This is a genomic window from Streptomyces sp. AC555_RSS877 (assembly GCF_019049245.1).
Taxonomy (GTDB): domain Bacteria; phylum Actinomycetota; class Actinomycetes; order Streptomycetales; family Streptomycetaceae; genus Streptomyces.
Window position 1 is genome coordinate 114,273 of sequence record NZ_JAGMUK010000064.1, and the last position, 57,671, is coordinate 171,943.

At 70.3% G+C, this 57,671-nt stretch carries 43 protein-coding genes, 2 tRNA genes and 1 pseudogene (1 of these 46 only partly in view); 9 read left to right on the plus strand and 37 right to left on the minus strand.

The features are described from left to right. Positions 1-41: 41 nt before the first annotated feature. Entirely contained in the window at positions 42-2,930 is a 2,889-nt protein-coding gene (gene leuS / locus KUM49_RS29000) for a leucine--tRNA ligase (RefSeq protein WP_217239925.1), read from the minus strand. Positions 2,931-3,380: 450 nt separating this feature from the next. Between leuS and KUM49_RS29005 the strand changes: the two genes are divergently transcribed. Both KUM49_RS29005 and KUM49_RS29010 read left to right on the plus strand, forming a co-directional pair. After that, positions 3,381-4,667: a cytochrome b/b6 domain-containing protein gene (locus KUM49_RS29005; RefSeq protein WP_217239926.1), complete on the plus strand. Its 1,287-nt coding sequence runs from the start codon at positions 3,381-3,383 to the stop codon at positions 4,665-4,667. Next, on the plus strand, positions 4,664-6,277 hold the full coding sequence (locus KUM49_RS29010; RefSeq protein WP_217239927.1) for an NADH-quinone oxidoreductase subunit NuoF family protein: 1,614 nt from the start codon (positions 4,664-4,666) through the stop codon (positions 6,275-6,277). Before KUM49_RS29005 ends, KUM49_RS29010 begins: the two co-directional genes overlap by 4 nt. A 123-nt stretch (positions 6,278-6,400) precedes the next feature. Here the strand turns inward: KUM49_RS29010 and KUM49_RS29015 are convergent. From KUM49_RS29015 to KUM49_RS29055, 9 genes are all read right to left on the minus strand, one after another. Next, positions 6,401-6,473: transfer RNA gene (locus KUM49_RS29015), tRNA-Ala, on the minus strand. A 133-nt stretch (positions 6,474-6,606) separates the two neighbouring features. Continuing rightward, complete coding sequence (locus KUM49_RS29020; protein WP_007492859.1) at positions 6,607-6,840, minus strand: hypothetical protein; 234 nt, start codon at positions 6,838-6,840, stop codon at positions 6,607-6,609. A gap of 613 nt (positions 6,841-7,453) precedes the next feature. Then, positions 7,454-7,526, minus strand: a tRNA-Ala gene (locus KUM49_RS29025). A 93-nt stretch (positions 7,527-7,619) separates the two neighbouring features. Further along, positions 7,620-8,288, minus strand: coding sequence for a histidine phosphatase family protein (locus tag KUM49_RS29030; RefSeq protein WP_217239928.1), 669 nt, complete (start codon positions 8,286-8,288; stop codon positions 7,620-7,622). Then, positions 8,285-8,728, minus strand: a complete 444-nt coding sequence (gene rsfS, locus KUM49_RS29035) for a ribosome silencing factor (RefSeq protein ID WP_217239929.1) — start codon at positions 8,726-8,728, stop codon at positions 8,285-8,287. The genes KUM49_RS29030 and rsfS overlap by 4 nt, the downstream gene beginning before the upstream one ends. Before the next feature lie 105 nt (positions 8,729-8,833). Next, a complete protein-coding gene (locus KUM49_RS29040) occupies positions 8,834-10,573 on the minus strand; it encodes an LCP family protein (RefSeq protein WP_217239930.1) in 1,740 nt (579 codons plus the stop codon). 16 nt (positions 10,574-10,589) lie between these two features. Beyond that, positions 10,590-11,300 (minus strand): nicotinate-nucleotide adenylyltransferase, encoded by a 711-nt coding sequence (gene nadD / locus KUM49_RS29045; protein WP_217239931.1) that lies wholly within the window; start codon positions 11,298-11,300, stop codon positions 10,590-10,592. Between the two features lie 79 nt (positions 11,301-11,379). Beyond that, the gene (locus KUM49_RS29050) at positions 11,380-11,544 is read right to left on the minus strand and encodes a hypothetical protein (protein WP_217239932.1); all 165 of its coding nucleotides are present in this window, start codon (positions 11,542-11,544) and stop codon (positions 11,380-11,382) included. Positions 11,545-11,653: 109 nt separating this feature from the next. Beyond that, positions 11,654-11,851: a hypothetical protein gene (locus tag KUM49_RS29055; RefSeq protein WP_217239980.1), complete on the minus strand. Its 198-nt coding sequence runs from the start codon at positions 11,849-11,851 to the stop codon at positions 11,654-11,656. An 80-nt stretch (positions 11,852-11,931) separates the two neighbouring features. On the opposite strand from KUM49_RS29055, the gene KUM49_RS29060 reads away from it, so the two are divergent. Continuing rightward, positions 11,932-13,068, plus strand: a complete 1,137-nt coding sequence (locus KUM49_RS29060) for a M48 family metallopeptidase (protein ID WP_374200211.1) — start codon at positions 11,932-11,934, stop codon at positions 13,066-13,068. A gap of 89 nt (positions 13,069-13,157) precedes the next feature. Here KUM49_RS29060 and KUM49_RS29065 read toward each other — a convergent pair whose 3' ends face one another. From KUM49_RS29065 to proB, 5 genes are all read right to left on the minus strand, one after another. Continuing rightward, positions 13,158-14,228 carry a hypothetical protein gene (locus tag KUM49_RS29065; protein ID WP_217239934.1) on the minus strand — a complete coding sequence of 357 codons (1,071 nt, stop codon included), beginning with the start codon at positions 14,226-14,228 and terminating at the stop codon, positions 13,158-13,160. A 100-nt stretch (positions 14,229-14,328) separates the two neighbouring features. Continuing rightward, positions 14,329-14,904: a hypothetical protein gene (locus tag KUM49_RS29070; RefSeq protein WP_217239935.1), complete on the minus strand. Its 576-nt coding sequence runs from the start codon at positions 14,902-14,904 to the stop codon at positions 14,329-14,331. A 143-nt stretch (positions 14,905-15,047) separates the two neighbouring features. Next, positions 15,048-16,334, minus strand: a complete 1,287-nt coding sequence (locus KUM49_RS29075) for a glutamate-5-semialdehyde dehydrogenase (protein ID WP_217239936.1) — start codon at positions 16,332-16,334, stop codon at positions 15,048-15,050. A gap of 62 nt (positions 16,335-16,396) precedes the next feature. Beyond that, entirely contained in the window at positions 16,397-16,858 is a 462-nt protein-coding gene (locus KUM49_RS29080) for a hypothetical protein (protein WP_217239975.1), read from the minus strand. Between the two features lie 334 nt (positions 16,859-17,192). Beyond that, a complete protein-coding gene (gene proB, locus KUM49_RS29085; protein WP_217239937.1) occupies positions 17,193-18,299 on the minus strand; it encodes a glutamate 5-kinase in 1,107 nt (368 codons plus the stop codon). Between the two features lie 225 nt (positions 18,300-18,524). Between proB and KUM49_RS29090 the strand changes: the two genes are divergently transcribed. Both KUM49_RS29090 and KUM49_RS29095 read left to right on the plus strand, forming a co-directional pair. Then, complete coding sequence (locus tag KUM49_RS29090; protein ID WP_217239938.1) at positions 18,525-19,931, plus strand: polysaccharide pyruvyl transferase family protein; 1,407 nt, start codon at positions 18,525-18,527, stop codon at positions 19,929-19,931. A 135-nt stretch (positions 19,932-20,066) separates the two neighbouring features. Further along, positions 20,067-22,190: a CDP-glycerol glycerophosphotransferase family protein gene (locus KUM49_RS29095; RefSeq protein WP_254401954.1), complete on the plus strand. Its 2,124-nt coding sequence runs from the start codon at positions 20,067-20,069 to the stop codon at positions 22,188-22,190. Between the two features lie 13 nt (positions 22,191-22,203). Here the strand turns inward: KUM49_RS29095 and KUM49_RS29100 are convergent, their stop codons facing one another. The 8 genes and pseudogenes from KUM49_RS29100 to rplU all read right to left on the minus strand — a co-directional run bounded on the left by KUM49_RS29100 (position 22,204) and on the right by rplU (position 32,893). Then, a complete protein-coding gene (locus KUM49_RS29100) occupies positions 22,204-23,427 on the minus strand; it encodes a glycosyltransferase family 2 protein (protein ID WP_217239939.1) in 1,224 nt (407 codons plus the stop codon). Positions 23,428-23,654: 227 nt separating this feature from the next. Further along, positions 23,655-25,766, minus strand: a complete 2,112-nt coding sequence (locus tag KUM49_RS29105; RefSeq protein ID WP_217239977.1) for a hypothetical protein — start codon at positions 25,764-25,766, stop codon at positions 23,655-23,657. Between the two features lie 191 nt (positions 25,767-25,957). Continuing rightward, positions 25,958-27,457: a bifunctional cytidylyltransferase/SDR family oxidoreductase gene (locus KUM49_RS29110; protein ID WP_217239940.1), complete on the minus strand. Its 1,500-nt coding sequence runs from the start codon at positions 27,455-27,457 to the stop codon at positions 25,958-25,960. Between the two features lie 183 nt (positions 27,458-27,640). Next, positions 27,641-28,832, minus strand: a pseudogene (locus KUM49_RS50790) (hypothetical protein). Between the two features lie 113 nt (positions 28,833-28,945). Then, entirely contained in the window at positions 28,946-30,496 is a 1,551-nt protein-coding gene (locus tag KUM49_RS29120; RefSeq protein ID WP_217239941.1) for an alkaline phosphatase, read from the minus strand. A 256-nt stretch (positions 30,497-30,752) separates the two neighbouring features. Continuing rightward, positions 30,753-32,189, minus strand: a complete 1,437-nt coding sequence (gene obgE / locus KUM49_RS29125; RefSeq protein ID WP_217239942.1) for a GTPase ObgE — start codon at positions 32,187-32,189, stop codon at positions 30,753-30,755. 114 nt (positions 32,190-32,303) lie between these two features. Beyond that, complete coding sequence (gene rpmA / locus KUM49_RS29130; protein ID WP_217239943.1) at positions 32,304-32,558, minus strand: 50S ribosomal protein L27; 255 nt, start codon at positions 32,556-32,558, stop codon at positions 32,304-32,306. A gap of 14 nt (positions 32,559-32,572) precedes the next feature. Continuing rightward, positions 32,573-32,893, minus strand: a complete 321-nt coding sequence (gene rplU, locus KUM49_RS29135; RefSeq protein WP_006374708.1) for a 50S ribosomal protein L21 — start codon at positions 32,891-32,893, stop codon at positions 32,573-32,575. A 358-nt stretch (positions 32,894-33,251) separates the two neighbouring features. Between rplU and KUM49_RS29140 the strand changes: the two genes are divergently transcribed. After that, positions 33,252-35,282, plus strand: coding sequence for a glycosyltransferase family 2 protein (locus KUM49_RS29140; protein ID WP_217239944.1), 2,031 nt, complete (start codon positions 33,252-33,254; stop codon positions 35,280-35,282). A gap of 70 nt (positions 35,283-35,352) precedes the next feature. Continuing rightward, positions 35,353-35,946, plus strand: a complete 594-nt coding sequence (gene rfbC, locus KUM49_RS29145; RefSeq protein WP_217239945.1) for a dTDP-4-dehydrorhamnose 3,5-epimerase — start codon at positions 35,353-35,355, stop codon at positions 35,944-35,946. Positions 35,947-36,011: 65 nt separating this feature from the next. On the opposite strand, the gene KUM49_RS29150 is transcribed toward rfbC, so the two are convergent. The 8 genes from KUM49_RS29150 to KUM49_RS29185 all read right to left on the minus strand — a co-directional run bounded on the left by KUM49_RS29150 (position 36,012) and on the right by KUM49_RS29185 (position 48,046). Continuing rightward, a complete protein-coding gene (locus KUM49_RS29150) occupies positions 36,012-36,806 on the minus strand; it encodes a class I SAM-dependent methyltransferase (protein WP_217239946.1) in 795 nt (264 codons plus the stop codon). 128 nt (positions 36,807-36,934) lie between these two features. Beyond that, positions 36,935-38,212 (minus strand): VCBS repeat-containing protein, encoded by a 1,278-nt coding sequence (locus tag KUM49_RS29155; RefSeq protein WP_217239947.1) that lies wholly within the window; start codon positions 38,210-38,212, stop codon positions 36,935-36,937. 122 nt (positions 38,213-38,334) lie between these two features. Further along, complete coding sequence (gene rfbD / locus KUM49_RS29160) at positions 38,335-39,225, minus strand: dTDP-4-dehydrorhamnose reductase (RefSeq protein WP_217239948.1); 891 nt, start codon at positions 39,223-39,225, stop codon at positions 38,335-38,337. Continuing rightward, positions 39,222-40,217 carry a dTDP-glucose 4,6-dehydratase gene (rfbB, locus tag KUM49_RS29165; RefSeq protein ID WP_217239949.1) on the minus strand — a complete coding sequence of 332 codons (996 nt, stop codon included), beginning with the start codon at positions 40,215-40,217 and terminating at the stop codon, positions 39,222-39,224. Before rfbB ends, rfbD begins: the two co-directional genes overlap by 4 nt. Beyond that, entirely contained in the window at positions 40,214-41,281 is a 1,068-nt protein-coding gene (locus KUM49_RS29170) for a glucose-1-phosphate thymidylyltransferase (RefSeq protein ID WP_217239950.1), read from the minus strand. Before KUM49_RS29170 ends, rfbB begins: the two co-directional genes overlap by 4 nt. Before the next feature lie 216 nt (positions 41,282-41,497). Continuing rightward, complete coding sequence (locus KUM49_RS29175) at positions 41,498-45,688, minus strand: Rne/Rng family ribonuclease (protein ID WP_217239951.1); 4,191 nt, start codon at positions 45,686-45,688, stop codon at positions 41,498-41,500. 246 nt (positions 45,689-45,934) lie between these two features. Further along, positions 45,935-46,714: a TIGR03936 family radical SAM-associated protein gene (locus tag KUM49_RS29180; RefSeq protein WP_217239952.1), complete on the minus strand. Its 780-nt coding sequence runs from the start codon at positions 46,712-46,714 to the stop codon at positions 45,935-45,937. A 48-nt stretch (positions 46,715-46,762) separates the two neighbouring features. After that, positions 46,763-48,046 carry a hypothetical protein gene (locus KUM49_RS29185; RefSeq protein ID WP_217239953.1) on the minus strand — a complete coding sequence of 428 codons (1,284 nt, stop codon included), beginning with the start codon at positions 48,044-48,046 and terminating at the stop codon, positions 46,763-46,765. A gap of 134 nt (positions 48,047-48,180) precedes the next feature. On the opposite strand from KUM49_RS29185, the gene KUM49_RS29190 reads away from it, so the two are divergent. Continuing rightward, a complete protein-coding gene (locus tag KUM49_RS29190) occupies positions 48,181-48,765 on the plus strand; it encodes a TerD family protein (protein WP_217239954.1) in 585 nt (194 codons plus the stop codon). Between the two features lie 165 nt (positions 48,766-48,930). Next, positions 48,931-49,644 (plus strand): DUF899 family protein, encoded by a 714-nt coding sequence (locus tag KUM49_RS29195; RefSeq protein ID WP_217239955.1) that lies wholly within the window; start codon positions 48,931-48,933, stop codon positions 49,642-49,644. A 25-nt stretch (positions 49,645-49,669) separates the two neighbouring features. On the opposite strand, the gene KUM49_RS29200 is transcribed toward KUM49_RS29195, so the two are convergent. The 6 genes from KUM49_RS29200 to mreC all read right to left on the minus strand — a co-directional run. Next, complete coding sequence (locus KUM49_RS29200; protein WP_217239956.1) at positions 49,670-51,634, minus strand: TIGR03960 family B12-binding radical SAM protein; 1,965 nt, start codon at positions 51,632-51,634, stop codon at positions 49,670-49,672. A gap of 89 nt (positions 51,635-51,723) precedes the next feature. Then, positions 51,724-53,229, minus strand: a complete 1,506-nt coding sequence (locus tag KUM49_RS29205; protein ID WP_217239957.1) for a CYTH and CHAD domain-containing protein — start codon at positions 53,227-53,229, stop codon at positions 51,724-51,726. Positions 53,230-53,284: 55 nt separating this feature from the next. Then, positions 53,285-54,484: a rod shape-determining protein RodA gene (gene rodA, locus KUM49_RS29210; protein WP_217239958.1), complete on the minus strand. Its 1,200-nt coding sequence runs from the start codon at positions 54,482-54,484 to the stop codon at positions 53,285-53,287. After that, a complete protein-coding gene (mrdA, locus tag KUM49_RS29215; protein ID WP_217239959.1) occupies positions 54,481-56,727 on the minus strand; it encodes a penicillin-binding protein 2 in 2,247 nt (748 codons plus the stop codon). Before mrdA ends, rodA begins: the two co-directional genes overlap by 4 nt. Positions 56,728-56,871: 144 nt before the next feature. After that, positions 56,872-57,549, minus strand: coding sequence for a rod shape-determining protein MreD (gene mreD / locus KUM49_RS29220; RefSeq protein WP_217239960.1), 678 nt, complete (start codon positions 57,547-57,549; stop codon positions 56,872-56,874). A gap of 12 nt (positions 57,550-57,561) precedes the next feature. Next, positions 57,562-57,671: the 3' portion of a rod shape-determining protein MreC gene (mreC, locus tag KUM49_RS29225; protein WP_217239961.1), read on the minus strand. 838 nt of this gene lie beyond the right edge of the window; the window shows 110 of its 948 coding nt (coding positions 839-948); its start codon lies beyond the right edge, outside the window; its stop codon occupies positions 57,562-57,564.

Here is a 57,671-nt window from a genome sequence, read left to right on the forward strand (position 1 = left end):
CCGTAGGGGACTACCCCGAGTAGCGGCCGGCGCCGCCGTGGCTACGCCGGAACGATGTTCACCAGTTTCGGCGCCCGCACGATCACCTTGCGGATACCCGCGCCGTCCAGCGCCGCCACGACCTTCTCGTCGGCCAGCGCGACCTTCTCCAGCTCGTCGTCGGAGATCGACGGGGAGACCTCCAGCCGTGCCTTGACCTTGCCCTTGATCTGCACGACGCAGGTCACACTCTCGTCCACGGCGTAGGCCGGGTCGGCGACCGGGAAGTCCTGGTGGACGACCGAGTCGGTGTGTCCCAGCCTGCGCCACAGCTCCTCGGCGATGTGCGGGGCCAGCGGCGCGACCAGCAGCACCAGCTGCTCGGCGACGGGGCGCGGCACGGCGCCGCCCGCCTTGGTCAGGTGGTTGTTCAGCTCGGTGACCTTGGCGATGGCGGTGTTGAACCGCATGCCCTCCAGGTCCTGGCGCACCCCGTCGATCGCCTTGTGCAGGGCACGCAGCGTGTCCTCGTCGGGCTCGGTGTCGGCCACCGACAGGGAGCCGGTCGTCTCGTCGACGACGTTGCGCCACAGCCGCTGCAGCAGCCGGAACTGGCCCACCACCGCGCGCGTGTCCCACGGCCGGGACACGTCCAGCGGGCCCATAGCCATCTCGTACAGGCGCAGGGTGTCCGCGCCGTACTCCGCGCAGATCTCGTCCGGAGTGACGGCGTTCTTCAGGGACTTGCCCATCTTGCCCAGCAGCCGGGAGACCTTCTCGCCCTGGTAGTAGTACGCGCCGTCGCGCTCCTCCACCTCGGCGGCGGGCACCGCGATGCCACGGCTGTCGCGGTAGACGTAGGCCTGGATCATGCCCTGGTTGAACAGTTTGTGGAACGGCTCGGCCGAGGAGACGTGCCCCAGGTCGTGCAGCACCTTGGACCAGAAGCGCGCGTACAGCAGGTGCAGTACGGCGTGCTCGGCGCCGCCGACGTACAGGTCGACGCCGCCGTGCGGCTGGCCCTCGCGGGGGCCCATCCAGTACTGCTCGATCTCCGGGTCGACCAGCTTCCGGTCGTTGTGCGGGTCCAGGTAACGCAGCTCGTACCAGCAGGAACCGGCCCAGTTGGGCATGGTGTTGGTCTCACGGCGGTACGGGCGGGGGCCGCGTCCGTCACCCAGGTCCAGGGTGACGTTGACCCAGTCCTCGTTGCGCGACAGGGGGGTCTCGGGCTCCGTGTCGGCGTCGTCAGCGTCGAAGGTGCGCGGCGAGTAGTCCTCGACCTCCGGCAGCTCCAGCGGCAGCATCGACTCGGGCAGGGAGTGGGCGATGCCGTCCTCGTCGTAGACGATCGGGAAGGGCTCGCCCCAGTAGCGCTGCCGGCTGAACAGCCAGTCGCGCAGCCGGAAGTTGACGGTGCCCTCGCCGACGCCCTTGGACTCCAGCCACTCGATGATGCGCGCCTTGGCGTCGGCGACGCCCAGGCCGTCCAGCGAGACCTCGTCGTTGGCGGAGTTGATGATCTTCGCGTCGTACGACGCGAAGGCGTCCTCCCACGTGGAGGTGTCGGTGCCGCGGCCGTCGGTCGGCTCGACGATGCAGTGGATCGGCAGCTCGAAGGCGCGCGCGAACTCGAAGTCGCGCTGGTCGCCCGCGGGTACGGCCATGATCGCGCCGGTGCCGTAGCCCATCAGCACGTAGTCGGCGATGAAGACCGGGACCTGCTCGCCGTTGACCGGGTTGGTCGCGTACGCGCCGATGAAGACACCGGTCTTGTCCTTGGCCTCGGCCTGCCGCTCGACGTCGGACTTGGAGGCGGCCTGCGCGCGGTACGCGGCAACAGCCTCGGCCGGGGTCGCGTGGCCGCCGGTCCACACCTGGTGCGTGCCCTCGGGCCAGGCGTCGGGCGTGAACTTCTCGACAAGCGGGTGCTCGGGCGCCAGCACCATGTAGGTCGTGCCGAACAGGGTGTCCGGGCGCGTGGTGAAGACCGTGATGCGCTCGCCGTCGATCGGGAAGTCGACGCGGGCGCCCTCGGAGCGGCCGATCCAGTTGCGCTGTTGCAGCTTGATGGCCTCGGGCCAGTCCAGCGCGTCCAGGTCGTCCAGCAGCCGGTCGGCATAAGCGGTGATCCGCATGTTCCACTGGCGCAGCTTGGCCTTGAAGACGGGGAAGTTGCCGCGCTCGGAGCGGCCGTCGGCGGTGACCTCCTCGTTGGCCAGCACGGTGCCCAGCCCGGGGCACCAGTTGACCGGCGCGTCGGAGGCGTACGCCAGGCGGAACTCGCTCAGGACGTCGGCGCGCTCGGTGTCGCTCAGCTCCTGCCACGCGCGCGTGTGCCCCGGTACGGCACGCTCACCGGTCTCGAACCGGGCGATCAGCTCGGAGATGGGGCGGGCCCTGTCGGCCTCGTCGTCGTACCAGGAATTGAAGATCTGCAGGAAGATCCACTGGGTCCACTTGTAGTAGTCCGGGTCGATCGTGGCGAACGACCGGCGGTTGTCGTGGCCCAGACCCAGCCGGCGCAGCTGGACCTTCATGTTCTCGATGTTGGCCTCGGTGGACACGCGCGGGTGCGTGCCGGTCTGCACGGCGTACTGCTCCGCGGGCAGGCCGAAGGCGTCGAACCCCAGGGTGTGCAGGACGTTGTGGCCGGTCATCCGGTGGAAGCGGGCGAAGACGTCGGTCGCGATGTAGCCCAGGGGGTGACCGACGTGCAGGCCCGCACCGGACGGATAGGGGAACATGTCCATGAGAAACTTCTTGGGCCTGGCCGCCATCTCCGGGTCGTCGGCCAGGTCACCGCTCGGGTTCGGCGCCTCGTAGGTGCCCTCGGCGTCCCAGAAGTCCTGCCAGCGTGCCTCGATGTCGGCCGCCATGGCGGCCGTGTAGCGGTGCGGCGCTGTTTCCGCCGACATGGCAGCGGTGGCAGCGGGGTTCGTCTCGCTCATGGTCCTCAAAGCTCCATCGATCGTCTCTGCCAGCGGCGGTGACATCCAAGAAACGAAAAATCCCCTCGCACAGGAGGGGACGCCGCGCCGATTCCGACCATCCGATTCGCCCGGTGGTCGGGACTGATCAGCGCGGCTCGCTAAGCAGAAGGCGTACGGCACGCATGGCGTTAGGGTACCGCAGCCGTTGAGCACGATGCGACGCGCTTACGTATGCCTCATTGGCACCGGGTGCCGCTCCTCACAGATTGCGTCCAGCACACCGAAGACACTCGACACCAAGGAACCCACGCCAAAGGTTACTTCGCGTAACAGCCACTAAGGGACATCACAACGGCCACATTGTCGTTTGATAACAACGCAATAACTCAAACCTCGTACCCATCGGTATGGAGCCACTTAGAGTGCGGCAGCGGGACCGCTTTCCCGAAACTGCTCGGAGTTGCCCCCATGAACCCTCGTCGTAGTAACAGCTCACTCCCCCAGCCGGGCCGGTCGGCCTATGGGGCTGCGTCGGCTGCCTTCCTGCTCTTCCTACCCGTGTTCGTGCTGGTCGGAGGTGACAGGGTCCGGGACTTCCTGAATTTCGGCGCGGGCGTCCTGTGCCTCGTCTCGCTCAGCTGCTCGGTGATCTGGGGCCTGGTCGCCCAGGACCGGGTTTTCCTGAACACGCGCCAACGGATCATCGGACAGGCGGTGCACCGGACGACCGCGGTCGCCTCGATCGCGTTCCTGCTGTTGCACATCACCACCAAGATCGCACTCGACCACACGAGTCTGATCTCGGCGCTGATCCCCTTCTCGCTCGGCATCACCGGAAGCGCCGGCCTGATCGGCCTCGGCTCCCTCGCCGGCCTGCTCATGATCTTCGTGGGCATCACCGGCGCCATGCGCAGCGCCTTCGCCTCCCCCGCGCCGGTGGCGGCCCGCTGGCGTGCCATGCACATGCTGGCCTACCCGGCCTGGTGCGCGGCACTCATCCACGGCCTCTACGCGGGTCGCACGGCGAAACCGATCTTCGTCATCCTGTACGGCCTCTCCCTGCTCGGCGTCACCGCCGCTCTGGCCCTGCGCGCGGCTCCGCGTCCGGTCAAGCGCAGGGTCGCCGACAGGATCACCGCGGTTCTGGGGGCCGGCGAGGAGCGGCCCGGCCGCGACGAGCTCGACGCCAGCCGGGCCAGGATGGCGGAGACCGGCGCGCTGCCCGGCTACGAGAACCAGCGCGGGAACCGCTCCCGGCCCGGCATGTCCCCCCGGTTCGACGCGTCCACGGGCGCCCCCGCGTCCCCGGAGCCCGCCAACGGCTTCGCGGCCGCCTACCGTGCCGTGTCGACGCCACGCCAGCGGCAGCCCTACGCCGACCAGACCGCACGCATGGACCTGCCGATGGACATGCAGCCCACGGAGGCGATCCCGCGCGTCGACAACGGCGGCAGCACGTCGGGCAGCTGGCCGATCCCGTCCCCGCCGCCGGTCGGCGAGGCACCCCCGTCCGCCTACGACCCGCTCCAGGACACGGGATACAACATCCCCGCCTATGGAAATCAGGGCACGGGCCAGTACGGCACGAGTGACGTGTACGACACCGGTGAGTCGAACACCTTCTACGGCACGTACAACCCGAACGACACGTACAACAGCGGTCCCGCCACTGAAACACTGCCCGGTGCTTCGTACGACTTCGACGCACCGGGTTCGGGCGAACCTTGGAACACGCCTTCCGGAGGCTTTAAGTGAACGAGGCCCTGCCCGACGTCCCAGAAGTCCGCGTGGTCGGCCTTCCCCAGCTCACGTCGGGCTTCGACCTTGTGGAAAGGCTCGATCTGCCCATGCACCTGAAGGTGCACGGGCCGCTCGAACCCATGGGTGGAGAGCAGCTCGCGAAGCTCTCGGAGGCCATCAACCTGAAGGGCCGCGGCGGCGCGGGCTTCCCCTTCCACAAGAAGCTGCGCTCGGTCGCCGAATCGGCGATCAAGCGCGGCGTACGGCCGGTCGTCGTCGTCAACGGCAGCGAGGACGAGCCGGCCTGCCGCAAGGACACGGTGCTCATCAACCGTGCCCCGCACCTCATCCTGGACGGCGCGCTGCTGGTCGCGGAGGCCCTGGGTGCCCGCACGCTCGTGGTGGGGGTGACACGTGAGTCCACGCAGCGCTCCATGGAGGCCGCCCTCGCCGAACGCGGCCTCAGCAACGGCCGTCGATCGGCGCTACGCGCGCGCGTGCAGCGCAATCCCGTCCGCATGGTCACCGGAGCGGCGGCGTCGCTGATCCGCTCCATCGACGGCGGCCCGGCGATCCCGCCCGGCCGCAAGGTCAGCGCCTCCCAGACCGGCGTGGGCGGAGCACCCACTCTGCTGTCGAACGCGGAGACCTTCGCGCAGCTCGCCATCGCCGCCCGCATCGGCCCGGAGCGCTACGGCAACACCGGCCTGTACGACGAGCCGGGCACCGTCATGCTCACGGTCTCCGGCGCGGTCGCCCGCCCCATGGTCATCGAGGTCCCCACGGGCGTGCCGCTGCGCTATGTCCTCCAGCTCGCCGGCGCCCCGCCGGTCCCGCAGGGCGTGCTGACCGGCGGCTACCACGGCAAGTGGATCGACGCGGCGACGGTCAACGAGGCGATCGTCTCCCGCAACTCCCTGGACGCGGTGGGCGGTTCCCTCGGCGCCGGCGCGATCCTGCCGATCAGTCAGGAGACCTGCCCGCTGGGCGAGTCGCTGCGCGTGGCGCAGTGGCTCGCCGAGGAGAGCGCGGGACAGTGCGGTCCCTGCTACCTCGGGCTGCCCGCCGCCGCGCGCGGCATGGAGGACATCATCAACGGCGGCGGCCCGGCCGCCCTCGAGGCCCTCAAGCAGGTCGCCAAGAACGTGAAGCGGCGCGGGGCGTGTTCGCACCCCGACGGGTCCGCGATGTTCCTGGAGTCGACGATCAAGGCGTTCACGGACGACCTGGCCGCGCACGTCCTGGGGAACGGCTGCGGAAGGCCCGTGGAGGGCGTTCTGCCGCTCTTCGAGGGCGGCCAGACGCCCACGGGCATCCCCGGCGGCAGCGAGTCCGAGGAGAACGGCCCCAGCCGCCAGAAGATCTACGTCGACTGGACGCTGTGCCGGGGCCACGGCCTGTGCGCCGACATCCTCCCGGAGGTCTTCGAGCTGGGCGCCGACGGCTTCCCGACCGTCGCGCAGGCCCAGGTGCCGCGCTATGCGGAGGCTAAGGCGCTGCGGGCCGTGCGGCGCTGCCCGGCGCTTGCCCTGCGCCTCGAGGAGGACACCCGCTCGCAGGGTGCGACCCGCAACAACCTCCCGGTCCTCTCCCAGGGCCGCGGCCGCCGCGCCCTGGGCCGCTGAACACACTCCGGCGGGCTGCCCTTGAGGGCGGCCCGCCGTTCTCCTGCCATCGGCAGACGCAGACGTACCCCCACACACGCCGAAGGCGGGTCATCCTCTCGGATGACCCGCCTTCGATTGCTGTGGAGCTAAGGAGAATTGAACTCCTGACCTCCTGCATGCCATGCAGGCGCTCTACCAACTGAGCTATAGCCCCTCGCGGTCATGCGAAGAAACCGCCTGTTGACCGCGCCGCCCGGTTTCCCCGGCGGCGACGCCAACTTTACCGGCCGACCGGGTGGAGCACCAAATCGGTTCCGTTCTGTCCGGATACGGGAGTTGATGTCGCCTCACGCGGTGACGAACGAATAGAACCGTTTGAGCGTGCAGTGCTCTTCGAGGAGCCGCCCGTAGATCGGCTCACCCTCCAGTTCGCGGTACGTCTCGATCGGATCGCCTTTTATGATCAGCGCCCGCGCGCACTCCTCGCACCAGTACTGGTACTCGGAGTTGACCGGCTCCATGTCACGGACGATCGGCGTACCGCTGCCGCACCAGTCGCACTTTCGCCTGTGTGCACCCATCGATCAGCTCCAGCTGTGGCCGCAGGCCGTGCACACGTAGGAGATCCCGCCGTTGTCCCCCAGGACCTGGGCGACGTGGACGGAACCACAGGAAGGGCAGCTGAGGCGGGTGACCGTATCCCGTGTCGATGCTGCTTCGCGGAGGTGGCCGACCTCCGTGAGGATGCTCGCAGGCATCACTACTCCCTCCCGTCGGGCCGCGCCCCCTTCCGGCCGTTTGATTCTGCCACGGCCGGACCAATACGGTCAGCGACGCCTCAGTACCAGTCCGGACACGGCACCCGCCGCGGCGGTCCCGGCCGGCGCGAAACTGCACGCCAAAGCGTTTCCGCAGAGGTATACGCCTCCAAGCCCCCAAGTGACTCAAGCCGATTCAAGAACAGTGTGCCGGGTTCTCGGGCCCCACCCCAGCGGCGTCCGCGGGAGCGTCCGGCCGAGGGCGAGCGCGAGCCCGTCCGCCCCGCACCGGCGAAGGCGACGTACAGCGGCACACCGCTCTCGCCACCGCCCCGGCCACCACCCGAGGGGACGGCCCGGCACACGACCGAGGACGGTATAAAAGAAATCCCGCCCCAACGGGACGGGATCTTCACCAAGCGATCTTCGAGAACTGTGGAGCTAAGGAGAATTGAACTCCTGACCTCCTGCATGCCATGCAGGCGCTCTACCAACTGAGCTATAGCCCCTTGCGTTCTTCCCGCTCGGCGGGCGAACAAGAAGAACTTTAGCCTGCGACCTGCCGGAAAGTGAAATCCGGGTCGCGGGCCTGAGTGCGACGCTCAGTCGTCGTCGCCGAGCACCGGCTCCGGGAGAGTGCCGGCGTTGTGCTCGAGGAGGCGCCAGCCGCGTGCCCCCTCGCCGAGGACGGACCAGCAGCAGTTGGAGAGTCCGCCGAGGCTCTCCCAGTGGTGCGCCTCCAGGCCGAGGAGGCGTCCGATGGTCGTCCGGATCGTGCCGCCGTGGCTGACCACGACGAGCGTGCCGTCGTCGGGAAGCTTCTCGGCGTGCCGCAGCACCACGGGGGCGGCGCGGTCGGCGACCTCGGTCTCCAGTTCGCCGCCTCCGCGGCGCACCGGCTCGCCGCGCTTCCACGCCGCGTACTCCTCGCCGTGCCGGGCGATGATCTCCTCGTGCGTCAGCCCCTGCCAGACACCCGCGTAGGTCTCCCGCAGCCCCTCGTCGTGGGTCACCTCCAGGCCGGTGAGCTCGGCGAGCTCGGCGGCCGTGTTGGCGGCCCGCTGAAGGTCGGAGGCGACGATCGCGTCGGGGGTCAGGGAGGCCAGCAGCCGGGCGGCGCGCCGGGCCTGGGAGACGCCGGTCTCGGTGAGGGCGACGTCCGTGGTGCCCTGGAAGCGGCGCTCCACGTTCCAGGCGGTCTGGCCGTGCCGCCAGAGGATGACACGGCGGCCGCGGCCCGGCTTGCGACCGGCTCCCGCGGGGGCGCTCACCGCGCGTCCCCGAACTCGGCGGCGTCCTCCTCGGCGCGCAGCTTGGCGTGCTCCTGGCCCTTGCCGCGGGTCGCCTTGGCGTCGGCGGGCAGGTCGAGCTCGGGGCAGTCCTTCCACAGCCGTTCCAGGGCGTAGAAGACACGCTCCTCGCTGTGCTGGACGTGTACGACGATGTCCACGTAGTCCAGCAGGACCCAGCGGGCCTCGCGGTCGCCCTCGCGGCGCACCGGCTTGACGCCGAGCTCCTTCGAGAGCCGCTCCTCGATCTCGTCGACGATCGACTTGACCTGGCGGTCGTTGGGCGCGGAGGCCAGCAGGAAGGCGTCGGTGATCGACAGGACGTCACTGACGTCGTAGGCGATGACGTCGTGCGCCAGCTTGTCGGCTGCCGCCTGGGCGGCGGTGGTGATGAGCTCGAGAGAGCGGTCAGTCGCGGTCACTACAAGGCTTTCGGTCGGCGGACACTTGACGCCAAGGGTCTCACGGACCGCCGGGGCCGCCCCACGCGATCAGCGGATCACGTGGGGCGGCCCCGACCGGCTCGGTCAGGAGGAGCCCGGCTCGTAGTCCTGGCCGAGGACCACGGCCACGTTCGCGCTCCCGGAGACCTTGCCCTTGGTGACGGAGCCGTCGTCCAGGCCCAGGGTCTTGGCGACCTCGGTGGCGTTCTCCTTGTCGGCGGCGTCGGCGTAGACGACCTTGGACGTGGCCCGAGCCGAGGAGGCCGTGCCGCCTTCCAGGAAGCTGAAGCCGCCGTTGAGGAGGACGACGCGAGCCTTCTCGGTGTTGTCCTTGACGCCGGTGGCGTTCTGGACGGAGACGCTGACCGCGGCGTCCTTGTCGGGGCTCTTCGCGGTACCGCCGAGCACGTCCTTGACGACGCTGTCGCTCGCCGCCGCGCTCAGGGTGCCGTCGGTCTGCACGGGCAGCAGCGCGGTCTTGTAGTCGCCGCCCTTGGCCCGGTCGGCGAGCTTGGCGAGGAAGGTGCCGAGGTCCTTGTCGGTGAGCGACGGGTCGAGGATCTGCGCCAGTGTCTGCACGGTGGTCGTCGCGGCCGTGGGGTCGGAGGACAGCTTGCGCAGCACACCCTGCATGACCTGGCCGAACCGCTCCAGCTGGGCGTTCTGGGCCTCGCCGGAGGCGCGGTAGGTGGCATAGGCGACGGCCGTCTTGCCGCTGAGCGTCTGGGCCTTCCCCTTCTTCACCAGGGGTGCCTGGCCCTTCTTGGCCTCCGGGTCGGGCACGTCGGCGTTGGTGTCGACCTCGATGTTGCCGACCAGGTCGACCAGGTTCTGCAGGTAGGGGGTGTCGAGGCGCCAGGTGCCCTCGATGTCGGTGCCGAGGACGCCGTCGAGGGAGTCGCGGGTACCGGAGGAGCCGTCGTCCTCGACCGACTTGGCGAGGGTGGTCGTGGACCCGTCGTCGTCCGTGAGGACGAGGGAGTTGGGCAGCAGAACGGTGGTGCCCTGCTTGGTGGTGGTGTTGTCGACGAACAGCGCCGTGGACGTGCCGCCCTGGGCGGTGTTGTGCAGGTGGACGACGATCACGTCGCGGTTCTGGGCCCCGGCGGCGGTGGCCGTGCCGGTCTTCGCGTCCGGGGACGAGGACAGTCCGGGCAGCTTCCCGGCGTACCAGAGGTAGCCGACACCGCCGACCGCGACCAGCGCCATCACCACCACGAGGGCGACAAGGCGGCTGCGGGCGCGGCGCTTGGCCTCCTCGCGGCGCTCGGTGCGGTTCTCGGTGAAGTTCAGCCAGTCGATGACGTCTTCGGAGTCGCCGTCGGGCTCCTCGACGAAGGCGAACTGCCCGGTGTGGAACTCCCGTTCACCGTCGGGCCGGTGGGCCTCGTCGGCGCCGGAGCGATGGCGTTGCCCAGAGGTGTCCGCTTCCGCGGCCGGGCCGGACTGCTGGGGGATGTAGGCCGTCTGTTCGGCGACGCGGGGCTGCTGACCGCTGGTGGCGGTCTGGCCGTAGGGGTCGTACGACGGCGCCGGTCCGCCCTGCTGGACACCGGTGCCGTAGGGGTCGTACGGCGGCGGTACGGGTGCCTGCCGGCCGGTGTCGTACGGGTCGTACGCGGGGGCCGGGTGCTGCCCGCCCGTGGCGTACGGGTCGTAGCCGTAGCCCTGCTGCTGCGCGTACGGGTCGTACGGCTGCTGGGGGGCCTGCTGTTGCTGCGGCAGGACCGGCCGGTACATCGGCCGGCCGTACTCGTCGTAGCCGACGAGCTCGTACTGGTCGTCGCGATTGCCGCCGTATCCCGCGTCGTATCGGTCGTTCACCGGTGCCCCTCTCGGCTCACTCGCCGCGGTACAGCTCGCGCTTGTCGATGTAACGCACGACTCCGTCCGGCACCAGATACCAGACGGGGTCGCCCTTGGCGACTCTCGCCCGGCAGTCGGTGGAGGAGATGGCGAGGGCGGGGACCTCGACGAGCGAGACGCCGCCCTCCGGGAGACCGGAGTCGGACAGGACGTGGCCCGGCCGGGTGACCCCGATGAAGTGCGCGAGGGAGAACAGCTCTTCGGCGTCCCGCCAGGTCAGGATCTGACCGAGGGCGTCGGCGCCGGTGATGAAGAAGAGGTCGGTGTCGGGGTTGAGCGCGCGCAGGTCGCGCAGGGTGTCCGCGGTGTAGGTGGCGCCGCCGCGGTCGATGTCGATGCGGCTGACCGAGAACTGGGGGTTCTCGGCGGTCGCGATGACCGTCATCAGGTAGCGGTCCTCGGCCAGGGAGACCTTGCGGTGGCTCTTCTGCCACGGCTGGCCGGTCGGCACGAACACCACCTCGTCCAGGTGGAACTGCGCGGCGACCTCGCTGGCCGCCACGAGGTGCCCGTGGTGGATGGGGTCGAACGTTCCGCCCATGACACCGAGACGGCGTTTGCCGGAGCCCGACGGTCCGTTGCCGAGGGCGCTCGACGGACGGTTGTCGACACCGTTCACCGGGCGGTCTTCCGTGCCGTTCGGCGTGTCGTTCGCCGGACCGGTAGGCATGTCCTGCTCTCCCATGCGTGCAGACCCTACCGGCCCAGCCTGAGGGCGCCGGTCGGAGGATGCCCGGAGTGCCCTGTTATGGGCGCCGGGTGCCTCAGCGGTCGCGGTTGAAACGGGTGGTGATCCACAGCAGAAGCATCAGGATGAGAAAGGCGGCGCCGCCGGTCACCAGCGGGTCGAGGCTCTCGTGGTTGCCACCGTGCTCTTCGCCCTCGGCGGCGAGGGTGACCAACTGGGCAGCGGTGCTGTGGAAGCTCATCTTCGGCAGGACCTATCCGGTGTGGGCGGAGTAAAGACGTCGGCCCATGGTAAGCGGGCGGTCCGACGCCGATCACGCCGACTCCGCCATTGGGAACCTTCACCCCGGCTCAGTCGTCTTTCCGCTTGTACCCCCGCAGCAGGAACCACGCGGTCAGCACACAGCCCAGCGCCATCACGATCAGTACGACCCGGAGCAGATTCCCGGCCCCTTGCTGCTCGGCGGCGCGCGCGGCCTGAGCCAGCCAGGCGGCCCGGGGGTTGTGCTCCATGGCGCGGAACTCCTTCTCGCTGTAGTGCCCGTCCACGGTAACTCCGCCTAGGCTGGGCTCTGCTTCGGGGGCGCAAAGGACCGCACAAAGGTCCGCAAAGGGCCACTCACACGCACATGGGGGAAGACATGTCCGACGGCCACCAGCAGAACGGGCACGAGAACGTGCCGAGCAGGCAGCGCAGGCGCTTCCCGGGGATCTCCTCCCGTGCGTACGAGCACCCGGCCGACCGCTCCGCCCTGGTGGCGCTGCGCAAGCTGAGCGGCTTCGACACGGTCTTCAAGGCGCTCAGCGGTCTGCTGCCCGAGCGCAGCCTCAGGCTGCTGTTCCTCTCCGACTCGGTGCGTGTCTCCGACCAGCAGTTCGCGCACCTCAACGACATGCTGCGGGACGCCTGTTACATCCTGGACCTGGAGAAGGTCCCGCCGATGTACGTCAACCAGGACCCGCAGCCCAACGCGATGTGCATCGGCCTGGACGAGCCGATCATCGTCGTCACCACGGGCCTGGTCGAACTGCTCGACGAGGAGGAGATGCGGGCGGTGGTCGGGCACGAGGTGGGCCACGCCCTGTCCGGCCACTCGGTCTACCGCACCATCCTGCTGTTCCTGACCAGCCTCGCCCTCAAGGTGGCCTGGATCCCGCTCGGCAACCTGGCGATCATGGGGATCGTGACCGCGCTGCGCGAGTGGTTCCGCAAGTCGGAGCTGTCCGCCGACCGCGCGGGCCTCCTGGTCGGCCAGGACCTCACGGCCTCGATGCGTGGCCTGATGAAGCTGGCCGGCGGTAACCACCTGCACGAGATGAACGTGGACGCGTTCCTGCAGCAGGCCGAGGAGTACGAGGCCGGCGGCGACCTGCGCGACTCCGTGCTGAAGATCCTGAACGTGCTGCCCCGCTCCCATCCCTTCACCACGATCCGGGCCGCCGAGCTGAAGAAGTGGTCCGAGTCCCGGGACCACCAGCGGATCATGGACGGCCACTACCCGCGGCGCAGCGAGGACAAGGACACCTCGGTCTCGGACTCCTTCCGGGAGTCGGCGTCGCACTACGCCACGCACGTCAAGACCTCCAAGGACCCGCTGATGAAGCTGGTCAGCGACCTCGCCGGCGGGGCCGGGGACCTGGGCGGCAGGGTGCGGCGCGGCTTCGGCGGCTTCGCGGGTTCGGCACCGCAGGACCAGCCGCCGACGGACAAGCCGGGCCCGGCGAACGGGAGCGGGACGGACACTCCCCCCAGGGACGACGTCTGACCGAGGGTCCATCGCAGTCGACGGGACCGGGGAGGCCACCGGAAGGCCCGTCGGCTGCCCACGCCCTCAGGCGCTCCACCCCGGCTTGCTCACACCTTCGGCTGCGCGTTCGTCGCCAGCGACCCGCACAGCGCCGTGGCGCCGCCCGTCGCATAGGGGTCCGTGCCGGCCGGTCCGCCTTCCTTGGCGGTCTGGCCCGCGAGCAGCGGGCGCAGGTGGTCGGTGGAGTCCTCGGCGCAGGACAGGGGCCCGGCCTGGACGTAGGAGACGACGAGCTGGGCCGTGTGCAGGCGCAGGTCCTCGGTGTCGAAGCGGAAGTGCAGCTCGCGGCGGACGGTGAACAAGGACGCCTCGGCCTTGTCGCCGGTGCCGGTGGGCCGCAGCGCGTACACGAAGGTGTGGTCCGCGGTGACCTCGAGTGTGGACGGGTCGGTCTCGGCGGCCTGAAGCGTGCCCTGGACCCGGATCCTGCCGTCGGCCAGCTCGGCGCCGGACGGGTCGAAGCGCACCAGCCATCCGGTGGGAGCGTGCCGTCCGTCGGCCGCGGGGCGGTCGAAACTCTCGTCGAACTGGCCGAGTTGGTCCGTGTCGAGCAGGACGCGCACGGGACGGACCTGCTCGCCGGTGAGGACCTCCGGGTAGAGCGAGGACCGGACGATGTAGTCCTTGGCGGTGGTCAGCGCGGCGACCACCTGGCTGTCCGAGAAGTGCGCGGTACGCCGGGAGGCGGGCAGCGGTATCCCCTCGGCACCGATGCGGTACTGGGCGGCGGGGCTGTGCGCGTACAGGTACGCGGGGTCGGTGTGCCCGGGCACCTTGCCCTCGGGGGCGAGCGGGATGACGGTCATCCGCAGGGGCTCGACGGGCTGCAGGGCGGCGGGTGCCTGGTAGGGGTGCCGTACACCCATGTAGACGGCGGTGCCGAAGGCGACGGCGATCAGCAGGACCAGGACCAGCGCCTGCCGGGACAGGCCGCGGCGCAGCGGGGGCCGACGGCGTACCGCGGGGGCGTGGTCGGCGATGCGCTCCTGCGCGGAGAACTCCTGGAGGCGGGCAGCACGCACGAACGACTCGTCGAAGACGACGGATCGGTATTCTTCCTCTCCACCTCCGGGGCCGCCCTCGGGTGCCCCCTCAGGTGGGTTTCCAGGCCCTCCCATATCTTCAGAGTAGGTCGCCGGGCGCTCGGGTAAACGCCTCGCTGCGCGTCAACTTCTGACAGGTTCTCACCAGGACCGGCGACGGGCCCCCGACCCGCGTTCAGGGCGTGCGCGGGACCGCGGAGACGGCCGGCTGGGAGTAGTCGGCGGAGGCGGAGGGCGCCGCCGCGCTGCCCCGTTCCAGGCCGGTCGAGGCGGGCGGCTGAACCGGGTCGCCGCCTGAGGAGGCGCTGCGGTAGACCGCCGCGAAAGCCAGCGCGACCATGCCGATCCCCATGACGAGGGCGAGGATCCAGGCGACGGGGCGGTGCCAGCGGGCCGGTTTGCCGTACGTCCCGGTGGCGCCGTGGCGGCCCTCGAGGATGTCGGCGTCGTCCAGGTCGTCGAGTTCCGGGTCGTGGCCGTACCGGGTCGGGCCGTCGTGGCCGTACCCGTCCTCGTAGCGCTCGCCCCTGCCGAGGGCTGCCCGGCGGGCTTCTGCCTCGGAGGCCTCCGCTCTGGCCTGCGCGGCGGCCAGGAGGCGTTCGACGGCGGTCGGCTCGTGCACCACGGCCGCCCGCACGAAGGCCTCGTCGAAGACCACGGAGGCGAACTCTTCGTCCGACACTCCGCGGTCGTGGTTGTCGTCGGGCTCCCAGCCGTCAGGGAACGGCGTGCCCCCCACGTCCTCCGGCACGGATCCAGATTAGACCGGGGGGATCAATTTGGGCAGACGGTATGGAAATTCATCCGGTTGATCAGACGTCTCTTCCGCGCACGGGCGGGCGCCCGACGTGTGTGCCGGGCGCCCGCGCCGTGTCGGGCGCCTGGTCGTGCGCCTCAGCGCCGTACGTGCCCGTCGCCGGTGACGATGTACTTCGTGCTGGTCAGCTCGGGCAGACCCATCGGGCCGCGGGCGTGCAGCTTCTGCGTGGAGATGCCGATCTCGGCACCGAAGCCGAACTGGCCGCCGTCGGTGAACCGGGTGGAGGCGTTGACCGCGACCGTGGTGGAGTCGACCAGCTGGGTGAAGCGGCGGGCGGCCTGCTGCGAGGTCGTGACGATGGCCTCGGTGTGACCGGACGTCCACAGGCGGATGTGTTCGACGGCCCGGTCCAGGGAGTCGACGACGGCCGCCGCGATGTCGTGGGAGAGGTACTCGGTCTCCCAGTCCTCCGGCGTCGCCTCGACGACGGTGGCCTTGGAGTCCTTGGCGTACGCCAGCACCCGCTCGTCGGCGTGCACGGTCACTCCGGCCGCCGCGAGGGCGTCCAGGGCCCGCGGCAGGAAGCGGGGGGCGATGTCCTGGTGGACGAGGAGCGTCTCGGCGGCGTTGCAGACGCTGACGCGGTGCGCCTTGGAGTTGATCAGGATGTCGATCGCCATGTCGAGGTCGGCGTTCGCGTCGACGTAGACGTGGCAGTTGCCGGTGCCGGTCTCGATGACCGGGACGATCGACTCGGCGACGACGGTCTGGATGAGGGAGGCGCCGCCGCGCGGGATGAGCACGTCGACCAGGCCGCGGGCCCGCATCAGCTCGCGCACGCTCTCGCGGCTGTCGCCGGGCACCAGCTGCACGGCGTCGGCGGGCAGCCCGGCTCCGCCCACCGCATCGCGCAGCACCCGCACGAGCGCGCTGTTCGACTCGTACGCGGAGGCAGAGCCGCGCAGCAGGACCGCGTTGCCGGACTTCAGGCAGAGGGCGGCGGCGTCGACCGTGACGTTCGGGCGGGCCTCGTAGATGATCCCGACGACGCCGAGCGGGACGCGGACCTGGCGCAGGTCGATGCCGTTGGGCAGGGTCGAGCCGCGGACGACCTCGCCGACCGGGTCGGGCAGCGCCACGACGTCCCGCACGTCGGAGGCGATGGCCCGCACGCGTTCCGGCGTCAGCGTCAGCCGGTCGATGATGGCCTCGCTGGTGCCGGCCTCGCGGGCCTTGGCGATGTCCTTGGCGTTGGCCTCGACGATCTCGCTCGTACGGACCTCCAGCGCGTCCGCGATGGCGAGCAGCGCGTCGTCCTTGTCGGCCCGCGGCAGCGGCGCGAGGTCGGCGGCGGCGGCCTTGGCGCGGTAGGCGGCCTGGGTGACCGGGGACATCGAGTCGTACGGCGAAAGCGTGGTCATAGGGGAAAGCGTAGTGCGCCGGGCGGGCGCGTCCACCGCGCATTCCACACCCCGAGACGGGGTCAAAAGGGGTGAACCCCGACCGGTGTCGCCGGGGCCGGTCCGAACCCCTCGGCGATGCGCAGGTGGTAGGTCTCACGGTCGATGACCTCCAGGCCGACGATCTCCCAGGGCGGGAGTTTGGCGGTCTGGCGGTGCTCGCCCCACAGGCGCAGGGCGACGGCGGCCGCGTCGTGCAGGTCGCGGGCCTCTTCCCAGTAGCGGATCTCCGCGTGGTCGTTGGCGTACCGGCTGGTCAGCAGGAAGGGGTGGTCGTGGGCCAGCTGTTCGAGGCCGCGCCGCACCTCCTTCAGCGGGGCCTCCTTGCCGGAGACGCTGAGGGTGACGTGCCACAGGCGTGGCAGGTCCTCCGGCTCCTCGTAACGGTCGCCGGCCGCGACGCTCGTCAGGGCACGCTCCTCGCCGACCGCGCGCGAGGAGGCACCGCCGGTACCCCCGCGGGCCGCCGACGCCCCAGGGCGCACTCGTCTCACGACGGCCTCCTTTACCCCATGGCCGAGCAGTGCTCGTGCTCGTGGTCCTGCGGAACGTGTCCCTGGGACAAAGTTGAGCAGGCCGGGGGCGTCCGCGTGGCGGTTTTGCGGAACGTCCACCTGAGGACGACGCCCTTGTCAGGGCGTTCACCCCGTTTTCGGGTACGGCAACCCCGTTTTCGGACGCGACGCCCAAGTTTTCGGGTGCGATTCCGTGTTTTCGGATGCGATGTGCGCGTTTTCAGGTGCGATGTGCGTGTTTTCGGATGCGACGACCCCGCGTCGGGGTGTGACGCCCTCCTCTTCGGGTGCGGCAGCCCGGTTCTCAGGGGTGCAGGATCACCAGATCGTCCCGGTGCACGACCTCGCGCTCGTACGCCGGTCCCAGCTCCCGGGCGAGTTCCCGGGTGGAGCGGCCGATCAGCCGGGGAATCTCCTTGGCGTCGAAATTGACCAGTCCGCGGGCCACCGCGTGCCCCTCGCCGTCCCGCAGTTCGACGGGGTCGCCCGCGGTGAACTCGCCCTCGACGGAGGCGATCCCGGCCGGCAGCAGCGACTTGCGCCGGTCCACGACGGCCCGTACCGCCCCGTCGTCCAGGGTCAGCGAGCCCTGCGGGGTGGACGCGTGCTGGAGCCACAGCATCCGGTCGGCGGAGCGCTTGTCGGCGGGGTGGAAGTAGGTGCCGGTGTCGCCGCCGGACAGCGCGTCGGCGGCGTGGACGGTGCTGGTGAGCACGACGGGGATGCCGGCGGCGGCCGCGATCCGGGCCGCCTCGACCTTGGTGACCATGCCGCCGGTGCCGACGCCCGCCTTGCCGGCGCTGCCGATGTCCACCCCGGAGAGGTCGGCGGGCCTGTGCACCTCCGCTATCCGCGAGGTGCCCGGCTTGCTGGGGTCGCCGTCGTACACGCCGTCGATGTCGGACAGCAGCACCAGCAGATCGGCGTGGACGAGGTGGGCGACGAGCGCGGCGAGCCGGTCGTTGTCCCCGAAGCGGATCTCGTCGGTGGCGACGGTGTCGTTCTCGTTGACGATCGGGAGCGCGCCCATGGCGATCAGCTTGTCGAGGGTGCGGGAGGCGTTGCGGTGGTGGGCACGCCGGCTCATGTCGTCGGAGGTCAGCAGCACCTGGCCGACGCGCACGCCGTAGCGGGCGAAGGAGGCGGTGTAGCGCGCGACGAGCAGCCCCTGGCCGACGCTGGCGGCGGCCTGCTGGCGGGCCAGGTCCCTGGGACGGCGGCGCAGCCCCAGCGGGGCCAGACCTGCGGCGATGGCGCCGGAGGAGACGAGGACGATCTCCTTCTCACCGCCACTGCGGCTCTTGGCGAGGACGTCGACGAGCGCGTCGACCCGGTCGGCGTCCAGGCCGCCCGAGGCGGTGGTCAGCGACGAGGAACCCACCTTGACGACGATCCTGCGGGCCTCGTTCACAGCCTGCCTTGCCCCTGCCACCTTGCGTTCCGTCCCCTCGCACCTCGGCTGCTGCGCAATCTACGCGAACGGGGGCGGGCGGCGCGCGTCGGTCCAGCCCCCGGGACGCGTCACCGGACCGCCCGCGTCACTGTTTGCTCCCGTCGCTCACGCTTCGCATACGGCAAAAAGGTTGTGCCGGTTGCTTGTAGAAATTAAAGTCTGGCAAAACTTACAGTGAAGATTGTGTCGCACAATGTTCGCCGCTCGAAGCGGATACTCCTGAGGTCGGGCAAGAGCCCCTACGATGTCGTCCCCGTCGAGGAGGCCCTGGATCAGGACGTCATCGCCACCAACTCCGGCAACCTGATCTTCAGTGACGCCACCCACAAGATTCTCGAGGTACCGGGGACCGAGGTCGTCTCCAACGGGATCAGGACCGAGGTGGCCGCGGCCGGACGGATCAACGAGGAGTTCGACGCCTTCGTCGTCCCGCTGGCGAACGCCTTCCGGCCGTCGTTCGAGACGCAGTTGAAGCGGCTGACCCGGCTGATCGGCAAGCTGCGGATCCCGGTCGTGGTGGTCGGCGTCGGCGCGCAGTCCGGGCTCGACTACAACCCGGCACGGCTGAAGGCCATGGAGCCGTCGGTGCGCGCGTTCGTCTCCGCGGTGCTCGACCGCAGCGCCTCGATCGGGGTGCGGGGCGAGTTCACCGAGAAGTACCTGAACGACATGGGATTCCGGGACGTCGAGGTGATCGGCTGTCCGTCGCTGTTCCTAGACGGCAAGGAACTCGCCGTGGAGAAGCGGGTGCCGGCGCTGACCGCCGACTCCCGCATCGCGGTCAACGGTTCGCACAACGCGGTGCAGAAGCAGGGCCTGGACCGGATCATCCGCCGTGCCCACGAGCGCTATCCGCACCTGCGCTTCATCGGCCAGAACATCAGTGACGCACGGCAGTTGCACTGGCGGGACCTGTCCGACGCGAACGGCCGGGTGACGTCGATGCCGACGCACCCCGACCACCCGATGTACGGGGAGGACAAGGTCCGCGTCTACGTCGACCCCGTCACCTGGATCGACGACCTGCGCGCCTTCGACTTCTCCTTCGGCTCCCGCATCCACGGCAACATCGCCGCCCTGCTGGCGGGCACGCCCGCGACCGTGCTGTGCGGTGACTCACGGACGCTCGAGCTGTGCCGCTACTTCGAGATCCCGCACCGCCTCATCAACAAGCTGCCCGCCGACCTGGACCCGGCGCGGTTGTACGAGGAGGCCGACTTCACGGGTCTGGTCAGCGGCCACCACGAGCGCTTCGAGCGGTTCACCGAGTTCCTCGACCGCAACGACCTGCAGAACACCTTCACGCACGGCGACGGCGGCACCTCCTTCGACGACCGCATGCGCTCGCTGTCCTTCCCGGCCGGCATCCGCCCCTGGAACGACACGGATCTCACCTCGCTCACCACGCGCTTCGGCTGGCTGCACAGCCGTATCGACGAACTCGCCAAGGACAACGACACGTTGAAGCGGGAACTGGCGCGAGCCAGGTCGGGGGCGACGGCGACCGGAGCCCCGACATCGGTGTACCGGCGGGCGCGGCGGATGGTGGGCAGGCCGATCCGGAAGGTGATCGGGGCGGGGCGGGCGTAGCGCGCCCCGCGTCACTCCAGGGCTGTCGGACACGTGCGTGTCGTCCGGTGGTCGACGGGCGTTAACCCGGGCGCACGACGTCCTGCGCCGAACCTTGGAGTGACCGCAGTGTCTGAACCCCTCCCCCGCCGCCGCATGGCGAGGCTCCGGCTTCGCCGGGCGACGGCGGAACGCCCCCGTCGGCGGCTCGCCGGGCTGTTCCGCGCCCGGTTGACGACCCCGACCGGGCTCCTCCTCCGCCGGCACGCGCCCCGCGCGCTGCTCACCGCCCTGTTCGCGGCCGCCTTCACCGTCCAGGCCGTCGGGGCGCTCCTCCCCCACCTTCCGCTGCTGCTCGTCGCGACCGTCGCCTCGGTGGCGGCGGAGGGCGCGCTGCACCGGTGGCAGCGCGGCATGGTGACGGTGCTCGCCAAGTCGCACGCCGACCTCACCGTCCGGCACGTGCTGCGCGACCTGCTGCTGGTCTTCGGTCTGCTGCGGCTGGGCGAGCAGAACCGGGAGACGGTCTACGCCCCGCTCGTCGCCGGTCTGCTCGCCTTCTACGCGCTGCACTGCGCGATCCAGGCGCTCTCCGTCCTGGTCCGCCGCACCCGCACCCTGCCGGTGGTCACCCGCAACATCGACGCCTCCGCGCTGCGCCTGTCCACGGCCCCGCCCGTCCTGCTGCGCCGCCCCGGCCACCGCCTGCTGGTCTTCGGTCTGCCGTCCACGGCCGGCCTGCTGGCCACGGTGGCCACCGACGACCTGCGCTGCGCGGCCCTGGGGATCGCCCTGTCCCTCGGGCTCGCGGTGATGGGCCTGTTCGACCTTCTGGTACGGCTGCTGCCGAGCCGCCGTCCGGTGGGCGAGCAGGAGGCGGTCGACTGGTTCGACGCATGGCTGGCCGAGTACCGGCCGACCATCGGCCTCTACTTCTCCGGCGGCGCCTCCTCGGCGTACCAGGCGAACATGTGGCTGGAGCCGCTCGCGCAGCTGGAGGGCCGTCCGCTGATCGTGCTGCGGGAACGCTTCATGGTGCAGAAGATCGCCGCGACCGATGTGCCGATCGTCTGCCTGCCGAAGGTGTCCACGCTGATGCGCCTGGAGCAGTCCACGCTCCAGGTCCTCGTGCACCCCTCAAACTCCGGCAAGACCTCCCAGGCCCTGCGCATCCCCACCCTCAAGCACACCTTCGTCAACCACGGCGAGAGCGACAAGCTGTCCTCGTGCAACCCGTACGCGAAGGCGTACGACGAGGTGTGGGTGGCCGGTCCGGCGGCGCGCGAGCGCTACGCGCTGGCCGAGGTCGGCGTCGAGGACAAGGACGTGGTGGAGATCGGCCGCCCGCAGCTGGACGCCGTACGGCCGTACGCGGGCCCGCCGACGGGGCCGTACGTCACCGTCCTGTACGCGCCCACCTGGGAGGGCTGGGACGGCAACCCCGGCAACACGTCGGTGATCCAGGCCGGCGAGAACCTCGTACGGGCGCTGCTCGCCGATCCGGGCGTACGGCTGCTGTACAAGCCGCACCCGCTGACGGGATCCGTGGATCCGCGTGCCGGGGAGGCGGACCTGCGCATCCGTGAGCTGGTCCGGGCGGCGAACCGGGAGCGGACCGGCGCCCGGCCCGTCGACGACGGCGAACTGGCTCGTCGTACGAAGGAGTTGGACGCCCTCATCTCGACCGACTGCCGGTCCGCCGCCGACCAGGTCGAGCGGATGCTGCTGCAGTCCACGCCCGAGCCGGGGCGGGCCGAGGCGGTGGCGCGGGCGACGGAGGCCTGGGAGGAGGCGTACTGGGCCTCGCTGCCGGAGTGGGAGCACCAGGTCGTGACGGACGTCAGGCCCGCGCTGTACGCCTGCTTCAACCGCGCCGATCTGCTGGTCAGTGACGTGTCGAGCGTGGTCAGCGACTTCCTGGCGAGCGGGAAGCCGTACGCGGTGGCCAACACCAGCGGGCTGCCGGAGGAGACGTTCCGCGAGACCTTCCCGACGGTACGGGCGGCGACCGTGCTGGCACCGGACGCGGGTGGGGTGCCGGGGCTGCTGGCGGCCGTACGGCATCCGGAGATGGACGAACTCGCCGAGGCCCGCGCCGAGTTGAAGCGGTACCTGCTGGGACCGGACGAGCCGGCCTCACAGGTGCTCTTCAGCAAGGCCGCCCGGGAGCTGTGTGCGGCGGCGCGGCGGCACCAGGTGCGGATGGCAGCCCGGCTGGCGTCGGAACTTCCGGGGCAGCGGCACGAGACCGTCGCCTGGCCCGCCACACCGTCCGTGTGACCTGCCCGGGGGATCAGGCCGCCGCGGCCCGCCCGCCCGGCGCGCCCTCCCGGGCCGGCAGCACCTGCCGCACCTTGCGTGCCGCCCGCTGCACGAACCTGTCGACGGTGCCCTCGCGATAGCCCGGGAAGGTGCGCGCCTCGCGGGCGTCGGCGAGGTAGACCGCGTCGGGTATGCCGGCCGAGGGGTCGCGGAAGTGGGGGTAGGCGAGGTAGAGGCGGCGGCCCTTCTTCTCCAGGACGGCCGACGCCTCCTTCTTCGCCCGCACGAACTCCACGACCTCCTTGAGCAGGTCGGGCCGCCCGGCGGCGACCAGGTGCAGCCGCAGCCGCTCGTGGACTCTGAGACGGCGGGCCACGTTCTCGTTCCAGTAGGCGTCCATCAGCGGCCTCGCCAGTTCGAACTTGTGCCGCCGGACCTCTTCGCCGTCCTTGAGGTACCGGGGGCCGAACTGCGGCAGCAGCGTGACGAGGAAGGGCCGGACCATGAGCACGTCCCGCTTCGGGCCCGGCGGGAGCATGTCGGCGATCAACGTCATCAGGGCTCGCGCGGAGTCGAAGCGCAGGGCGTAACCGCCGCTCTTCGTCACGTGCTTGCCGTCCTCCCGGCCCACCAGGTAGTAGCAGGTGTGGTCGGCGACCACGGAGACGCCGTCCGCGCGCAGATAGGCCTCCAGCGTGAACAGGGCGTCCTCGCCGGTCCACAGGGACTCGTCGAAGTGCATGCCGTGACGTTCCAGCAGGCTGCGCCGGAACAGCTTCTGCGCGCTCAGGGTGAACTTGATGTTGGAGGAGAAGACGTCGGTGCGCCCCACCGAGCTGCCCCACATCGACTTCGGCGCGGACCGGTTGACGCCCTCGACCTTGCCGAGGACGACGTCCGTGCCGTTCTCGTCGGCCATGGCGACCATGCTCCGCAGGGCCTCGGGGCCGAGCCGGTCGTCGGCGTCGAGGAAGAAGACGTAGCGCCCGGCGGCCTTGCCGAGGCCGACGTTGCGCGGGCCGCTGGGGCCGCCGGAGTTGTCCTGCCGGATCACCGTGACCGGCATGGCCGCGCGGGCCGCGAACTCCTCCAGGTACTCCCCGGTCCCGTCCGTCGAACCGTCGTCGACCGCGATGACCTCGATGCGTTCCGGGCCGATGGTCTGCGCCTCCACGGACGCGAGGCAGTCGACCAGGTACGGCATCGCTTCGTACGCCCCGATGATCACGCTCACATCAGGCTGCGTCACGGTCACACTTCCCCCTATGCATGGAACATTTCCCCCGTATCGCCTCATTGGCTACTTGATAGACGGGCGGCCTCGGCAAGCGGTTGCCTCGGCATCACCGTTTCGTGAGCCAGCTCACACGCATCGGTCCCCGTACCGACGCGCACACCAGGACATACGCGAAAGGGCCCGGTTTTCGAGGATCACTCCCTCGAAAACCGGGCCCTTTCGGCAAGGGCGCCGTCAGCGCACGGTCACGCCGTCAGACCGTCCGCCTCGCCGGCCGGCGACGTGCCCGGCGCGGGCACCGCGTTCGCCAGCTCCGCCTCGGCCTCCGCGGCCTCCGCCGCTCCGGTCGCCGCCCGCTCCTGGCCGGCGTTGCGCGTCTCGGCCTTGATCGCGAGCTTGGCCACCGCGGTGTTGAACTGCTCGATGGACGTCGGCTCGTCCGGACCCAGCAGGTACTGCTTCAGCTCGCTGCGGTCCTCGGCCAGCGGGTCGGCCGCGGGGTCGCGGACCGCGTCGAGCAGCGCACCCAGCTCGGCCGCGCTGTTGGACAGGATCACCGCGGCGCGTACGGCGGTGTTCTGCCGCTTGAACTCCTCCACGCCGAGTTCGGCGGAGTCCGTGACCGCGTACGGCTTGCCACTCGCGATGAAGTCGGAGACGACGCTGGAGATGTCGGAGACCATCGCGTCGGAGACGTTGAAGCAGTCGTACAGGCGCGGCTCGGCGCCCGTGACCACCCGGTGCTCCCAGCCGGGGAAGGAACGCCAGTACGCGTCGTTCCACTCGGCCCGCAGCCGGGCGATCCCCTCGTGCTTCTTGACGTCGACCAGGCCGTCGCGGGTGGCCTCGGCCTCGTCGCCCTTCTCGCCGCCGTTGCCGACCAGCTCGGCGATCCGGGCCTCGATCCGGGCCAGTTCCGCCTTGGCCTGCGCCTGGGCCGCGGCGTCGGCCGTGAAGCGCGGGTCGGCGGCGCGCGCGGCGGCCGCCTTCCCGACCAGGGAGGTGATCCGCCGGTGCGCGGCACCGGCCTCGGCGCTGACGGTGCCGGTGAACGGGTGCGGCTTGTACAGGACGCGTACCGGCGGGTCGGCCTTCACCAGCTTCTTCACGATGTTCTCGCCGGCGAGGACGAGCGAGGTGTTGCCCGGGTTGTTGTCCCAGCCCTCCCAGGTGGGCGCGTACAGCACCGTGGGGCAGTGTCCGTCGGCGGCGTCGCCGCCGGGACCCTCCGACGCGCCCTGCCAGGTCCGGATCGGCGCCAGCTGCGGGCGGCCGACCTCGACGATGTCCTCGTCGCGGACACCGACGTCGGCGATGGCGTAGCGGTCGCGGCCCGCGCGGCCGGCGGTCCACACCTCGTCGTACACCTTGCTGAACGGGTTCACGCTGGCCAGCTTGTCGCTGTCGCCGTGGCCGATGAAGACGTGCTTCATGGTCGGCACGCGCAGCAGGTGGATGTTCTTGCCGACGTTCGCCGCGTACAGCGCGACGCGCACGTTGGACAGGTCCATGTTCATCAGGTGCACCCCTCCGGGCACGCAGACGACGGGGACCGTGGTGGGCGCCAGATTGGCCAGGATGACCCGCTCACGCAGGATGATCAGCGGCTTGGAGTCCAGCTGCTCCATGGTCTCCAGCCACATGTTGACCTGGTACACCGAGTCCTTGGAGCCGGAGAAGTACAGCACCGTCTCCGGCCGGTACTCGCGCAGCCAGTCGTCGACCGCTGCCAGCACCTTCTCGGCGGTGGGCGGGATCTTCCGGCCGCGGACGTACGGCAGCAGCGCCGCGACGTACAGGGAGCCCAGGACCAGCGTGACGCCGATGCCGATGAAACCGGCGAGGGCGGAGTCCAGGGCGGCGGAGACGAGTATGCCGATCACGGCCGCGAGGTCGAGGTGGAGCATCTTCTCGGCCGAGCGGTTCAGCAGGCGCTGCGGCGGAGCGTCCGGGATGCGCACGCGCGAGGCCAGGTCGACGTTGCGGGTGGCGACCGGCATCCGGCGGCGGTTGCGGATCAGGGTGACCAGCGCGCCGTGCGGGGCCTGGAGACCGTAGAACGCGATGAAGCAGGCGGTCGCTCCGTAGAAGACCAGGCCGTCCGAGAGGGAGAGGCGGGCCAGCAGCAGGATCAGCAGGAGCTGTCTGATCAGGAAGCGGATCGACAGGCCTGCTCGCACCTTGCTGAGGCGGTTGATGAGATAGCTGCCCTTGCGGTGCAGATAGTGGTCCGCCAGGTACGTCACGGCGGTCGCGGCCGCGAAGGCGGGGACGCTCGGGACGAGCGCGGCCAGCATGAGGGCGGGGTAGCCCAGGATCATGAGGGCCGCCGCGGCCAGCTCTGCCGCGCTGCCCACCCGGGCGACGCGAATAGCGGTGCTTATCACGGAGGAACCTGCTCTTGGAGGGGGGCCGGTTTGTAAAAGTCGAAAAAATCCGGAAAAAAGCTTGTGCACGATCCGGGAATTTTACGGATTCAGGCCCCTGCGAATGCTCCGCGAACGGGCAGCCACAGAGGCCTGAATGACAGACGACTAATTGATGTTGATTATGCCACGCCGTCCTGACGATCCAGGACACTGGCCAGCGCCTGCTCGAAACCGGTCGCCTGTCCGGCGGACGCGGTCGGGTCCTGCTGGCGGACGTCGATGACGTGTCCGGTCAGTTCGGACAGCAGCACGTCGAGCGAGGTGCGGGCGACGGCCTCGGAGGAGAGCAGGCTGCCCGCCGGCTCCTGACCGAAGGCCTTGGTGCGCATCGGCGTGGCGGTGCGCTCCGGATTGACACAGTTGACACGGATGCCGTCGCCGGCCCACTCATCGGACAGGGCCTGGGTCAGGTTCACCATGGCGGCCTTGGTGGAGGAGTAGAGGCTGTACTCGGCACGGCCGCGGGTGTAGCTGCTGGAGGTGTACAGCAGCAGCTGGCCCTTGGTCTCGGAGAGGTACTTGTACGACGAGCGGGCGATCTGCACCGGGGCCAGGTAGTTGACCTTCAGCGCTTCCTCGATGGTCGCGTTGTCGGTCTCGGCCAGCTTGCCGATGCGCAGCACGCCCGCGGTGTTGACCACGTAGTCGATGCGCCCGGTCTCGGCGTACGCCTTGGACAGCGCGTCGTCGACCTCCTCCGGGTTCTCCACGTGGGTGCCGGTGGTGGAGCGGCCGAGCGCGTACACCTTGGAGCCGTAGGCCTCGGCGAGTTCGGCGATGTCCTTGCCGATGCCGTACGAGCCGCCGAAGACGACGACCGTCTTGCCGGTGAGGAGTTCGCGGTAGAGCTCCTCACTCTTCTGCTCGGGCGTGGCGGTGGAGGCCAGCTGGAAGAGCTTGTCGGCGATGAAGACGTCGACGGGCTGAGTGACCTTCATGTTGTACTCGTCGCCCGCGACGACGTGGATCGGCACGTCCGGCAGGTACTTGAGCACGACCGAGCAGTCGTCCGTGGCCTGGAAGTTGGGGTCGCCGGCGGCGACCTCGTAGGCGCGGCGGATCGTGGACAGCTTGAAGGCCTGCGGGGTCTGGCCGCGGCGCAGGCGGGAGCGGTCCGGGATCTCGGTGATGAACTCGCCGTCGTCGCCGTGCGTGCGCGTGACGATGATGGTGTCCGCGGACGGGATGGCGACGTCGACGGCCTGGAAGCGCTCGAGCGCCGTGACACAGTCGTCGATGACGCGCCGCGACAGCAGGGGGCGTACGGCGTCGTGGAACAGGACGTTCACGTCCTCGCCGTCGGCCAGGCCTTCACCCAGGGCGGCGATGGCGCGCTCGGTCGTCTCGTTCCGGGTGGCGCCCCCCTCGATGATCTTCTTGACCTTCTTGAACCCGGCCTTGGCGACGATCTTCTCGATGTCGGGTACGTAGCCCGGTGCCATCAGCACGATGATGTCGTCGATCGAGTCGGCCTTCTCGAAAGTGGTCAGGGTGTGCTCGATGACTGCCTTGCCGGCGATCTTCAGCAGCTGCTTGGGGATCGAAAGACCCACCCGCTGGCCGGTGCCACCGGCCAGGATCACTGCGGTGGTACGGGGCTTGGCGAAGTGCTGGGACACAGGTGACCTACCTCGGGACGACAGGGAACGTGGAAATGGTCCCACTTGGGGTTACCGCAGTGCAAGGTGAGCGCCGTCCACCGCATATGTGCGCGCAACCTGTGATTCACCTTGCACTCCTGGTGATAGAGGGGCACCTTTCCATGGACTCCAAGGAATTGCTGTGAGTAACTACACAGGGACTCAGTGGCGCCGAAGCCGCTTCAGGCAGCGGTGCCCGAGCACCCTCACGAGTTCCTTCGAGGACGTCTGGTGAACCGTGCGCGCCTTCGCGGCCGCGGTGTGCCCGACCGGTGCCGCGGCGGCCGCGGCGAGCACGCCGTAGAGCGCCCGGGCCGCCACCTCGGGCGCGATCAGCGGCTCCGCGGGCGTCTCCCCGGCGGGCTCGGGCACGGCGGACAGCAGGCCCGGATCGCCGATGACCCGTACGCCCGTGCCGCCGATCCGCTCCGCCATCTCCGCGCCGATTGCGGCGGCGGCCTCGACGGCCCACCGGGGCGTGCCGATCTTCACGGTTTCGGGACCGGGAGTGCACGTGTTCTTCATGTGCGTCACCGCGCCGTATCGGACGAGCTGTGAATAAAGCTCGTCCGGGGAGTCCATTGCCGCGGAATTCCACATTAAGATTCCGCAGCATTTCGGTCTCGGCGAGAGTAAGAGAACGGTTGGCCGTGTCCGGAACCGGCTCCAGGAGATTCGCGGGCAGTCCGAGGAGCTGCTCGAAGGTGCGCGGCAGGCCGTCCCGGTCGCGGTCGTCGACCACGACCACGGTGACCCGCTCCGGTCCGGTCGCCCGGGCCCAGCGCTCCACCAGCCGGTCGTGCCGGTGGCGGCGCCAGAAGCTGGGGTTGGGCTTCTCGTACGGGGCCTTCCTGAGCATGTGTTCCAGCCAGTCCTCGTAGCCCATGCGCAGGCCGTTCTGCACGTACTGCTGCCACTGCGAGGGCATGATCCGCACCAGCGGGCGCAGGGTGATCAGGACGTGCAGCCGGTCGCCGCCGAGTTCCTGGACGACCCGGGCGACGGTCTCGTCGTCGGGGGCGTCGGAGAAGAACTCGCTGCTGATCACCGAGGTGCGCGTGCCGGTCGCGTCCACCTGGTCCACCAGGCGCTGCCAGTGCCGCCCGGTGGGCTGGGTGTCGCCCATCATGCCGGGGCGGGCGCAGGCGGCCAGGGCCGCTTCCATGGGGTGCCTGGTGGCGGCCGGGAAGACGACACCGTGCTCGGGCATCGCGTCCTTCGCCGCGAACAGCGCGCCCTGGATCGCGGTCGTGCCGGTCTTGTGCGGGCCTATGTGCAGCAGCCGGGTGCCGACGGGCAGCGGGCGGATCCCCGCGTTCACCGGATCATCGTGTCTCGTACAGTCCGTCTCCATGGTCAGAGGACGGTAAGAGGGCTTCCTGAGACCGAGCTGAGGAAGACCTGGGACACGGATGAGTCCCAGGCTCCCGTCACACAGGCTTCATACGGCCTGGTCGCACGTGGCTGTCACACCACCCGGACACCGGGCCGGCCCGCGTCGACCCGCAGCCGGGCCAGCGTGCTGGGCGTGGCCTGCGGCTTCAGCACGGTGTCCACGATCCTCACCCGCGCGTCGATGCCGTCACGGCGGACGTCCAGCAAGTGGTAGCCGCGGTGGGCGTCGAGCAGCTTCCAGTGCGGGTTGTCCGGCAGGCGCGGGTCCCACTCCTGGTGGAAGGCGGTCTGGTCCTGGTCTCCGTTGCTGGAGACGGAGGTGCCGACGAACTCGGCGCCGACGACGGCGGAGTCCGGGTCGGCGAAGTCCTCCTTGAGGTCGCTGATCATCGTCAGGTGCCGGTCGCCGGTGAGCACGACCGGGTTGCGCACGTTCCTGAACTCCTTGAGGAACGCGTTGCGTTCGGCCTGGTAGCCGTCCCAGGCGTCGTAGAACCAGAGCTTGCCCTCACCGACCTGGAGGTCGGTCTCGGCCATCATGATCTGGGAGGCGATCAGGTTCCAGCGGGCGGGCGAGTCCCGCAGCCCGTCGAGCAGCCACTGCTTCTGGCCGGCGCCGAGCATGGTCAGCGACGGGTCCTGGGCGCCCGCCTGGCTGGTGGCCTGGTCGCTGCGGAACTGCCGGGTGTCGAGCACGTTGAGCCGGGCCAGCCGCCCGAACTCCAGGCGGCGGTGCATCCGGATGTGCGGGCCGTTCGGGACCGCCGTCGCGCGCACCGGCATGTGCTCGTAGTACGCCTGGTAGGCCGCGGTCAGCCGGGCCACGAACGCGTCGTGGGGCTGCTTGGCCGGGTCCTGCGGGATCTCGCCGGCGAAGTCGTTGTCGACCTCGTGGTCGTCGAAGGTGACCACGAAGGGGGCGTTCGCGTGCATCGCCGCGAGGTCGGGATCGGTGCGGTACTGGGCGTACCGGTTGCGGTACTGGGTGAGGCTGTACGGCTCACCGGTGCCCTCGTGACGTCGTACGGCCGTCGCCGACGGCGTCGACTCGTAGATGTAGTCGCCGACGAAGAGGACCACGTCGGGATCCTGGGCCAGCATGTCGGCGTACGGCGTGAAGTATCCGTGCTGCCAGTTCTGGCAGGAGGCGAGCGCGATCTTCAGGTTGCCGCCGGAGCTGTGCCGGGCGGGGGCGGTGCGGGTGCGGCCGGTGCGGGAGAGCTGTCCGCCGGTGCGGAAGCGGTACCAGTAGGTGCGGCCCGCCCGCAGTCCCCGTACATCGACGTGAACGCTGTGCCCGTATGCGGGCTGGGCTTGGGCGGTGCCCCGCCGGACGACCCTTCCGAACCGCTCGTCCTCGGCGAGCTCCCACTGCACCGGCACCACCGCGTCGGGCATGCCTCCGCCGTTCAGCGGGTAGGGGGCGAGCCGCGTCCACAGCACGACGCCGTCCGGCAGCGGGTCGCCGGACGCCACGCCGAGGCTGAACACGCCGTCGGGCAGCGGCGTTTCGGCCGCCCGGGCCGTGCTCGGCAGCCACAGCTGGGCGGAGGCCGCGGCGCCGAGCACGGCGGCACCGGCGGTCAGAAAGCGGCGTCGGTCGGGCGATACTGCTCCGGTCATCGGGCGAACTCCCCTGCTTCGCTTGTCTCTTCGACAGGGGAAGCTCACGCCCGCGGGCAGTCCGCCCGCTGAACCTCGAGGTTCGCGTGCATGACAAATAGGGAGACAACAGGAGACCCGTTGCGACACGGGAACCACACGAAGAACGCGGGTTGGTCGCAACGGGTCCTGAGGGTCTTACCGGTGACGGCTGTTCAGTGCGCGAACCCTGCCCGGGTCGTCGCAGGCCGCCGGACGGCGCGGTGGCCGGGAGCGGTCAGAACGGCTCGAAGTCGTCGAACTCCTGCGCCGCCTCGTCGTGCTCCGCCTGCTTGTCCCGGCGGCGCTGCGCCGCGGGCCGCGGTGCCTCGAAGCGGTGGTCCTCGCCTCGCCGGCCGAGCATCTCGGCACCCGCCATGACCGTGGGCTCCCAGTCGAAGACGACCGCGTTGTCCTCGGGTCCGATGGCGACACCGTCACCGGACCGGGCTCCCGCCTTCATCAACTCCGCTTCCACACCGAGGCGGTTGAGCCGGTCCGCGAGATAGCCCACGGCCTCGTCGTTGCTGAAGTCGGTCTGCCGCACCCAGCGCTCGGGCTTCTCGCCGCGCACCCGGAACAGGCCGTCCTCCTCGTGCGTCACGGTGAAGCCCGCGTCGTCGACGGCCTTGGGCCGGATGACGATCCGGGTCGCCTCTTCCTTCGGCTTCGCCGCCCGGGCGGCGCCGATCACCTCCGCCAGGGCGAACGACAGCTCCTTCAGCCCGGTGTGCGCCACCGCCGACACCGCGAAGACCCGGTAGCCGCGAGCCTCCAGGTCCGGCCGCACCATCTCGGCGAGGTCCTTGCCGTCCGGTACGTCGATCTTGTTGAGGACGACGATCCGCGGCCGGTTGTCGAGCCCGCCGTACTCCCGCAGTTCCGCCTCGATGATGTCGAGGTCGGACAGCGGGTCGCGGTCGGACTCCAGGGTCGCCGTGTCCAGCACGTGCACGAGCACGCTGCACCGCTCCACATGGCGCAGGAACTCCAGGCCGAGGCCCTTGCCCTGGCTGGCGCCGGGGATGAGGCCCGGCACGTCGGCGACCGTGTAGACGGTCGAGCCGGCCGTGACCACGCCCAGGTTCGGCACCAGGGTGGTGAAGGGGTAGTCCGCGATCTTCGGCTTGGCGGCAGACATCACGGAGATCAGCGAGGACTTTCCGGCGCTCGGGTAGCCGACCAGCGCCACGTCCGCGACGGTCTTCAGCTCCAGGACGATGTCCTGCGCACCCCCCGGCACGCCGAGCAGCGCGAAGCCCGGGGCCTTGCGCCGCGCGGAGGCCAGCGCCGCGTTGCCGAGGCCGCCACGGCCGCCCTGGGCCGCGATGTACGACGTGCCGTGCCCGACCAGGTCGGCGAGCACGTTGCCCGCCCTGTCGAGGACGACGGTGCCGTCCGGCACGGGCAGGACGAGGTCCTGGCCGTCCTTGCCGGAACGGTTGGCGCCCTCGCCGGGCTTACCACTCGTGGCCTTGCGGTGCGGGGAGTGGTGGTAGTCGAGCAGCGTGGTCACGGACTGGTCGACGGTCAGGATGACGTCGCCGCCCCGGCCGCCGTTGCCGCCGTCCGGGCCGCCGAGCGGCTTGAACTTCTCCCGGTGTACGGAGGCACAGCCGTGACCTCCGCTACCCGCGGCGACGTGCAGCTCGACGCGGTCCACGAAGGTGGTCATGGGGGGTGCCTCCAGCACTTGGGAAATACGTAGGGGTTTGTCTTTGGGGTAACACGCGAAAGGCGGACCCGCTTCCCGTGAGGGAAGTGAGGTCCGCCTCGCGAAAGCTTCCGATCAGGCGACCGGAACGATGTTCACGACCTTGCGGCCACGGTGGGTACCGAACTCCACCGCGCCGGACAGCAGCGCGAACAGCGTGTCGTCGCCACCACGGCCGACGCCCGCGCCGGGGTGAAAGTGGGTGCCGCGCTGGCGGACCAGGATCTCACCCGCGTTGACGACCTGACCGCCGAAGCGCTTCACGCCGAGCCGCTGGGCATTGGAGTCGCGACCGTTCCGGGTGGACGATGCGCCCTTCTTGTGTGCCATGTCTCCTCAGTCCCTTACTTCGCAGCCGCGGGGATCTCAGTGACCTTGATCGCCGTGTACTGCTGGCGGTGGCCCTGACGACGGCGGTAGCCGGTCTTGTTCTTGTAGCGAAGGATGTCGATCTTCACACCCTTGTGGTGGTCCACGATCTCGGCCTGGACCTTGATCCCGGCCAGCACCCACGGGTCGCTGGTCACGGCGTCGCCGTCGACAACGAGCAGCGTAGAGAGCTCTACGGTGTCGCCAACCTTGGCGGTGGAAATCTTGTCAACCTCAACGATGTCGCCGACAGCAACCTTGTGCTGGCGACCACCGCTGCGCACGATGGCGTACACGCGGATCTCTCTCTCACTCGGGACGGACCCCCTGATGCCAGCCGTTCACACGGTCCCGAAGGCCCGATGATCCGGATGCGGACGAGCGGCCTCCCCTGCTCGGCGAGCAGGAGGTGGGTGCTCAGGGGTGGGTGGGTACGGAGACACACCGAGGGTCAAGGTTACGGGCCGCCCCAGGGCTGGTCAAACCGGGCCCGCCCGGATCCGCGGGGGCGCCGCGCCGACTTCCGTAAACCCCTGGGTGTACCCAAAAGGCCTGCGGATACTCTGTGACCCCGGCCATACACACCACGGCCACAGGCCGTACACGCCGCGATCACCCCCCACAGGGCCTCTCGACAGGAGACAGGTACAGCAGATGCCGACCAAGGTGAGCGTCATCATCCCGGTGTACAACCCAGGTAAGTACATCCAGCCTTGCATTGACTCACTGTTGAGGCAGACCCTGCCGTCCGATGAATTCGAAGTTCTCTTCGTGAATGACGGCTCGACCGACGACACGCCCGCCGAGCTGGACGCCCTGGCCAAGGAGCATCCGCATTTCCGGGTGATTCACATACCGAACTCCGGTTGGCCCGGAAAACCCAGGAACATCGGTGTGGGCGAGGCCGCGGGCGAGTACATCCAGTTCGTCGACCAGGACGACTATCTTGCCTCCGACGCGCTGCGCCGGATGTACGACATGGGCCACCGCAACGGCTCCGACATCGTCATCGGCAAGGTGGCCAGCAACTTCCGCGGGGTCCCGCACGGCGTCTTCCGCGTGGACCGGGAGAAGTGCGACCTCCGGGACGCGCCGCTGTACGACAGCCTCACGCCGCACAAGATGTTCCGCGCGGAATTCCTCCGCGAGAACAACATCGCCTATCCCGAGGGCAAGCGGCGCCTGGAGGACCAGCTGTACATGATGCAGGCGTATTTCCCCGCCAAGGTCGTCTCCATCCTCGGCAGTTACACCTGCTACTACTACTCGAAGCGCGACGACGGAAACAATGCGGGATCCGCCAAGATCGTCCCGTCCGGCTACTACGGAAACCTCCGGGAAGTACTCGACGTCGTCGTCGACAACACCGAGCCGGGAGAGTTCCGGGACCTGCTGCTCCGCCGCTTCTACCGGGTGGAGATGCTGGGCCGGCTCAGCGAGCCCTCCGTCCTCAAGTACGACGCCGCCTACCTGGACGAGATGTGCGACGCGGTGCGGCCGCTGGCCGAGGAGTTCATGGGGGACGGCGTACACGACGGGCTCGGGGCGCTCAGCCGCGTCCGCTCCACGCTGCTGCGCCGCGACGACCGTGAGGGCCTGGTGCGGATCGCCCGCTTCGCGGCCTCCATCAAGGGCGCGGCCCGGCTCGAGAACGTCGCCTGGCAGTCCGACGGCAAGCTGGCCGTCGACGTCACCGCGCGGCTGGTCCAGGGTGAGAACGGCGAGCCGCTCAAGCTGCTGCGCCGCGACGGCCGGTTCTTCCTGCACCCGGAGTTCACCGAGGGCGTGCTGAAGGACGGCGAGCTGGTCGACGTCACGGACGAGCTGAACGGCTTCAAGGCCGAGATGTCCCTGCGCAACCGCGAGACGGCCGTCGAGTGGCCCTGCCCCGCCGAGTACACCTCCACCGTCGAGGACCTGGGTGACGGTGCCTGCGAGGTCGTCCTGCGCGGCACCGGCAAGGTCAGCCCGCAGGGCGTCAAGGGCCGCGGCCCCGTCTCCCGCGGCTTCTGGGACATCTGGGTCCCGGTCCGCGGTCTCGGCGTGGTCCGCAAGGCCCGCCTGGGCGCCGACCGCGCGGAGCACGTCGACGCCGACTGCCGCCCCGCCCTGCTCGGCTCCCCCGCCCGCCCGGTCATTCCGTACTTCACCGACCCGCACGGCAATCTCACCCTCGATGTCGGCCGCCGCAGCAAGAAGCTGGTGCCGTATCTCGAGAACCGGCCGGTGCTGCGGATGCCCGGCGGCCGCCCGGAACTCCGGCTCGACGTGTTCACCCGGCCGAAGACCGCGCCGATGAAGACCGAACTGGTCCTGAGCTCCGCGGACGGCCGTACGTTCGCGCTGCCCTCCGAGGTCCGCCACGTGGCGGGGCGCGCCCACATCGCCCTTCCCGAGCGCGCGACCTCCGTGCCCTCCGGCCGCTGGAACCTTTCGGCGAGGCTGGACGGGGAGAAGAACCCGGCCCTCGCGCTCTGCGAGGCGACGGTCGACGGCAGCGGGCGGCTGCGTCTCGGCGATGATGTAGCCGAGGTGGGTCCCGAACTCGTGCAGGCGGAACTGACCAGGCGGCGCAAGGCAGCCGTCCGGCGCAGGCTGCGCGCCGTCGGCGGTCCGGTCATACGCAGGCTTCCGTCGCCGGCCCGCAAGAAGCTCCGCCGGCTCGCGGCGAAGCTGGTCGGCTGACCGCCGCCCCACCACGGACACACATCGCAGGCACACGGCACGACAGCACCACAGTAAGGATGTGATCACCATGCGGGAGCTCAGCATCGCGGGCGCCTGGGTGCACGAACCGAAGGTCTTCCCCGACGCTCGCGGGAGCTTCCACGAGTGGTTCAAGGGGGCGGACTTCGAGGAGTCCACCGGCCACAGCCTGAGCCTGGCCCAGGCCAACTGCTCCGTCTCCAGCCGCGGCACCCTGCGCGGCATCCACTTCGCCGACGTGCCGCCCAGCCAGGCCAAGTACGTCAAGTGCGTACGCGGCGCGGTGCTGGACGTCATCGTCGACATCCGCACCGGCTCCCCCACGTACAAGCAGTGGGAAGCCGTGCGGCTGGACGACGTGGACCACCACTCCGTCTACCTCTCCGAGGGGCTCGGGCACGCCTTCATGGCGCTGACCGACGACGCGACCGTGGTCTACCTGTGCTCCGAGGGGTACGCCCCGCAGCGCGAGCACGGCATCCACCCGCTCGACCCGGATCTGGGCATCGAGTGGCCGTCGGGCGTGTCGCCCGTCCTGTCCGAGAAGGACTCGGCGGCGCCGACGCTGGCGGAGGCCGAGGCCCAGGGCCTGCTGCCGTCGTACGAGGCCTGCCAGGCGTACGCGGCTCAGCTGCGCGCCTGAGAGCAACGAGGAGGGGGCCTCGCGGATCCGTCCGCGAGGCCCCCTCCTGCTGTCGTAGGGAAGGATCAGCCGCCCAGCGCCGCTATCTGGCCGCGCAGCTTCTCGAAGCCCGCGCGCGGGCGGCGCAGGTTCCGCGCCTTGACCAGGGCCGGCCAGAAGTCGGCCCCGAGCAGCGCCTCGGGCTGCACGGCGTGCTTGCGCACCAGGACCTCTTCGGGGACCGCCTGCGGGTCCGGGACGACGTACTCCTTGATGATGTCGTCGTAGTTCTGCTTGAGCACCGTGTTCTGCGGGTCGGCTCCGAAGACCACGGCGACACCGGTCGGCGCGGTGTCGATCTCGAGCACCGTCAGATCGGGGCGGTACTTCCGCAGGACGGTCACCAGCTTGTAGACGTCGCCGGTCCAGAACTTGGTGTGCCGGTCACGGGCCGCCTCGTCGACGTCGCGGGGCAGCATGTCGTCGAGCACGATCACGCTCGACCAGCGGGAGTGGCGCTCCACGTTCATGAAGTCGCGCAGCGCGTACTCGAAGAGGTGCATGCCGTCGATGAAGGACAGCTCGAGCGTGGGGTCGCCGCCGAGCATCCCCAGCGGGTCGCGGCGGGCGAGGGCGCGGAAGGGGTTGCGGCCGCGGCGCAGGTGGACCAGCGGGTCCTTGCGGGCGAAGAAGTCGTCACTGGTCGACTGGACCAGGTGGACGTCGCAGCTGATCGACGTCACGACCTTGAAGGCGGGGTCGATCGCGACGGACGCGACGCGCGAAAGTGCCAGGCTGCGGCCGTCGTTGACGCCGATCTCCAGGTAGTTTCGCGGCCGGTAGATACGGTGCAGTCCACGCAGGAGTTCATGACGGTCCACTGAAGCGGCCTTTCGAGGGGTTGCGGCTGTCCTTGTTTCCCGCGAAGTTACTCATTCAAAGGCTCTGGCGTAAGCTTTCTCGGAAGTTCACTGGAGGTTTACGTACTCGCCGGTAGCAAGGCGGGGTGTCATCCGACCACCCCGAAGGCGCGCCCCGTGATCGATATCTCCGGTCCCAGGTCGAGATCGGCCTCCTTGACGGCCAGCGCCGGAGTGAGCGCGACCCCCTCCCGCCCTCCGCGCAGCACCCGGACCTCGCCCTCTCCCGGGCCTGCCACGGCGAGCTCGGCCGCTCGGTCCCCGTTCGTGTCCAGCATCGTGGCACGGCCGCCGGGCAGGGACCGAGCTCCTTCGACCGTGAGGCCCCGGGCGCTCCCCCTCAGCAGGACGACGCTGCTCTCGCCGTCCGGTTCGGTACCGGTCCTGACCGAGAACGCCACATCGGCGTATCCGTCGGCGTCGATGTCACCGACCGAGGGACCGACGCCGAACGTGCAGGAGGAGAAAGGCCCGTCGACAGGCAACCCGGTGGTCCTCTCGGTGAGGCGTGTCGGCCTGAGCTTCGCGCTCTGCCCCGAGGGGCCGCCGTACAGGACAGTCACACGGCTGCCGCCCTCGGGGGTCATGACATCGCCGAGCATCTCGCAAGCGAGTCCCGCCACGACGTCGGCGAAGCCGTCCTTGTTCACGTCCCCCGTCCGGAGCCACGCGCCGTAGAAGTCCTTGCCCTGGTCGTCCTTCAGACGTGGGCCCTTGACGGGCTTCCCGTCGGCGGTGCCGCGGTAGACGAGGGTGGCGCGGGGGATGGGTTCCTCGTCCGCGTAGACATGGGACCACGTGACCAGGAGGTCGTCCTTGCCGTCCCCCGTGATGTCCCCGGCGGTGGTGGGCCTCGCGGTGTAGTACGCCGGGTCGCTGGGCGTCAGGTCGAGAGAGACCGTGCGGCGCGGTGCGCCGTCGCGGCTGAACGGCCCCAGGAGGACGCGAGCGGTGCTGTCCTCGGTCCCGGTGACGACGAGGTCGGCCCGCCCGTCCCCGTCGAGGTCGGCGGTCACGCCCCGGCTTCCGAACCCGCCCCCCTCGCCCGCCTTGCCGAGTCTCAGGTCGTCCTGGGTGACGACCTGACGCCCGTCGAGTACCGGCCCCTTCGAGGAGCCGCGGATCACGGCCGCGTACCCGGCGGCGTACTTCCCGTTGACGGTCGCGGTGCCGTTCGTGAAGACGAGATCCCCGTACCCGTCCCCGTCGAAGTCCGACCGGACGGCGGGCCGTCCCGTCCCTGCCGGCACGGAGTCCGACGGGGCGGGGGCCCGGTGCGTCTGTCTGTCCTCCGTGTCCGATCCGCCCGCCCCGCACGCGGACAGCAGGAGAACCAGGACCGCGCCGACGACAGGCTTCTTCCTCATGCGAGTGGGACCACCGAGCCTCGCCTCCGGTTGCACGCGTCGCACGAAGAGCCCGGAATGCCGGTGGCCGGGCCCCGCCCGAAGGCAGGACCCGGCCACCGATGCCGTCCGGTCGACCCCGGTCAGCCCCGCTCCGCCGCGAGCAGCGCGGGAAACGCCTCGGCCAGCGCCTCGCGCCAGTCCCGGATCGGCTCGATGCCCGCCGCCGCCCACCGGTCGTGGCCCAGCACGCTGTACGCGGGCCGGGGCGCCGGCCGTACGAAGGCCGCGCTGGTGGTGGGACGGACCCGCCCCGGGTCGGCGCCCAGCTGCTCGAAGATGGCCCGCGTGAAGCCGAACCACGTCGTCTCGCCGCCGCTGGTGCCGTGGTAGACGCCGGCCGGTGCGGTGCCCGCGAGGGCGCCCTGGCCGAGGCGGACCAGACGGTCGGCGAGGTCGGCGGTCCAGGTGGGCTGGCCGCGCTGGTCGTCGACCACGTCGAGGGTGTCCTTGACGTCCTCCAGCTTGATCATCGTACGGACGAAGTTGCCGCCGCCCGCGCCGTACAGCCAGGCCGTGCGCACGACGTAGCCGCTCTCCGGGAGCACGGTGAGGACCGCCTCCTCGCCCGCCAGCTTGGTCCGCCCGTACGCGCTGCGCGGCCCGGTGGGCGCGTCCTCGGCGTAGGGCTTCTCGGCGTCCCCGGTGAACACGTAGTCCGTGGACACCTGCAGGAGTACGGCCCCGGTCTCCGCGCACGCCTCGGCGAGGTGGCGCGGGCCGTCGGCGTTGACCCTCAGCGCCTCGTCCTCGCGGGACTCGGCGTCGTCCACGGCCGTCCAGGCGGCGCAGTTGACGACCACGGCCGGGCGGTGTGCGGCCAGCGCCGCGCCCACCGAGGCCGGATCGGTGATGTCCAGTTCGGTGCGGGCGGCCGCGACGGCCGGGACCCCCGCGGCGGCGAGCCGCGCGAGGACGTCCTGCGCGAGCATGCCCCCCGCGCCGGTGACGAGCCAGGTCCGGTTGTCGGTCACAGCGCCGCCCGCTCCTTCAGCGGCTCCCACCAGGCCCGGTTCTCGCGGTACCACTCGACCGTCTCCGCCAGGCCCTGTTCGAAGCTCTTGCGGGGCTCGTAGCCGAGCTCCTCGCGGATCTTCGTGCAGTCCACGGAGTAGCGGCGGTCGTGGCCCTTGCGGTCCTCGACGTACTCGACGCTGGTCTCCCAGTCGGCGCCGCACGCCTTGAGCAGCAGCCCGGTGAGCTCCTTGTTGGAGAGCTCGGTGCCGCCGCCGATGTTGTAGACCTCGCCCGCGCTGCCCTTGGTGCGGACCAGTTCGATGCCCTGGACGTGGTCGTCGATGTGCAGCCAGTCGCGGACGTTGCCGCCGTCGCCGTACAGCGGGACCTTCTTGCCGTCGAGGAGGTTGGTCACGAAGAGCGGGATGACCTTCTCGGGGAAGTGGTGGTGCCCGTAGTTGTTGGAGCAGCGGGTGACGCGGACGTCCAGGCCGTGGGTGCGGTGGTAGGACAGGGCGATCAGGTCGCTGGACGCCTTCGCCGAGGAGTAGGGCGAGTTGGGCTCCAGCGGGTGGGTCTCGGGCCAGGAGCCCTCGTCGATCGAGCCGTAGACCTCGTCGGTGGAGATGTGCACGAAGGTCTTGATGCCGGCCCGGTGGGCCGCGTCGATCAGCGTGTGCGTGCCGACCACGTTCGTGCGGACGAACTCCGCGCCGCCGTCGATGGAACGGTCGACGTGCGACTCGGCGGCGAAGTGCACGACCTGGTCGTGCTCGGCCATCAGCTTGCCGACCAGTTCCGGGTCGCAGATGTCGCCCTGCACGAAGGCGAATCCGGGGTGCGCGCGCACCTCGTCGAGGTTGGCCGGGTTGCCCGCGTACGTCAGCTTGTCCAGGACGGTGATCGCGACATCACCGGGGCCCTGGGGGCCGAGCAGCGTACGGACGTAGTGCGAGCCGATGAAACCGGCACCGCCGGTCACCAGGATCCGGGTAACGGGGGTCGTCATGAAGAGATCTGCACCTTGCTGTGATCACCGAGCACGAGCCGGTGGGCCTTGGGGTTACGGGGAGCGGGCGTCACCTCGACGTCACGCCCGATGAGCGAGGCCTCCACCCGGCGCACGCCGGTCACGGAGGAGCCGCGCAGCACGATGGAGTACTCGATTTCGCTGTCCTCGATCCGGCAGTCCTCGGAGACGGACGTGAAGGGGCCGATGTACGCGTCGTTGACCACCGTGCCGGCACCAATGATGGCGGGTCCGACGATCCGGCTGCCACTGACCCGGGCACCCTCCTCGATGCGCACCCGGCCGATGATCTCGCTGGCGTCGTCGACCGTGCCCGCGTCGAGAGGCTCCACGGTCTCCAGGACGGACCGGTTGACCTCCAGCATGTCGGTGACGTTGCCGGTGTCCTTCCAGTAGCCGGAGATGGTGGTGGAGCGGACGTCACGCCTCTCGTCGATCAGCCACTGGATGGCGTGCGTGATCTCCAGCTCGCCGCGCCAGGAGGGCTCGATGGAGCGGACGGCCTCGTGGATGGCCGGGGTGAACAGATAGACGCCGACGAGCGCCAGATCGCTCTTCGGCTTCTTCGGCTTCTCCTCCAGGCCCACCACCCGGCCGTCGCCGCCGAGTTCCGCGACACCGAAGGAGGTCGGGTTGGGGACCTTGGTCAGCAGGATCTGCGCGTCGGGCCGCTCGGTACGGAACCCCTCCACCAGACCGGTGATGCCACCGACGATGAAGTTGTCGCCGAGGTACATGACGAAGTCGTCGTCGCCGAGGAAGTCCTGCGCGATGAGCACGGCATGGGCGAGGCCCAGCGGCGCTTCCTGGGGGATGTAGGTGACCTTGATCCCGAAGAGCGAACCGTCACCCACCGCCTCGCGGATCTCCTCCGCGGTGTCGCCGACGACGATGCCGACCTCGCTGATCCCGGCTTCGGCGATCGCCTCCAGGCCGTAGAAGAGCACAGGCTTGTTGGCGACCGGTACCAGTTGCTTGGCCGAGGTGTGGGTGATCGGGCGGAGGCGGGTGCCCGCTCCCCCGGAGAGCACGAGAGCCTTCACGAATTGCGCCCCAATACTGTGCACATACGGAAAGTAAAATCCTAATTTGTCTGAATTTAGCGTCAATCTCGGCTCACATCATAACCCTGCAGCCGGATGGGTGATTCACTTTCCATTCACATACCCGATCCTTACGTGATGCTCACGGATCCGCGAAAAAAAGTATCCGCCCCCGGTCGGACCGGGGGCGGATCACTTATTTCACTCGGCGAGGTGTCAGGCCTCGTCGGCGGGTGCCGAGACGGACCGCAGCGATTGCTGTTCGGCCGCCGCCGTCTTCTTCGACGTCACCTTCTTGGCCGTCGTCTTCTTGGCGACGGTCTTCTTCGCGGCCGTCTTCTTGGCCACCGTCTTCTTGGTGGCGGCCTTCTTCGCCGTGACCTTCTTGGCCGTCTTACGGGCCGTCTTCTTGGCCGGAGCCGCTTCCTCGGCAGCGGCAGCGGCCTCGGTTTCCGTCTCGGCCTCGACCTCGGCCTCTGCCTCCGCAGGAGCCTTGACCGGTTCCTCCGCGGCCGACGGGACGACCATGACGGCCGCCTCCTCGGACGCGGTGGGCGCTGTGGCCTTGCGCACGGCACGGCGCCGCGGACGGGCCGGGGCGGCGCTCTCGGCGGGCGCCTCGGCAGCGGCCTCGGCCGGGGCGGCCGGAGCCTCCTCGGCCTGCGGCTCAGCCACCGGCGCGGTCTCGGCGACCGTCACCACGGCCGCCTCGGATCCCGTCGGGGAACCGGCCGGCGCGGACACCTTGCGAGTCGCCCGGCGACGCACACGGCCCTTCGGCGCGGCGTCCTCGGCGACCGGCTCCGCGGCCGGAGCCTCGACGACCGGGTCCTCGGCGGCGACGGGCTCGGTCTGCGCGACGACGGCCGGCTCCGGCTGCACCGGACGCTCGACCTCTTCCTCGGCCGTCACGTCCTGAGCCGTGGGAGCCTCGGCCTGCACCGCGGCCGCAGCCTCGTCCCGCCTCTCACCGCGCCGCTCGTCCCGCTTCGGCGCGCCCGCCGGAGCCGACGCCCGCCGGCTCGCCCGGCGCCGCGAACGGCCCCGACCGGCCGCGGCCTCCGCCTCGGCGACACTGCTGTACAGCTCCTCGTCCGGCTCGAAGTCCGGCTCGGCCAGCGCGAGGGGCTCGGCGACCTCGGCGGCCACCTCGTCCTCGGTCTCCTCCGGAACCTCGGCGGTCTCCACGGCCGCCTCGTGCTCGTGCTCGGGGATCTGCCCGTCACCGCCGCGCCCGCGCTTGCGGCGCTTGCCGCCGCCTCCCGCGGAGGTCGGCTGCTCCATGTGGACGATGACGCCCCGGCCGTTGCAGTGGACGCAGGTCTCGGAGAACGACTCCAGCAGACCCTGGCCCACCCGCTTGCGGGTCATCTGGACCAGGCCCAGCGAGGTCACCTCGGCGACCTGGTGCTTCGTACGGTCACGGCCCAGGCACTCGAGCAGGCGCCGCAGCACCAGGTCCCGGTTGGACTCCAGCACCATGTCGATGAAGTCGATGACGATGATGCCGCCGAGGTCGCGCAGCCGGAGCTGGCGCACGATCTCCTCGGCCGCCTCCAGGTTGTTCCTGGTGACCGTCTCCTCGAGGTTGCCGCCCTGACCGGTGAACTTGCCGGTGTTGACGTCGACGACGACCATCGCCTCGGTCCGGTCGATCACCAGCGAACCGCCGCTCGGCAGCCAGACCTTGCGGTCCAGCGCCTTGGCGAGCTGCTCGTCGATCCGGTACGTGGCGAAGACGTCGACCTCGCTGGTCCACCTCTGCAGCCGCTCGGCGAGATCCGGCGCGACATGCGAGACGTATCCGTGGATGGTCTCCCACGCGTCGTCACCGCTCACGATGACCTTGGTGAAGTCCTCGTTGAAGATGTCGCGGACGACGCGGACGGTCATGTCCGGCTCGCCGTACAGCAGCGTCGGCGAGTTCGAGCTGCCGCCGTTCTTCGACTTCTTCTGGATGTCCTCCCACTGGCCCTGCAGCCGCTCGACGTCCCGGCGCAGCTCGTCCTCGCTCGCGCCCTCGGCGGCGGTGCGCACGATCACGCCCGCGTCCTCGGGGACGATCTTCTTGAGGATGGTCTTCAGCCGGGCCCGCTCGGTGTCGGGCAGCTTGCGGCTGATGCCGGTCATCGAGCCCTCGGGCACGTACACGAGGTAACGGCCGGGCAGCGACACCTGGCTGGTCAGTCGCGCGCCCTTGTGCCCGATCGGGTCCTTCGTCACCTGGACGAGCACGGACTGCCCGGACTTCAGCGCGCTCTCGATGCGCCGCGGGCCGTTGCCCATGCCCAGCGCCTCGAAGTTGACCTCACCGGCGTACAGCACGGCGTTGCGGCCCTTGCCGATGTCGATGAAGGCGGCCTCCATCGACGGCAGCACGTTCTGCACCTTGCCGAGGTAGACGTTGCCGACGTACGAGGTCGACTGCTCCTTGTTGACGTAGTGCTCGACGAGCACGCCGTCCTCCAGGACGCCGATCTGCGTACGGTCGCCGTACTGCCGGACGACCATCACCCGCTCGACGGCCTCGCGTCGGGCCAGGAACTCCGCCTCGGTGATGATCGGAACGCGTCGGCGTCCCTGCTCACGGCCTTCCCGGCGGCGCTGCTTCTTGGCCTCCAGGCGGGTCGAGCCCTTGATGGACTGCACCTCGTCGGACGGCTCGGCGGGCTTGCGCGGCTCGCGGACCTTGACCACGGTGCGCTCGGGGTCGCCGTCGACGGGCTCGGCCTCCGGGGAGGAGTCACCGGCGCGCCGGCGACGACGCCGACGGCGACGGCTGCTGCTGGAGCCACCGGCCTCGTCGCGGTCGTCCGTGTCCTCGGCGTCCTCGTCGTGCTGCTCGGAGGTGTCCTCGGTGTCCTGCGCGGCCTGCTCGTCGGCGTACTCGTCGCCGTCCTCCTGGCCGTCGCCCGACTCGGAGTCGGCCAGCTCGCCCCGGCGGCGGCGACGGCCGCCCCTGCGACGGCGACGGCGCGAACCGGTCTCCTCGGCCTCGTCGCCCTCGGCGGAGTCGTCGGCGTCCTCGGCCTCGTCCGGCTCCTCCTCCGCGGTCGCCTCGGCGGCCTGCGGGGCCTGGACCTCGGGCTCCTGCGCGGGGGTGGAGCCCCGGCGCCGGCGCCGACGGCGGCCGCCCTGCTCCTCGGTGGTCTCCTCGACGACCTCGACCGCCTCGGGCTGGGCCTGGGGCTGGACCTCGGTCTCCGCCTCGGGCTCGGTCTCGGCCTCGGCAGCCGCCGCGGCAGCGGCCCGCTGCGGCGTCTGGAACTGCGGCTCGGTGAAGACGGGCGCCTGGAACACGGCGACGGCGGGCCTCGACGGCCGGCGCGGAGCCTTGTCGTCCGCCCCACCGGCCGGCTGCGCGGGCGCGGCGAAGCCGGTGGCGGCCTTGCGGGCGACGCGACGACGCCGACGCGGGGAGGCGTCCTCGGCGGTCTCCTCGGCGGTCTCCTCGACCGCGGGAGCCTGCGCGGCCTCGGCGCGCTCGCCCCCGGCGGCGGGAACCTCGGGCTCGGGAGTGCTCGTCACCACTGCCTCCTCGGCCGACTCGGAGTCGGTACCGGCGGGCGTGGTCACCCGGCGCGTGGCACGACGCCGCGAGCGCCGCGGAGCGGCGTCCTCGTCGGTCGCGGGCTGCTCGGCGGGCGCAGCAGCGGTGTCGGTGGGGAGGTCCACCGGCTCGCCGACGGCCTCGGCCGTCTCGACGGCCAGCGCGGCCTCCACTGTCCCGGCGGCATCGTCCGCCTTCGGCGCCCCGGCGGGCGCGGAGGCACGGCGGGTGGCCCGGCGCCGCGTGGTGCGGCCGGCGGGCGCCTCGGCCGGAACCTCGACCGCGGCGCTCTCGCCGACGGGCTCAGTGGCGGTCTCGGTGGCGGCGGGCACGACGGTCTCGGCGACCTCGGCGGCCTCACCGGCAGCAGGAGCCCCGGCGGGTGCGGACACCCGGCGCGTGGCACGACGCCGCGCACGGGGTGCGGGCGCCGCCTCTTCGGCCGCGGGGCTCTCGACAGCCTCGGCGACCTCCTGCGCACCGTCGTCACCGGCAGCGCTCACAGGTACGACGGTCTCCGCGGCCTCGACAGCGGCGGAGGCCCCGGCGGGCGCGGACACCCGGCGGGTGGCCCGGCGCCGCGCACGAGGAGCGGGTGCGGCGTCTTCGGCCGGAGGGCTCTCGACAGCCTCGGCCTGAGCCGTCTCGGTGCTCTCGGCGAGCTCTTCCTCGTCGGTGACGAGGTCCTCGGCCTCAGCGGCCGCCACGGCCGGTGCGACGGTCTCCTCCGGAGCCTCCGAGGAGGCGACCGGCGGTCCCGCCGGCCGGGAAGCGGCCCGGCGCCGACGACGCGGCGGCAAGGTGTCGCTGGGAGTGTTGGGTTCGGAACCCTCGGTGGGTTCGGTCGGTTCGAGCATGCGGGCATATCTCCCGTCAGGCTCCCGGGCGCCGCGCCTGGTCCGGCGATGATGCCGGTGACGTCCGCGGCTCGCGCGTTGCGCGGTGCCGCCGTCCGGGGCGCGGGCGCCGCACGGGAGCTCTCTGTGTCCTGTCTCGCCGGTTCCGTACGCCGAATGCGTACGGCCTGGCGAAAGTCTTGTGGTAGGTGCGCTGCCCGACCCAGATGGCTCCCGAGTACCAGGGCGGCGCTTACGACGTAGTCCCTACGCGGAACCTTCCGGCACCAGCGCCGTCGCGGCGGCAGCCGCAGCGGCCGTCGAGAGGGCCGCCGCTGCCTCGCGGTCGGGTGCGAGCGGGTCGGTCACCGTGCCGGTCTCTTCATCGAACAGCCCCTGCGCCAGCCTGGTCACCGCTGCGGGGACCGGCGGCGCCAGGTCGGCCACGGCGCGGAGACCGGACAGGACGTCGTCGGGTCGAACGGCAGGCGTCACGTGCCGAACAACCAGCCGCAGTATCGCACAGGGCTGGTCGGTCGGCCTATCAGCCTGCGGACCGTGCGTTTCAAGGTGCGCGACCGCCGAGCGGGCGTCGAAGGTCCGTACGCCGTTCTTGGTCCGGCGCTGGACCTCGACGAACTCGGCGGCGTTGAAGGCCGCCACCGCGCGCTCGACCTCGGTCGGGTCCGCCCCGTCCAGCCGCAGCTCCCACACGGAAGCCGTCAGCCGGTCGGCGAGCCCGGAGGTCCGGGCCTCGACGGCGTCGATGATGTCGAGCCCTGTGGGCAGCGACTCGTCGAGCAGAACCCTGAGCTTCTCCGGGTCGCGCGCTTCGGTGAGCGCGATCTCGAGAAACTCCGCCTCACTGCCCGTGCCGGTGGGTGCGGCATTGGCGTACGACACCTTCGGGTGCGGTGTGAACCCCGCCGAGTACGCCATCGGCACCTCGGCACGGCGCAACGCACGCTCGAAGGCGCGCTGGAAGTCACGGTGGCTGGTGAACCGGAGGCGGCCGCGCTTGGTGTAGCGCAGTCGGATGCGCTGCACCGCGGGTGCGGGCGGCGGGCCTTCGGGCTGTCGCTTGCCCAGTGTCGTTCAGTCCTTCGTGAGAGCGGTCGTACTACTACCAAGAGTACGTGTCTCGGCGGCCACAGGTTCCCGCCGGTCCACCACCTGCGGCTGCCTCGGCTCCCCGAAGACCATCCGCCGGAAGTCGGCGCGCGCCTGCCGCGCGGACTGCCGGGCGGCGGCGAGGGCCTGCCGGGTTGCCCGTCCCACACCGCGCGCGGCCTCGGCGACGGGCCGCAGCACCAGGTCCCGGACGACGTGCCCGACCGGCGTCAGCACGCTTCGGTACACCCAGCGCACGGGCTCCACGAAGATCCACCGGAAGAGGGTCCCGAGGAACCGCCCGACGGCGAGCGAGACGTACCCCGCGATCCGCCAGGCGTGCCCCAGCGCCACGCCGACCTCCCGCGCGATGACGGCGATCGCCTGCCCGACGGGTACGAGAACCCACCGCCACACCGCAAGCACCGGCAGGACGAGGAGAACCCGGGCGATCCAGTAGAGGGCCACCCCGATCCCGGTGACGATCACGCGCAGGCACCACACGAGCCCCCCGGCACACCAGGCGATCGCCCGCCCCACGGGCGTGAGAACCCACCGCCACACCGCAAGCACCGGCAGGACGAGGAGCACCCGGGCGATCCAGTAGAGGGCCACCCCGATCCCGGTGACGATCACGCGCAGGCACCACACGAGCCCCCCGGCACACCAGGCGATCGCCCGCCCCACGGGCGTGAGAACCCACTCGTACACCCACACGGCAGGCACGACGAGGAGATACCGCACCAGCCAGGCGCCGACGCCGTAGATACCGGCCCCCAGGGCGGCGAACACCGCCCCCAATCCCCTGAGCACCCACATCACGCCGTGCCCGACCGGCGTCAGCACGCACGCGTAGACCCACGCCAGCCCGGCCCCGATCCCCCGCGCGGCCGAGACGAAGGCGTGCCCGAGTGGCGTCAGCACGTACCGGTACAGCCAGCCCAGCGGCACGACGACGAGTACGTTCCCGAGCCACCCGAGTGCCTTGGCGAGGGGCACGAGCAGATACCGCCACAGCCCCACGAACGGCCACACGAAGACCGCCCGCCCGACCCAGAGCAACGCCCGCCCGAGCGGCCGCAGCAGCACGTCGTTCAGCAGCCGCCCCACGAAGACGAGCGCGTCCCACATCATCCGCACGGGAACGACCAGCACGAGCACGACGATCCGCACCGGAATGCGAATCGCGACGGCGAGACACCCCTCGGGGTGCTGCGGCTGCGGCTGAGTCTGCGACTGCGGCCGTGGCGACTGCTTCTCCAGATCCATACCGACGTAGACGCCACATTTCCCGGTCCGGATCCCGTATCGCGACTTTCCGCCCCGCTCGTCCGCGAACGCGCGGCTCCGGAGTCGGCGGGCCTGTTCTGGGACCGCGGGGAAAGCCCAGGCAGTATGGGCCCATGATTACGCTCACGAAGGAAGACGGCCCCGCCGACCTGGACGGGGTGACCCACCTGACCATCGGCGTGTCCTGGGACCCCACCGCCGGCGCCAGCGGCGGAGTGATGGGCAAACTCCGCCGGAAGACCGGCACCGACCTCGACCTGATCGCCATCGCCATGCACGACGGCGACCCGGTGCGTCTGGCGGGCCTCGACTCGGTCGACCCCATCGGCAACGGCTCCCTGCTGCACAGCGGCGACAACCAGACCGGCCACGGGGACGGCGACGACGAGACCGTCACGGTCGAGTTCTCGAAGATCCCGCCCCACATCACGTCGATCGTGTTCGTCGCCGCCGCCTACAAGAAGGGCAGTTCCTTCCAGAAGGCGCGCAACATCAGCTTCAAGGTCTACGACGCGAGCGGCGGCAGCTCTCAGCAGGTCGCCGACATCTGGCCCAGCATGCTCACCCAGGACAACGGCTGCGCCGTGGCCAAGGCCGTACGGTCCGGCCCCAGCTGGAAGCTCCAAGTGATCAACACGACGGGAAAGATCAAGCAGGGCGACCAACTCGCCCTGATGCGCTTCGCCGCCAACCAGTAACCCGCGCCCCTCGGTTGCCGCCGGCACGCAACCCCGGCGGCAACCAACGCCACGGAAGTGACGAGCGAGCGCTGCTGCCGGCCGCTGCCGACCGATGAGTTCCAAAGACCGGTGGGGTCTGTCTCTGCACAAGCGAAAGCCGCGCACGAGCTCTGTGAGGGGACCATGACCGTCCACCAACTACCACCCGTCGTCGACGCCGCCACCTGGGAGCGCCGACTCGAGGCACTGCGTACGCGGGAGAAGGCCGCGACACGGGAGCTTGACGCCATCGCCGCCGAGCGTCGTCGCCTGCCGATGGTCGAGATGCCCGACTACACCCTTGAGGGCGAGGACGGCCCCGTTCGGCTGGCGGATGTCTTCGAAGGCAAGAGCCAACTGATCGTCTACAACCACATGTGGTTCGCCGGCAAGGAATGGCAGTGCCCGGGCTGTACCGGGTTCACCTCGCAGTACACGCGCCTGGAGTTCCTGGACAACCACGACGCGCGCTTCGTCATCGTCACGCAGGGCCCGATCGACGAAGCACTCGCCTACAAGCAGCGGGTCGGCAACCGGATGGCCTGGTACTCGACCGCGAACAGCTCGTTCGGGGCCGACGTCGGCGCACCGCCCGACGGAGGATTCGCGGTCAACGTGTTCCTGCGCAACGGCGACACCGTCTACCGCACCTGGCACACCAACGGTCGGGGTACCGAGCAGCTCGGTCACAAATTCGCGTTGATCGATGTCCTGCCGTACGGCCGTCAGGAGGAATGGCAGGACTCACCCGAGGGCTGGCCCCAGTCGCCCACCTACAGCCGGTGGGCGACGTCCAAGGACATCAGCGCGCTCTATGGCTCGGGCCCGGTATCGGACTCGGGTTCCAGCGGAGGCTGAACGCATCGCGTCCCGCCGGGGCCCCTCAGTGCGAGTGGCCGCTCGGCGTCGGCGCGGCGTTCTTGACCGCGAGAGGCAGCAGCTTCTTGCCCGTCGGGCCGATCTGGATGCTGGTGTCCATCTGCGGACACACGCCGCAGTCGAAGCACGGCGTCCACCGGCAGTCCTCGACCTCGGTCTCGTCGAGGGAGTCCTGCCAGTCCTCCCAGAGCCAGTCCTTGTCGAGGCCCGAGTCGAGGTGGTCCCAGGGAAGGACCTCCTCGTAGGTGCGCTCGCGGGTGGTGTACCAGTCGACGTCCACGCCGAAGGGGGCGAGCGCCTTGTCGGCGCACTTCATCCAGCGGTCGTAGGAGAAGTGTTCGCGCCAGCCGTCGAAGCGGCCGCCGTCCTCGTAGACAGCGCGGATGACGGCGCCGATGCGGCGGTCGCCCCTCGACAACAGGCCTTCCACGATGCCCGGCTTGCCGTCGTGGTAGCGGAAGCCGATCGAGCGGCCGTACTTCTTGTCGCCGCGGATCCTGTCGCGGAGCTTTTCGAGACGGGCGTCCGTCTCCTCCGCCGAGAGCTGCGGGGCCCACTGGAAGGGGGTGTGCGGCTTCGGGACGAAACCGCCGATCGAGACCGTGCAGCGGATGTCGTTCGCGCCGGAGACCTCGCGGCCCTTCTGGATGACGTTCATCGCCATGTCGGCGATCTGGAGGACGTCCTCGTCGGTCTCCGTCGGCAGGCCGCACATGAAGTACAGCTTCACCTGACGCCAGCCGTTGCCGTACGCGGTGGCGACCGTGCGGATCAGGTCCTCTTCGGAGACCATCTTGTTGATGACCTTGCGCAGGCGCTCGGAGCCGCCCTCGGGGGCGAAGGTCAGGCCGGAGCGGCGGCCGTTCCTCGTCAGCTCGTTCGCCAGGTCCACGTTGAACGCGTCCACGCGGGTGGAAGGGAGGGACAGGCCGACCTTGTCCTCCTCGTACCGGTCCGCCAGGCCCTTCGCGATGTCGCCGATCTCGCTGTGGTCCGCCGAGGACAGGGACAGCAGGCCGACCTCCTCGAAGCCGGTCGCCTTGAGGCCCTTCTCGACCATGTCGCCGATGCCGGTGATCGACCGCTCGCGCACCGGGCGCGTGATCATGCCGGCCTGGCAGAAGCGGCAGCCGCGCGTGCAGCCGCGGAAGATCTCCACGGACATCCGCTCGTGGACCGTCTCGGCCAGCGGGACGAGTGGCTGCTTGGGGTAGGGCCACTCGTCCAGGTCCATCACCGTGTGCTTGGACACGCGCCACGGGACACCGGACTTGTTCGGTACGACCCGGGCGATACGGCCGTCCGGGAGGTACTCGACGTCGTAGAAGGCGGGGATGTACACCGAGCCCGTCTTCGCGAGGCGGAACAGGACCTCCTCGCGGCCGCCGGGCTGCCCCTCGGCCTTCCACTCCCGGATGATCCGGGTCATGTCCAGGACGGCCTGCTCGCCGTCACCGATGATCACCGCGTCGATGAAGTCGGCGATCGGCTCGGGGTTGAAGGCGGCGTGGCCGCCGGCCAGCACGATCGGGTCGTCGATCGTCCGGTCCCTGGCCTCCAGGGGGATCCCGGCCAGGTCCAGCGCCGTCAGCATGTTGGTGTAGCCCAGCTCCGTGGAGAAGGACAGACCGAACACGTCGAAGGCCTTCACCGGCCGGTGGCTGTCCACCGTGAACTGCGGGACGTCGTGCTCCCGCATCAGCGCCTCGAGGTCCGGCCACACGCTGTAGGTGCGCTCGGCGAGGACGCCCTCCTGCTCGTTCAGCACCTCGTAGAGGATCATGACGCCCTGGTTGGGCAGACCGACCTCGTACGCGTCCGGGTACATCAGCGCCCAGCGGACGTCGGTCGACTCCCACGGCTTGACGGTGGAGTTGAGCTCCCCGCCGACGTACTGGATCGGCTTCTGCACATGCGGGAGCAGAGCTTCGAGCTGCGGGAAGACCGACGCAGCGACTTCGGCAGGCATGTCGCGAACCTTCGTGAGCTGGGCTGAACGGACAGGAGTGACCATCTAGCGTAACGCGGCCGCGACCGCCCCCCGCACGCCCGGAAGCCTCAGAGGGCCGCCGCCCCGTCCTTGATCCCGTTCCAGAACTCGGGCAGTTCCGCCTCCACGGCCGCCGCCCGCTGTTCCTCCCGTCCGTAGAGCAGCCCGTAGGTGAAGGCACTCTCCCCCGCCGCGTGCGCGACCGCGGACAGCTCGCGCAGGGTCTGGCGGGCCATCACGCTGTCCTGGTGGTCGCCGAGCAGGGTCTGCAGCGCCTTCATGGACTTGACCAGGTCCTTGGCCGGTGCGCCAAGGGCCGGGTGGGCCGTCTCCGCCGCGTAGCGGGTGCGCTTGGTCTTCTTGCGGGCCTCGTGCACGGCGACGTCCCGGTCGGGTCCCGGCGGCAGCTCCAGCGCCTGCCCGACGAGCCCGGAGACCTTGCCGAAGCCCTTCTTCACGGCCTTGGCGAGCACCTTGCGGGGCTTCTTCCCGGCTGCGTCCCGCAGTGGCGGGTCGGCGATCAGCGCGTCCAGGGCGTCGAGCAGGGCCAGGTAGCGGCGGGAGTCCAGGACGCCGATCAGCCGGCCGCGTGCCCCGCCGTGTTCGGCGCTCGCCCAGCGGCCCAGCCGCTCGGCGACCGGGCCCGAGACCAGCGTGCCGGGCACGTCGGCGAGGGCCGCCGTCAGGCGTTCGGTCAGCACCTCGTGGTCCCGGTCCACGCCCAGCTCACCGGCCAGCCACTTCAGCTCCTCGCCGACCGGGTCGGTGACGCCCCGGTCGAGGACCGAGCCGTACGACCTGAAGGTGCTGCGCATGCGGCGGGTGGCGACGCGCATGCTGTGCACGGAGTCCTCGACGTCCTGGCGTACGGCCGGGTCGAGCCCGACGATCGCGTCGCGCTGGGCGCGGACGTACGCGAGGACGTGGTCGCCCGCGGTCACCGGGTCCTTGGGTGAACCGGCGCGGCGCTTCTTCCCGGGTGCCGTCTCCGCGAGGGCCCGGGCCAGCTTCGACGAGGAGGCGGACGGCCGTACGCCCGCCTTGCGCAGCCGCTTCTCCACCTTGTCCAGGAAGACGGGGTCGCCGCCGTCGGCGAGTTCGACCTCGATCTCGGTCCACTGGGCGACGCCGTCTCCCCCGGTCAGCCGCTGGGCGTGGACGGCGTCCACGCTGACCTCGGCGAGCAGCCGTCCCTGGGCGTCGAGGAGGTCGCGCACGTCGCGGCCCGAGCGCAGCCGGACCGCGGGCCGCAGCTCGGCGTCCCGGACCCGGGAGCGGACGAGCCCGGCGAGTTCGTCGGGGAGGGTGTCGGAGAGCGGGGCCTGGATCTCGTCGCGCACGCCCGGGGCGACGGGGAACTTCAGGTGCCAGCCCGCGTCGGAGCCGCCGGTGCGGCGGCGCAGGGTGATCGAGGACGCGGCGAGGCGTTCGTCGGGGGTGTCGTAGTAGGTGGCGTCCAGTTCGGTGACGCCCTTGTCGAGGACGGTCGCCACGCCGGCGACGCCGGTGAGATCGGGCAGCCCGCTGTCGTCGGATTCGTACTTGCGCTCGATCTCGCGTTTCGTGGCCGCCATGACCCGAATCTAGTCGCAGTCGGGGCGGTACGGCAGGGGGCCGCCCGCCCGACCACTATGCCGACATCGGCCGTTGCACCCGGATCGACTGCAGCAGCCCCACCGCCACCCACACCGCGAACATCGACGAGCCGCCGTACGACACGAACGGCAGCGGCAGACCGGTGACCGGCATGATGCCGAGGGTCATGCCGATGTTCTCGAAGGACTGGAAGGCGAACCAGGCCACGATGCCGGCGGCGACGATCGTGCCGTACAGCTCGGTCGTCTCGCGGGCGATGCGGCAGGCCCGCCACAGCAGCACACCCAGCAGCACGATGATCAGGCCGCCGCCGACGAAGCCCAGCTCCTCGCCCGCGACCGTGAACACGAAGTCGGTCTGCTGCTCGGGCACGAACTGGCCCGTGGTCTGCGAACCCTGGAAGAGGCCCGAGCCGGTCAGACCGCCCGAGCCGATCGCGATGCGGGCCTGGTTGGTGTTGTAGCCGACACCGGCCGGGTCCAGGCTCGGGTTGGCGAAGGCGGCGAAGCGGGCGATCTGGTACTCGTCCAGGATGTGCAGCTGCCAGACGGTGATCGCGCCGGCGGCTCCCGCGCTCAGCAGCCCGAACACCCAGCGGTTCGAGGCGCCGGAGGCGAGCAGCACGCCCAGCACGATGATGACCATGACCATGACCGACCCGAGGTCGGGCATCAGCATCACGATCAGCATCGGTACGGCGGCCAGTCCGAGCGCCTGGAGCACGGTGCGGTGGTCGGGGTGGGGCTTGTCGCCCGCGTCGACCCGTGCGGCCAGCAGCATCGCCATGCCGAGAATGATCGTGATCTTCACGAACTCGGAGGGCTGGAGCGAGAAGCCGCCGCCGAGCACGATCCAGGAGTGGGCGCCGTTGACCGTCGTGCCGAGCGGCGTGAGCACCATCAGGATCAGGAACACCGAGATCCCGTACAGGAGCGGCACGGCCGTGCGCAGCGTGCGGTGGCCGAGCCACACCGTGCCGAGCATCAGGGCGAACCCGATGCCGGTGTTCATGAGGTGCCGGATCAGGAAGTAGTACGGGTCGCCCTGGTTGATGTCGGTGCGGTTGCGGGTCGCCGAGAAGACGAGGACCGAGCCGATGCCGGAGAGGGCCAGCGCCGCCAGCAGTATCGGCCAGTCCAGGCGGCGGGCCAGCGAGTCACGGGCGAACAGGCGGGTCCAGCCCGCGCGTTCGGGCCCGTATCCGGAGACCTGGAAGGTGTTGGCGCCGGTCATGCGGGCATCCTCCGGCTTCCCTTCCGGCGCGGCCGGCGCCGGGTGTTCCGGTTGCCGGTGGCCGGCGTGTTCACGGTCGCCGCCAGCTGTGTCCCGTCCGGTGCGGCCTCGCCCTCCTGGCTCACCCGCTGGTCCTTCGCCGGGTCCTTGGCGACCTTCGGGGACTTGATCATCCCGTCGGTCTGGACCTTGGGCAGGTTCTTCTGCGGGGTCGGCAGCAGCGCGTTCTTCGGGTTGATCGTGCCGTCGTCGGCCACGCCGTACAGCGCGTTGTAGATCTTGCGCACGGCGGGGCCCGAGGCGCCGGAGCCCGTGCCACCCTGGGAGATCGTCATGACGACCGTGTAGTCCTTGGTGTACGTGGTGAACCACGAGGTGGTCTGCTTGCCGTAGACCTCGGCCGTACCCGTCTTGGCGTGCATCGGGATCTTGTCCTGCGGCCAGCCGCCGAACCGCCAGGCGGCGGTACCGCGGGTCGCGACTCCTTCGAGGGCACCGTCTATCTCGCTGAGGGTCTTCTGCGTCATCGGCAGCTTGCCGTGCGCCTTCGGCTCGATCTCACGGACGGTCTTGCCGTCGGCGCTGACGATCGCCTTGCCGACGGTGGGGTCGTAGAGGGTGCCGCCGTTGGAGATCGCCCCGTAGATCGTCGCCATCTGGATCGGGGTGACGAGTGTGTCGCCCTGGCCGATGGAGTAGTTGACGGAGTCACCGGCGCGCAGCCTGTTGCCCTCCAGGCAGTTCTCGTACGCGATCTGCTCGGCGTACGTGCCGCCCTTCTTGCCGTACTTGCACCAGGCGTCCTTGTTGGCCTTCCAGTAGCTCTGCTTCCACTGGCGGTCGGGGATGCGGCCGGTGACCTCGTTGGGGAGGTCGATGCCGGTCTCCTTGCCGAGGCCGAACTGGTGCGCGGTCTTGTAGAACCAGTCGCCGGGGTTCTTCTTGGGCTTGTTGCCGCCGTCCTTCTGCCACTCCTGGTGGGAGAGGCGGTAGAAGACGGTGTCGCAGGAGACCTCCAGGGCGCGGCCGAGGCTGATCGGGCCGTATCCCTTGGACTCGAAGTTCTTGAAGACCTGGCCGCCGATCGAGTACGAGCTGGAGCACTGGTAGGGGCCGTTGAAGGAGTAGCCGGCGTTGACCGCGGCGGCGGTCGGGATGACCTTGAAGACGGAGCCGGGAGCGGACTGGCCCTGGATCGCGCGGTTCAGCAGCGGGTAGTTGGACTTCTTGCCGGTGAGCTGGGTGTAGTCCTTGGCGGAGATGCCGCCGACCCAGGCGTTCGGGTCGTACGTCGGGTTGGACGCCATGGCGACCACGCGGCCGGTCTTGGACTCCATCACCACGACGGCGCCGGAGTCCGCCTTGTAGTTCTCGCCGGTGTTCTTGTCGTACGCCTTGCGGGCCTCCTTCATGGCGTCGTTCAGCTCGTACTCCGCGACGCGCTGAACGCGGGCGTCGATGCTGGTGACGAGGGAGGAGCCGGGCTGGGCGGGGTCGGCCTCGGCCTCGCCGATGACCCGGCCGAGGTTGTCGACCTCGTAGCGGGTGACGCCCGCCTTGCCGCGCAGCTGCTTGTCGTACTGGCGCTCCAGACCCGAGCGGCCGACCTGGTCGGAGCGCAGGTAGGGCGAGTCGGTGTCCTGGGCCTTGGTGATCTCCTCGTCGGTGACGGGCGAGAGGTAGCCGAGGACCTGGGCGGTGTTGGCCTTGCCGGGGGCGGCGTAGCGGCGCACGGCCTCCGGCTCGGCGGTGATGCCGGGGAAGTCCTCGGCGCGCTCCCGGATCTGCAGGGCCTGCTTGGCGGTGGCCTCGTCGGTGATGGGGATCGGCTGGTACGGCGAGCCGTTCCAGCAGGGCTGCGGCGTCTTGGAGTCGCACAGCCGGACCTTCTCCATGACCTCCTGGGGCGTCATGCCCAGCACGCCGGCCAGTTTGGCGAGGACGGCCTTGCCGTCGTCCTTCATCTTCAGCAGGTCGGTGCGGGAGGCGGAGACGACGAGCCGGGTCTCGTTGTCGGCGAGCGGAACCCCGCGCGCGTCCAGGATCGAGCCGCGTACGGCAGGCTCCACGACCTGCTGGACGTGGTTGCCGGACGCCTCCTTGGCGTACTCGTCGCCCTCCCGGATCTGCAGGTACCACAGGCGTCCGCCGAGGGTGCCGAGCAGGGAGAGGACGAGGATCTGGATGACGACGAGCCGGATCTGGACCCGTGGGGTCCGGCCGGTCTCGGGAATGTTGGTCATGGGCGCGGCCCGTCCGTGGGAAGGGTGGCGGCGGGCGACGGGTGGGCGGTCACTGCGGCTGCCTCCCCCTCTCGGTGTGTGTATGTGTCATATACGGCGAACCTGTGAGCCCCTGCGTCGGTCCGGGGGCCGACTCCCGAGCGCTCACAGTCGCTTGACTCCCTTGATGCGTCCCGCACGCGCCGTGCGGGCCCGGGCGGCCTTCACCTTCAGTCCGCCGAGGCCGTTGCGCTGTCCCCCGATCCGCAGGCCCGTGCCCGAGATCCAGCCGGAGGAGATGTCGGTGGCCTTGGCGGCGGAGTTGGTGTCGGCGAGCGGGTCGTTCTCCGCTCTGCGGGCCAGCGCCATGACGCCGGGGACGACGAACGGGGCGAGCAGCAGGTCGTACAGGGCGGCCGTGAACAGCAGGCTGCCGAGGCCGACATGACGGGCGGCGGTGTCGCCGACGAGGGCGCCGACACCGGCGTACAGCAGGGTGGTGCCGACGGCGGCGGCGACCACGACGAGCATGGGGCCGGTGGCCGACTTCAGCCGGCCGTTGTCCGGTTTCGCCAGGCCCGCGAGGTAGCCGATGACGCACAGCACGAGGGCGTAGCGTCCGGCCGCGTGGTCGGCGGGCGGGGCGAGGTCGGCGAGGAGACCCGCGCCGAACCCGACGAGGGCGCCGCCGACATGGCCGTACACCATGGCCAGGCCCAGGACGGTGAGCAGCAGCAGGTCGGGGACGGCGCCCGGCAGGTGCAGGCGGGCCAGGACGCTCACCTGGAGGACCAGGGCGACGACGACCAGGGAAGTGGACAGCAGGATCCGGTTGACGCGCATGGGCTACAGCTCCTACTGCTCTTGCTGGATCTGGCCGTCGACCGGCGCGCCCGCGGACGGGGTGACGGTCACCGTCACGGTCGGCGTGGGGGTCGGCTTGGGCTTGGCTGGCAGCACCGTGT

Coding starts and splice junctions, on each gene's coding strand:
- leuS (WP_217239925.1), bottom strand. CDS start 2,930: ATGAGCGAGACGAACCCCGCTGCCACCGCTGCCATGTCGGCGGAAACA.
- KUM49_RS29005 (WP_217239926.1), top strand. CDS start 3,381: ATGAACCCTCGTCGTAGTAACAGCTCACTCCCCCAGCCGGGCCGGTCG.
- KUM49_RS29020 (WP_007492859.1), bottom strand. CDS start 6,840: ATGGGTGCACACAGGCGAAAGTGCGACTGGTGCGGCAGCGGTACGCCG.
- nadD (WP_217239931.1), bottom strand. CDS start 11,300: ATGGGAGAGCAGGACATGCCTACCGGTCCGGCGAACGACACGCCGAAC.
- KUM49_RS29050 (WP_217239932.1), bottom strand. CDS start 11,544: ATGAGCTTCCACAGCACCGCTGCCCAGTTGGTCACCCTCGCCGCCGAG.
- KUM49_RS29060 (WP_374200211.1), top strand. CDS start 11,932: ATGGGGGAAGACATGTCCGACGGCCACCAGCAGAACGGGCACGAGAAC.
- KUM49_RS29065 (WP_217239934.1), bottom strand. CDS start 14,228: ATGGGAGGGCCTGGAAACCCACCTGAGGGGGCACCCGAGGGCGGCCCC.
- KUM49_RS29075 (WP_217239936.1), bottom strand. CDS start 16,334: ATGACCACGCTTTCGCCGTACGACTCGATGTCCCCGGTCACCCAGGCC.
- KUM49_RS29095 (WP_254401954.1), top strand. CDS start 20,067: ATGGCGAGGCTCCGGCTTCGCCGGGCGACGGCGGAACGCCCCCGTCGG.
- KUM49_RS29120 (WP_217239941.1), bottom strand. CDS start 30,496: ATGACCGGAGCAGTATCGCCCGACCGACGCCGCTTTCTGACCGCCGGT.
- obgE (WP_217239942.1), bottom strand. CDS start 32,189: ATGACCACCTTCGTGGACCGCGTCGAGCTGCACGTCGCCGCGGGTAGC.
- rpmA (WP_217239943.1), bottom strand. CDS start 32,558: ATGGCACACAAGAAGGGCGCATCGTCCACCCGGAACGGTCGCGACTCC.
- KUM49_RS29140 (WP_217239944.1), top strand. CDS start 33,252: ATGCCGACCAAGGTGAGCGTCATCATCCCGGTGTACAACCCAGGTAAG.
- rfbC (WP_217239945.1), top strand. CDS start 35,353: ATGCGGGAGCTCAGCATCGCGGGCGCCTGGGTGCACGAACCGAAGGTC.
- KUM49_RS29155 (WP_217239947.1), bottom strand. CDS start 38,212: ATGAGGAAGAAGCCTGTCGTCGGCGCGGTCCTGGTTCTCCTGCTGTCC.
- rfbB (WP_217239949.1), bottom strand. CDS start 40,217: ATGACGACCCCCGTTACCCGGATCCTGGTGACCGGCGGTGCCGGTTTC.
- KUM49_RS29175 (WP_217239951.1), bottom strand. CDS start 45,688: ATGCTCGAACCGACCGAACCCACCGAGGGTTCCGAACCCAACACTCCC.
- KUM49_RS29185 (WP_217239953.1), bottom strand. CDS start 48,046: ATGGATCTGGAGAAGCAGTCGCCACGGCCGCAGTCGCAGACTCAGCCG.
- KUM49_RS29190 (WP_217239954.1), top strand. CDS start 48,181: ATGATTACGCTCACGAAGGAAGACGGCCCCGCCGACCTGGACGGGGTG.
- KUM49_RS29195 (WP_217239955.1), top strand. CDS start 48,931: ATGACCGTCCACCAACTACCACCCGTCGTCGACGCCGCCACCTGGGAG.
- KUM49_RS29200 (WP_217239956.1), bottom strand. CDS start 51,634: ATGCCTGCCGAAGTCGCTGCGTCGGTCTTCCCGCAGCTCGAAGCTCTG.
- KUM49_RS29205 (WP_217239957.1), bottom strand. CDS start 53,229: ATGGCGGCCACGAAACGCGAGATCGAGCGCAAGTACGAATCCGACGAC.
- rodA (WP_217239958.1), bottom strand. CDS start 54,484: ATGACCGGCGCCAACACCTTCCAGGTCTCCGGATACGGGCCCGAACGC.
- mrdA (WP_217239959.1), bottom strand. CDS start 56,727: ATGACCAACATTCCCGAGACCGGCCGGACCCCACGGGTCCAGATCCGG.
- mreD (WP_217239960.1), bottom strand. CDS start 57,549: ATGCGCGTCAACCGGATCCTGCTGTCCACTTCCCTGGTCGTCGTCGCC.